Raw genomic sequence first — 55,988 nt, 5'->3', positions numbered from 1 at the left:
TCACACGACCGTGTTTCCGGTGCGTGACGTGTCGCACCGCACCGGCCCGGACGCGGTGTGCGCCCGGGTCCGGTGTGCGACGGGCTGCCGTCCCTCCCCCTCTGCTGGGCCCGGGGGTCAGGGGGCGTAGGTCTTGGCGGCTTCGGAGACGAAGGGCTGCCGGACCGTGCGCATCCCCCCGGGGACGGAAGCGTCCGGTTGGAGGATGACGGACTCGCGGGACGAGGGTGCCGTCGGGTCGCCGAGGTCATGGGTCATGCCGAAGCCGACGTCGTGCGCGTTCATCGACAGGAGGGCCCTGTCGACGCCCTCGCGGGTCAGGTCCTTGGCGAGGCAGGCCTTCTTGAGGGCCTCGCCGAAGACGCTCGCAGCGGTCCAACCGGCGACGATGCCGTTGTCGAGGCCGTCGGCCGGGTAGGCGGCCCGGTAGTCGGCGACCAGCTTCTCGGCGGTCGGGGTGCCGGCACCGATGGGGAGGCTGGGCGAGGCGAACCAGTACATCTGCTGCAGGGCGGGGCCGGCTTGGGTGCCGAGGAGCTGTGGGGCGAAGGCCGAGTTGTTGCCGACGACCGGGACCTTGAGGCCGGTGGCGGCGGCGACGCCGACGAGGGAGGCGGCCTGGCGGGGCCCCGCACTGATGACGATCGCCTTGACCCCGGCCTGCTTGAGCGCGGCGACCTGCGCCGACATGTCGTTGTCGGTGGGCTTGATCTTCTGCTCGACGACGGTCAGCCCCGCCTCGTCGGCCGCGTACCTCGAACCCTTCAGCGCGTTCTCCCCGTAGTCCCCCTCGAAGTAGACGTGCCCGAGCTTGTCCCCCGCCTTGAGCCCCTTCTCCGTCAGCAGGAAGTCGACGGCGTTGATCGTCTCCACGTCGTACGTCGAGCCCAGGACCCGGATGTACGGGGAGCCGAGCAACGAGGCCGACCAGGCCTGCGGCAGCACCAGGCCCTTGTCCTGGCCGTCGACCCGCTGCTTGACGGCCGCGACGAACGGGGAGCCGATGAACTGGGCGTAGCCGAGGACCTTCGGCTCCAGTTCCGTGTAGGCGGCGAGTGCCTTCTGGGGGTCGTAGCCGTGGTCCCGCACCGTGAGTTCCAGGCGGCGGCCACAGATCCCGCCAGCGGCGTTGACCTGCTTCACGTACAGCTGCTGGGCCTGGGTGACGCTCTTGCCGAGGGTGGCGTACACACCGGTCATGTCGGTGAGCGCACCGAGCGAGATCGTCTCGTCGGTGACGCCCTCGCCGGTCTTCACCCCTCCCGCGCCGGTCTGCTTGCCGTCGCCGGTCTTCGCCTTCGCACTGCATCCGGCGGCGGTGAGCGCGACCAACGCGGCGAGTGCGGCGGCCAGGCCCCGCACGGCGGGTCGTCCGTGGTTCATCGTGCCTCCCCTGAGGGTTGGGTGGGGGGGGGGGTCTTCGGTGTCCGGGCGGCGAGGCGGACCAGGCCGCCGGGGAGGAACAGCACCACTGCCACGACGGCGGCGCCGTACAGGTAGCGGGCGGCCTCCCCCGGTGCGATTCCGCCCGTCCCGGGGGCCGAGACCAGGGGGAGCGCGTCGCTGTAGCGGGTGAGGAGCTGCGGCAGGAGGGAGACGAAGACGGCTCCGGCGACCGCGCCGGAGACCGAGCCGAGACCGCCGATGACGATCATGGCCAGGTACTCGAGGGAGAGCGCCATCCCGAAGTACTCCGGCACCGTGCGCTGGAAGACCAGGGCGAGCAGGACGCCCGCGAGGCCCGCGTACACGGAGGACAGGACGAAGACGGCGGCGCGGTGGCGGGCCACGGGGATGCCCATGACCCCGGCGGCGATCCGGTGGTCCCGAAGGGCGTTCATGGCGCGGCCGGGACGGCCCCGGAGCACTCCCCTGGCGAACAGCACCCCGCCCAGGAGCAGCGCGAGGCCCAGGTACCAGAGCTTCTCGACGGCGCCGAAGGGCACCTGGGCGACGAGGAGCTCACCGTCGTCGAAGGTGAGGCCGAAGAGGGAGAGGGGCGGGACGGCACGGCCGTTGTAGCCACCGGTGAGGTCGTGGGCGTTGAAGAGCAGGTGCTGGCCGATGAAGATCAGGGCGAGGGTGGCGATGCCGAGGTACGCGCCGTGCAACCGACCCGCGATGGGGCTGAAGGCCCCGCCCGCGAGGCCCGCGAGGGCCACCGCGAGGACGGCGGCGAGCCACCCGGGCAGGCCGAGGCCGACCAGGCCGTCGGAGCCGTCCCCGGCGAAGGCGCAGTAGCCGTAGGCCCCCACGGCGAGGAAGAAGGCGTGCCCCATGGAGAGCTGGCCGGTGGAGCCGGTGAGCAGGTTGATGCCGAGGGCGCCGAGGGCGGCGGCCATCGCGAACAGGCCCGCCTGGAGCCAGAACCGGTCCAGGTAGAAGGGGAGGGCGACGAGGACGACGCCGGCGGCGGTCCTCCCGTACACCGCGGGGGTGCGGGCCCAGGGGGCGCGCCGGGCGGGGGTTTCAGACACGGGCGGGCTCCTTCGTGCCGAAGAGGCCGGCCGGACGGATCAGGAGCACCACGACCATCACCAGGTACGGGGCGAGGTCGCCGATGCCCCGGCCGAGGAACGTCAGGTCACCCTGGTATCCGGTGGCGAGGGACTCGGTGACGCCGACGAGGAGGCCTCCGACGAGGGCGCCCGTCGTGGAGTCGAGGCCGCCGAGGATGGCGGCCGGGAACGCCTTCAGCGCGGCGAGCGAAGTGGCCCGTTCCAGACCGGGCGTCGGGAAGACGGTGAGGAAGAGCGCGGCGACGGCGGCGAGCCCACCGGCGACCGCCCAGGCGCCGAGCGAGACCCGACCGAGCCGGATCCCCATGAGGGCGGCGGTCTCCTGCTTCTCGGCGACGGCCCGCATGGCGACGCCCCAGGAGGTGTACCGGAAGACGAGGAGGAAGGAGGTGATGAGGAGGGCCGCCGCGAGGAGGGCGGCGATCCGGGTCTCGGCGATCGTCACCGGCCCGAGGGTGACCACGGCGTTCCCCCACGGGTCGCCGAGGGCGAGGATGTCGGTGCCGATCCTGCGGGTCAGCTCGGTGGCGAGCAGGATGTCGACGCCTATGGTGACGATGGCGAGGACGCTGTGGTCGCCGCCCCGGTGGCGGCGCATCACGAGGAACTCGACGGCTGCGCCGACCAGTGCCGCGCCCGCGATGCCGGCGAGCAGGGCGGGCCAGAAACCGATCTCCTGCTGGAGGACGGCGGTGACGTACCCACCGGCCAGGAGGAGGGAGGCGTGGGCGAAGTTGACGACCTCGGTGGCCCGGAAGATGACCACGAAGCCGAGGGCGATGAGGGCGTAGATCGAGCCCAGGGAGACGCCGTTGATCAGGAACTCGGCGAAGGTGCTCACGCGGCGGTCTCCCCTCCCAGGTAGGCGCGGACGACCGCGGGGTCGTTCTGGACGTCGGTGGGTGCGCCGTCGGCGATGCGGCGACCGAACTCGAGGACGGTGACGGAGTCGGCGAGCCGCATCACCAGGCCCATGTCGTGCTCGACGAGGAGCACCGAGATGCCGAGGCCGTCGCGGACCCCCGCGATGACGGAGGCGGTGCGGCGCCGTTCGTCCGCGGTCATGCCGGCGACCGGCTCGTCGAGCAGCAGGAGCTCCGGCTCCATGCAGAGGGCGCGGGCGAGTTCGGCCAGCTTCTGCTGCCCGTACGGCAAGGAGCCCGCGGGGCGCGCGAGTTGCCGTTCCAGGCCGACGAAGGCGGCGATCTCCCGGACCCTGGCGCGGTGACGGGCCTCCTCACGGGCGGCCGAGGGCAGGCGGAGACCGGCGGCGAGGAAACCGGTGCGGGTGAGCCGGTGGCGGCCCAGCATCAGGCTGTCCTCGACGGTGGCGCGGGGCGGCAGGGCCAGGTTCTGGAAGATCCGGCCGACGCCGAGGTCCGCGATGCGGTGCGGGGGCAGCGCGGTCAGTTCGTGCGGGCCGAGGCGGACGGAACCGGAGGTGGCCCGGTACACCCCGGAGAGGACGTTGAAGCAGGTGGACTTGCCGGCGCCGTTGGGTCCGATGAGGGCGTGGACGGTACCGGGCCGAACGGTGAAGTCGACGCCGTCGAGGGCGGTGAGCCCGGCGAACCGGACGGTGAGGCCGCGGACTTCGAGGATCGGTGGGGTGCGGGGCGGGGCGGTGCCGGTCGTGGGGGCGTCGGTGGTCGGAGCACCGTGCTCCGCGCTGTCGCTCATCGGTTTTCCTCCCAGCGGGACAGGACCGGGTGGGCGGTGGTGGCTCCGGCCGCGTCGGCGGCGGCTGCCTCGTCGACCACGCCCAGATAGCGGCGGCGCACCTCGTCTGAGGCGGCGAGTTCGGCCGCGGGACCGGCGAGGGTGACCTCGCCGACCTCCAGGACGTACGCGAGGGAGGCCAGCCCCAGGGCGAGCGCCGCGTTCTGCTCCACCAGGAGCACCGCCGTTCCCTGGGCGTTGATCTCACGGACGGCGTCCGCGATCCGGGCCGCCGTCAACGGGGCCAGGCCGAGGGAGGGTTCGTCCAGGAGGAGCAGGCCGGGCGCGGCCATCAGGGCCCGGCCGACGGCGAGCATCTGCTGTTCGCCGCCGGAGAGGAGCCCCGCCGGCTGGCGGGCCCGCTGGGCGAGCACCGGGAAGAGCTCGTGCACCCGGCGCAGCGCGGCAGCCTTCGCGGCCCTTCCGCCGCGGCTGCCGAGGGCGCCCGCGCGCAGGTTGTCCTCGACCGTCATCCGGGCGAAGACCTGACGCCCCTCGGGGACCTGGGAGACGCCGGCGGCGACCACCCGGTCCGGCGGCAGCCCGTCGAGCGGCCGGCCGTCACGGGTCACCGTGCCGGAGACCACGGCGCCGCCGTGGAACCGCAGGGTGCGCGAGACCGCCCGCAGCAGTGTGGACTTGCCGGCTCCGTTGCCGCCCAGGACGGTGACGACGGCACCCTCCGGAACGGTCAGCGACACCCGCCGCAGCGCGTGCACGGGTCCGTATCCCGCCGTCAGGTCCGTCACCTGGAGGGCGGGGGCGGTACCTCCCATGGCTCCCCTTTCCCGGCCGCAGTGGTCACCCGGCCGTTCGGTGGCGCTCACCCCAGCACCGCGGCGGATCCGCGTCCACGTCCCGCGGCCGAAACGCTGCCGGTGACCAGCGGGCGCGGCGGACGGCTGTGCATGCGCACAACGCTGCGCGTCAGGGCTGTGCGAAGGGGGTGGGGGCGGTGTTGGCTGCGGTCATGGGACGGCGCAGAAGACGGACCGGTGACGACTGGAAGGTACTGGCGGAGGCCTGTACGGCGCTCCTGGAACGGGTGCCGGAGCTGGTCGACGAGCACTTGCGGGAACTCCACGCCCACGAGCCCGCCTACGGGCGGATCCTGCCGTACGACCAGCACTGGCAGGAGGCGCGGGAGGCCATCCGGATCGGGATCGAAATGATCTCCGCGCCCCGGAACTCACCCCGGCGGGACCTGGAGCACGCGGACGAGATGGGACGGCGGCGGGCCGCACAGGGCATGCCGCTGGAACTGGTCGTCCATGCCTACCGGCATGCCGGGCACCTGGTGTGGGACGCGCTGATCGAGGGCGCGGGCTCGGACGCGGCCCGGCTGACGGTGCTGATGCAGTCCGCGACGATCGTGTGGTCGGCGGTGGACGCACAGGCGGACACGGCGTCGGAGGCGTACCGCTCGGCGGAGCTGGAGCTGCGTCGCCGCACCGACGAACAGCTCCAGGCGCTGCTGGACGCGCTGCTCCACGGGCAGCGGTCGCCCGAGCTGGTGGCGCGGGCGGCGGCGGGGCTGGACCTGCCGGAACGGGGGCGGTACGCGGTGGTGGTGCTGCGCTACGACCGGCGGGAGGAGCGGGAGCCCTTCCACCGGCGGGTGCAGGGCGAGGGGGTGCGGTTCCTGTGGCGGATGGGCGCGGACTGCGAGCTGGGGGTGGCGGCACTGTCCGGTGGCACCGGGCTCGACGCGCTCTCGGAGCTCCTCGACGGACGCTGCCCCGGGCCCGGTGGCATCAGCCCGGTGGTGGTGGGCCTGACCGAGGTGGGTCGGGCGCGGCGGCTCGCGGAGCTCGCGCTGCGGACGTGCCCGCCGGGCAGCCGGGAGATCGTCCGTCTGGACCGGAGGATGACGGGCGCCCTGGTGGTGGGACAGCCGGAGGTGGCTGACCTGCTGGTCTCGGACGTCCTGGGCGGCCTGCTGGAGCTGGACCCGGCGGACCGGGCGGTGCTCCTGGAGACGCTGGACGCGTGGCTGGACTGCGAGGGGTCGGCGGGGCGGGCGGCGGGACGGCTGTACTGCCACCGGAACACGGTCTTCAACCGGCTGCGGCGGCTGGAGCAGCTGACGTCCCGGTCGTTGTCCCGACCGCGGGACCTGACGGAGATGACCCTGGCGCTGGAAGCGTTCCGCTTGGCGGCGGGGTAGGGGCGCGGGGCGCCGTTCCTGCGGGCCGGGTCCGTCGGTCGGTGCGCGCTGACCGTCCCGCCGGGGGCCGTGTGCCGGCGGGACCGCCGGCCCCGCCGGCGTGCGGACCGTCGGCCCGGAGCGGCGTCCCTCCCCGGGGTGGCGCCCCGGGGTGGCGCCCCGGGAGGGCGGGCCGGACGGCGGACGGGTGCCACCCCGCTCGGGAGCGGGTGGTACGGGTGCCGCGCGCTACGACAGGAAGTCCCCGGCGAGGTTCGCCGCCACCTCTTCCAGGAGCGGGCCTGCGTTGGCGATGGACTTCGCCGGGTCGGGCTCCAGCGCCGTGAGGGGGTAGGCACGACGGATGCCGGCCGCTCCGAGGGTTTCGGGGGCCAGGGCCAGGCGACCGCAGACCGCGACGACCTCCTTGCCCGCGGCGCGGGCGGCGGCGGCGACGCCGGCCGGGGCCTTCCCGTGCAGGGTCTGCTCGTCGAGGGAGCCCTCGCCGGTGATGACGAGGGTGGCGCGTTCCAGGGCGGGGGCGAAGCCGAGCACCTCCAGCATCAGCTCGATGCCGGGGCGGAAGCTCGCGCCGAGGATGAGGGCTCCGTAGCCGATGCCGCCCGCGCCACCCGCGCCGGGGGCGACGGCGGCCTCGGCTGCCCGGGGGCCGATGGCCTCCTCCAGGACGGCGGCGAAGTGGGCGAGGGCCGCGTCCAGGGTGCGGACGTCTTCGGAGGTGGCCCCCTTCTGCGGTCCGTAGACGGCGGGGGCGCCCTTGGGCCCGGTCAGCGGATTGTCCACGTCGCTGGCGAGGATCAGGTCGACCGAGGCGAAACGGGGGTCGAGACCGCTGAGGTCGGCCGTGGCGAGGTTCGCGAGGGGTGCGCCGCCGGGGCCGACGGGTTCGCCGTCGGCGTCCAGGAAGCGGGCGCCGAGTGCGGCGAGCATGCCGGAACCGCCGTCGGTGGTGGCGCTGCCCCCGACGCCGAAGACGAGGGTGGTCGCGCCGGCGTCCAGGGCGGCGCGGAGCAGTTCCCCGGAGCCGTACGTGGTCGCCGTCAGCGGGGCGAAGACGCCCGGAGGGAGCAGTTGGAGGCCCGAGGCCTCCGCCATCTCGACGACGGCGGTGGTGCCGCGCAGCGCGAAGGCCGCGGTGACCGGCTCGCCGAGCGGGCCCGTCACACGGAGCTCCCGCCGTTCGAAGCCGGCTGCGACCGCCGCCGCGACGGTGCCGTCGCCGCCGTCCGCGACGGGCAACGTCTCCACCGTGAGGTCCGGGACGACCCGTCGCAGTCCCGCCGTGACCCGCTCCGCGACCTGCACGGCCGTGAGCGAGCCCTTGAACTTGTCAGCCGCCACGAGCACGTGAGCGGCCTGAGTTGCTGCCCCGTTCGTCACCTTGCATCCCTTGCTTTCGAACGTGCAGTCGCGCCACGGGCGACCTTATCCGGACGTCCGGACGGCGTGCCACCCCCTGATAGGGCGATATTCCGCACCATAGTGGGGTCGCATGAGTACGGAAAAGATCGAGCCGGACGGCAAGGTCATCGGGATCGGCGTCGCGGCCGTGGCAGCGGTCGTCGGCTGGGCGGCGCTGGGCGAGGACTCCTTCGACAGCGCCTCGTCCACCGCCCTGGACTGGGTGCTGTCCAATTTCGCCTGGCTGTTCGTGGTGGCCGCCGACGTCTTCCTGGTGCTGTGCGTGGTGATCGCACTGAGCCGGTTCGGCCGGATCAGGCTGGGCGCGGACGATGCGGAGCCCGAGTTCACGAACCTGGCGTGGATCGCCATGATGTTCAGCGCCGGGATGGGCATCGGTTTGATGTTCTACGGGGTCGGGGAGCCGTTGACGCACTTCCTGAGCCCTCCTCCGACGAGCGGCGTTCCGGCGGGGACGGGTGCGGCGGCCAAGACGGCCATGGAGTACTCGTTCTTCCACTGGACGCTGACCCCGTGGTCCATCTACGGCATCGCCGGGCTGGCGCTCGCGTACGCGAGCTTCCGCAAGGGGCGTGGGAACCGGCTGAGCTCCGCCTTCGTGCCGCTGATCGGAGAGCGTCGGGCGAATGCCTGGCCGGGCAAGGCGATCGACCTGCTCGCGGTGTTCGCCACGGTGTTCGGCACCGCGACGAGCCTGGGGCTCGGTGCCCTGCAGGTCTCCGAGGGGCTGAACCTGACGATGGGGGTGAAGGACTCCACGGCCACCCAGCTGATCGTCATCCTGTCGCTGTCGGCTGCCTTCGTGGTGTCGGCCTTCTCCGGGCTCCACAAGGGGGTGAAGTGGCTGTCCACGCTGAACATCGTGCTCGCCGCCTGCCTGGCGGCCTTCGTCTTCCTCCTCGGCCCGACGGTGTACATCCTGGACACCATCCCGGCCTCCGTCGGCGGCTACCTGCACCAACTGCTGCCGATGGCGAGCCGCACCGGCGCCTTCACCGACCGTGACTGGTTGGGTGCCTGGACGATCTTCTACTGGGCGTGGTGGCTGTCCTGGGCGCCGTTCGTCGGCACCTTCATCGCCCGGATCTCCCGGGGCCGAACGATCCGGGAGTTCCTGGTGGGCGTGCTGCTCGTCCCGTCCGGAGCCACGGTGGTGTGGTTCTGCGTGATGGGCGGGACCGCGATCCGACTGGAGTCGACGGGTGCCGCGGACCTCGCGACGGCGGTCGAGGACGGGGCCGAGGCCTCGTTGTTCGCGATGTTGGAGGCCCTGCCGATCGGCACGGTCACCTCGGTCATCGCGATGATCCTGGTGATGACGTACTTCGTCACCAGCGCCGACTCGGCGTCGCTGGTGATGGGTTCGCTGACCAGCCGCGGCTCGCTCCATCCGCCGACCTGGCTCGTGGTGACCTGGGGCGTCCTGATGGCCTCCGTCGCGGCGGCGCTCCTGGTGGTGGGCGGTCTGAACTCGCTGCAGACCGCGACGATCCTGGTGGCGCTGCCGTTCGTGATCGTGATGCTGGCACTGTGCTGGGCGCTGCTGAAGGAGCTTCGGGAGGACCCGGGTGCGGGACCGGCCCGGCACCACGCCCTGCACGGGATGCGGGACGCGGTGCGGACCCTGGTCGGGGAGGCGATGACCGAACAGGGCGGGGACCGGCACCACAGGCTGCGGCGGGCGGCGAAGGCCCGCAGCGACACGGAGCCCCCCGAGCGGGAGGGCTGACCTTCCACCGCTACTCGACGCGCGGCGGGCCGCCGCGTTCGGTACACCGGAAGCATGGGGCTCGTGCACGGAGAACTCGCGGACCGGATCCTGGGCGGCTGGACGGGCCGGATCGCCGGGAACATGCTCGGCAAGCCGGTGGAGCAGGGAGACCGCTGGACCCGCGAGCGGATCGACGCGTACCTGCGGCTGACCGGGGCCCTTCCGCTGACGAACTACCTCCCGCCACCGCCTCCCGGGGCGGAGGGGTTCGCGCTGCGGCCCGGGTGGGAGCGGTGCGTGCGGGGCGGGATCAACGGCAGTTGCCGGGACGACGACGTCGACTGGTCGGTCCTGAACCTGCACCTGCTGGAGCAGCACGGCTCCTCCTTCACCACCGAGCAGGTCGGTGAGGAGTGGCTGCTGCGGTTGCCGTACTTCCAGACGTTCACGGCGGAACGGGTCGCCTACCGGAACCTCGCCAACGGACTGCGACCGCCGCTGACCGCCACCCGTGACAACCCGTACCAGGAGTGGATCGGGGCGCTCATCCGGGCCGACGTCTACGGCTGGACCTGCCCGGGCGATCCGCGCCGGGCCGCCTCGCTCGCCCGGCGGGACGCGGTCCTCTCGCACACGGGGAACGGCGTGTACGGGGCGATGTGGGCGGCGGCGCTGGTCGCGGCGGCCTTCACCGCGCCGGACGTACGGTCCGCCCTGGAAGCGGGCCTGGAACGGGTGCCGGCGGGCAGTCGGCTCGCCCGGACCGTACGGGACGCGATCGCGCTGCACGAGGCCGGGCTCGGGTGGTCGGAGGCCCTCACCGAGCTCGCGGAACGGACGGCGGGCCTCGGTTGGCTCCACACGGTCCCGAACGCGGCCGTGCTGACGGCCGGACTCCTCTACGGGGAGGGGGACTTCAGCCGGACCATCGCACTGACCGTGCGCGGCGGCCTGGACACGGACTCCACCGGGGCGACGGCCGGCTCGGTGGCGGGGGTCCGGTGCGGGGCCGCTGCGCTCCCCCCACAGTGGTCGGAACCCTTGCGGGACCGGGTGAGCAGCGCCGTCTTCGGTTATGACGGGGTGCGGATCACCGAACTGGCCGAGCGGACGGTGCGGTTGGTCACGCGGGAGGGGTGAGTCGGGACGGCGCCGGAAGGGCGGCGGCGTGCGGTGCCGCTCAGAAGAGGGCGTCCGGCGCTGCCGTGCCCGCCTCGAAGGCGAGCAGTCGTCGCTTGCGGTCCAAGCCGCCCCCGTATCCGGTGAGACCGCCGCCCGCACCGATCACCCGGTGACAGGGAACGATGATGCCGACGGGGTTCTTGCCGTTGGCCAGGCCCACGGCCCGGGAGGCACCGGGGCTGCCGAGTTCCTCGGCGAGTTCCCCGTAGCTCCGGGTCTCCCCGTACGGGATGTGGCGCAGCAGCTCCCAGACCTTCAGCTGGAACGGGGTGCCGACGAGGTGCAACGGCAGCTCGAACTGGGTGAGTTCACCCGTGAAGTAGGCGTCGAGCTGGTGGATCGCCTCGCCGAAGGGGCGTGGATCGGGATCGCCGAAGGTCTCCTCGGGCGGGCGGTGTCGCTGACCGGTCATGTGGAGGCGGCTGAGGACCCCGTCGACGGCGACGAGGGTGAGCGGGTCGTAGGGGCTGTCCACGACGGTGTGCTGGACGGTGGGCACGAGAGCGGGTCCTTTACGCGGGCAGGTGGTTGATCGGGTGGTCGTCGGTGGCCCAGAGGTACTGGACGGCATAGGAGCGCCAGGGTCTCCAGTGCGCTGCGCGTGCGGTGAGGGCGGCCGGGGTGCCGGGAAGGCCGAGTCCTTCCGCGGCCCGGCGGACGCCGAGGTCGCCGGGGAGGAAGGAATCGGGGTCGCCGAGGGCCCGCATGGCGATGATCTCGGTCGTCCAGGGACCGAAGCCGGGCAGGGCGAGCAGCCGGGCTCGGGCTTCCTCCCGGTCGTCGGCGGGGCCGAGCGGGAGCGAGCCCTCGGCGAGCGCCCGGACGAGGGTGAGGAGGGTGGTGCGGCGGCTGCGGGGCAGGGCGAGGGACTCGGGGTCGAGGGCGGCGAGCGCTCCGGGGTCCGGGAAGAGGTGGGTGAGGCCGCCCTCGGGATCCTCGACCGGAGTGCCGTGCGCGGTGACCAGGCGGGCGGCGTGGGTGCGGGCGGCGGCGGTGGAGACCTGCTGGCCGAGAACGGCCCGCACGGCGAACTCCGCGGGGTCGACGGTCCCGGGCACCCGGCGGCCGGGTGCCTCGTCGACGAGCGGGGCGAGCAGCGGGTCCGCCCGGAGCCGCTCGTCGACGGCGACGGGATCGGCGTCGAGGTCGAGGAGCCGGCGGCAGCGGCTGATCGCGTGGAGGAGGTCGCGCGGGTCGGTGAGGGAGAGCCGGCAGACGATGTGGTCGGCGCACGGGGCGAGGGCGACGATGCCGTGGCCGTGCGGAAGCCTCAGGGTCCGTCGGTAGGCGCCGTCGCGCCACTCCTCCACGCCGGGGACGGCGGTGGCGGCGAGGTGCCCGAAGAGGTTGGAGGGTTCCAACGGGGCGCGGAACGGCAGCCGGAGACTGATGACCCCGGGGGTGGCGGGGGGCGGTGACGCCGCTCTGCGGACGGTGCGGGCGCGGAGTTCGCCGGGGGTGAGGGCGAAGACCTGGCGGACGGTGTCGTTGAAGGTGCGGATGGAGGAGAAACCGGCCGCGAAGGCGACCTCCCCGAAGGGCATCGGGGTGGTCTCGATGAGCAGCCGGGCGGTCTGGGCGCGTTGGGCACGGGCCAGGGCGAGGGGGCCGGCGCCCAGTTCGGCGAGGAGTTGGCGCTCGATCTGGCGGGTGGACCAGCCGAGTCGCCGGGCGAGCCCGGGAACGCCCTCGCGGTCGACGACCCCGTCCTGGATGAGGCGCACGGCGCGGGCGACGGCATCGGCACGGACGTTCCATTCGGGCGATCCGGGGCTGCTGTCCGGCCGGCACCGTTTGCAGGCCCGGTAACCGGCGCGCTGGCAGGCGGCGGCGCTGGGGTGGAACTCCATGTTCTCGGGCTTGGGCGGGACGGCCGGGCAGCTGGGGCGGCAGTAGATCCGGGTGGTGCGGACGGCGGTGAAGAACACGCCGTCGAAGCGGGCGTCCTTCGACTGAACGGCCCGCACACAGCCCTCGGTATCGGTGTGCATGGATCAAGGATCGTGGACGGGCGGTGCACGGGCTGGCGAGAAAACGACATGGACGTCCCTCGACGGGCAGCGGGTTCCACCGATGCCCGCCCGGTCGGTGCCTCCGGCCGCACGAGGAGCGGGGGCCGGCGCAGCGCCGGCCCCCGTCGATGCGGATGTCGTCGACGGGGGCGATCACGATCACGGGTGTGCCCCTCCGCACGGCGCGCGTGCACGGACGTGCACGGGCAGCGTGCGACGGTCTCGGCCCGCCGGGGAAGTCCTGCCGACGGGCGCCGCACGCCCCGGCTACTCGAAGCGGGAGGTGTCTCCCGCCCCGCGCCGGACGATCTCGGGCTCGCCACTGGAGAAGTCGACGACGGTGGTGGGTTCGGTGCCACACTCGCCGGAGTCGAGCACCGCGTCCACCTGGTGGTCGAGCCGTTCCTTGATCTCCCAGCCCTGGGTGAGCGGCTCGGCCTCGTCCGGCAGGAGCAGGGTGCTGGAGAGCAGCGGCTCGCCGAGTTCGGCGAGGAGCGCCTGGGTGACGACGTGGTCGGGGATGCGGACCCCGACCGTCTTCTTCTTGGGGTGCAGCAACTGGCGCGGCACCTCCTTCGTGCCCGGCAGGATGAAGGTGTACGCCCCGGGCGTGGCGGCCTTCACCGCGCGGAAGACGTCGTTGTCGATGTGCACGAGCTGGCCCAGCTGGGCGAAGTTCGCGCACATGAGGGTGAAGTGGTGCCGGTCGTCGAGGTCGCGGATGGCCCGGATGCGGCTGATGCCGTCCCGACTGCCGATCCGGCTGCCGAGTGCGTAGCAGGAGTCGGTCGGGTACGCGACGAGCGCCCCGTTCCGGATGGAGTCGGCCACCGCGCCGATGGTGCGGGGCTGGGGATTGTCGGGATGCACGTCGAAGTACTTGGCCATGGGGGCCAGTCTATTTTCGCAGGCTCCGCCAGACGGCCTTCGCCGCGTTGTGCCCGGACATGCCGTGGACGCCGGGTCCGGGTGGAGTCGCGGAGGAGCAGAGGAAGACCGCCGGGTGCGGGGTCGCATAGGGGCGGAGGGAGAGGGTGGGACGCAGCACCAGTTGGAGGCCCCGGGCGGCTCCGCAGGCGATGTCACCGCCGACGTAGTTGGCGTTCCGCTCGGCGAGTTCGGGCGGACCCGCGGTGGCACGGGCCAGGACGCGGTCGCGGAAGCCGGGCGCGAAGCGCTCGATCTGCCGCTCGATCGCCTCGGTGAGGTCGCCCCGCCAGCCGTTCGGCACGTGCCCGTACGCCCAGAACACGTGCTTGCCCTCGGGGGCGCGGGAGGCGTCCACGAGGCTCGGCTGGGCGGTGATGAGGAACGGGACCTCGGGGGCGGTGCCGGAGGACGCCTGCCGGAGGGCGGCGCCGATCTCCCCGGAGGTGGGACCGACCTGGACGGTGCCGGCCCGGCGTGCCTCCTCCGCGGTCCACGGCACGGGGCCGTCCAGCGCGTAGTCGATTTTGAAGGCGCTGGCGCCGTACGCGTAGTGGTCGTAGTGGCTGCCGAAGCCGGCGATCCTGGCGAGGGCGGTGGGCGAGGTGTCGAAGACGTAGGCGCGGGCCGGCGGCAGGTCGTCGAGCCGCTTCACTTCGAAGTCGGTGTGGACGGCACCACCGAGATCCTTGAGGTAGGCGGCGAGGGCGTCGGAGATCGATTGCGAGCCGCCCCGGGGCATCGGCCAACCGCCGGCGTGCGCGGCGAGCGCGAAGACCAGGCCGACCGCACCGGTCGCGAACCCGCCGAGCGGGGCGATGACGTGGGCCACGAGCCCGGCGAAGAGTCCCCGGGCCTTCTCGTCCCGGAACCGGCGCATCAGCCACGTGGACGGCGGGAGGCCGGCGATGCCGAAGCGGGCGAGGGTGACCGGGTCGCGGGGCAGTGCGGTGAGCGGCAGGTGCATGAAGTCCGCCGCGAGGGTGTCCCACTTGCCGAGGAAGGGCGCGACGAGACGGCGGTACGCCCCCGCGTCGCGGGGCCCGAAGGAGACCGCCGTCTCGGACACCGAGCGGGCCAGGACGGCCGCGGTGCCGTCGTCCCAGGGGTGGGCCATGGGCAGTTCGGGGTGGAGCCACTCCAGGCCGTACCGGTCGAGCGGCATCGTCTTGAACACGGGCGAGCCCGCACCGAGGGGGTGCACGGCGGAGCACGGGTCGTGACGGAAGCCGGGAAGGGTGAGCTCCTCGGTCCTGGCGCCGCCTCCGACGGTGGACTTGGCCTCGAAGACGGCCACGGACAGCCCCCGCCGGGCCAGTTCCACGGCGGCGGTCAGTCCGTTGGGCCCCGCCCCCACGACGACGGCATCGAGCATCGACGTCTCGTTCGTCACCTTCGGACTCCTTCGTCAGCCGACGGCCGGGGTCCCAGGATAGGCCGCGTGTCCGACGGGCCTCACCCGCCCCCGAGGAGCCCCCGGATCCGCTCGGCGGTCGCCGCGTCCCGGGCGGTCGTGAACGGCAGCGCGTTCCCGCCGGCGATGCGGAACGGCTGGCCCGCGATCGTGGTGTGCGCACCGCCCGCCTCGGCGACCAGGAGGAGCCCGGCCGCGTGGTCCCACGCGTACTCCCAGGAGAACGCGGTCGCGTCGAGCGTCCCGCGCGCCACCGCGAGGTACTCGAGCCCGGCCGAGCCGCAGGGGCGGGGACGGACGCCCTCGACGTCGAGGCCCTGCAGGGCCTGCTTCTGCTCCGGGCTGGTGTAGTCGGGGTGCGAGGTGGCCACCTCAAGGACCGCTCCGGGTGCCGGCGAGCCGGAGCGTATCGTCCGTCCGTTGAGCGTGGCGCCGCGACCGCGCACGGCGACGGCGAACTCCTCCAGGGCGGGGGCGAAGGTCCAGGAGGCGAGGACCTCTCCGCGGTGGGCGAGGGCGACGAGGGTGCAGAAGGCGGGATCGCCGTGGACGAACTGGCGGGTGCCGTCGACGGGGTCCACGATCCAGACGGGGGCATCACCGCGCAGCGCCTCGTACACCGTGGGGTCGGCGTGGACGGCCTCCTCGCCGACGACCACCGAGCCGGGCAGCAGGGCGGTCAGGGACCTGGTGAGGTGGGCCTCGGCGGCCCGGTCGGCGACCGTGACCAGGTCGTGCGGCCCGTTCTTCTCGATGATCTCGTCGCTGGCCAGTTGCCGGAAGCGGGGCGTGATCTCGGCGGCGGCTGCCTTGCGAACGGCCTCCTCCACCTCGGTCGTGCCGCCGCCGAGGACGTGCTCAAGGAAGTCTTGGATCATGCCTCCAGCTAAGCACGGGCCGCCGACAACCGGAATGCCGCACTTGTCACCCCGTGTTTCCCCGGGGGGAACCCCACGGCCTCGTGCGTTCCGCACGGTTGCTGCGGGGTGCCGGTGCCCCGCGGGGCCGCCGTCGCCCGTCACCCGGGGCACGGACGGTCCCGCCGGCGGGGCCGGCCCCTCCCGCGGGAGTGACCAGACTCGGCCCGGTTCGTTGATGCCCACACGGGACCGGGGCTGAGGAAACGTCTCCGCACGCCGACCGCCCGGACACGAGGTCGACGACGGTTCGGAGGTCCCATGGGATGGGCGAGGAAGCTCACGGCCGCGCTCGCGGGGGCGCTGCTGGCGACGGGCCCGCTCGGCCCGGTGCCGGCGCGCGCCGTCGTCGGGGGGCACGAGGCCCGTCCCCACCAGTACCCGTTCATGGCCGGGCTCGTGGACCTGGCGGAACGGCGGGTGATGTGCGGCGGGGCGCTCATCGGCGACCGCTGGGTGCTCACCGCCGCCCACTGCCTGACCGGCTCGTACGGCGACACCGCGCGGGTCGGTGTGCTCCTCGGCGAGCACGACCTGACGCGCGGGGACGAGAGTCCGAACGCGGTGCTGGTGGCCCCTGCGGCGTTCCTCACCCACCCGGGCTACGATCCGGCCGCCCAGCGCGACGACATCGCCCTCGTGCGGCTGGCCGAACCGGTCGTGTTCAACCGCGACGTCCGCCCGGTCGCCCTGCCAGCCGGGTACGCCCACGACTCCTTCGACCACACCCGGGTCGAGGCCCCCGGCTGGGGCGCCACCTCCTTCGGCGGGCGGACCTCCGACGTCCTGCGGACCGTGCTCCTCGACACCATGGACAATGCGGCGTGCGGGGCCCGGGGCGTGCCCCGGGTCACCAGCGCCCAGTTGTGCACGTACACGCCCGGCCGCGACACCTGCCAGTACGATTCCGGCGGCCCCCTGGTCCGCTCGGTGGCCGGCAGGCCGTACCTGATCGGGCTCGTGTCCTACGGCAAGGGGTGCGCGACCGACACCCCCGCCGTGAACACCCGCGTCTGGTCCCACCTCAGCTGGATCGGGAGGACCACCGGGCCGCTGCCCCCCGCCCCATGAGGGCGGTGTAGAGCAACAGTGCGGCGGCGAGCCCCACGGCCCAGCCGTAGTCGGCGAGCGGCTTGAGGAAGGGAATCAGTCCGTCCGCGGGGAACGGGCCGGTGCCCGGGGCCGAATGGGATCCGCCGACCGCGAGGACGCCGCCGACCGCGAAGGCGAGGACGGCGGCCGGGTTCCACCCTCCGCGGTACCAGTAGGGACCGTCGGCCCGGTAGAGCCCTTCGAGGTCGAGGACGGTCCTGCGGACGAGCCAGTAATCGGCGATGAGGATGCCGGCGACCGTGCCGAGGAGGCCGCCGACCAGCCCAAGCCAGGTGAAGATGTACAGCTCCGGGGTGGCGGTGAGCTTCCACGGCATGATCAGCACCCCGACGACTCCGGTGATCAGCGCTCCCGTGCGGAAACTCACCCGTCCCGGGGCGAGGTTGGCGAGGTCGTACGCCGGGGAGACGACGTTCGCGGCGATGTTCACCGACAGGGTGGCGACGAGCACGGTCACCAGGGCGAAGAGGAGCCCGAAGACGTTGTCGGTCCGGGCGGCGAGCGCCACCGGGTCCCAGAGGGGTGCCCCGTACACGGCCTGAGAGCCGGAGGTGACGAGCACCGAGAGCAGCGCGAACAGGGTCATGGTGGTGGGCAGTCCGAGGCTCTGGCCGAGGACCTGGGCGCGCTGACCGGCACCGAAGCGGGTGAAGTCGGGGATGTTGAGGCTGAGGGTGGCCCAGAAGGCGATCATCCCCATCAGGGCCGGGAAGAAGACCGGCCAGAAGTCCGCGCCCCATCCCAGCTTCGACGGCTGGTCGAGGAGCGGTCCGAGGCCGCCCGCCTTGACCGTGATCCAGGCGAGGAGCGCGAACGCGCCGACGATCACGAAGGGCGCGGCCCAGTTCTCGAAGCGCCGCAGGGCATCCATGCCCCGGTAGATGATGGCGAGTTCGAGTGCCCAGAAGAGGACGAAGCAGACCCAGAGGGTCCAGGGTTGACCGCCGATCCGGGACGCCCCGGCCCAGCCGCCGCCGACGGCCTTGTCGAGGAGGATGAAAATGCCCTGACCGCCGATCCAGGTCTGGATGCCGAACCAGGCGCAGGCGACTCCGGCCCGGACGAGGGCGGGCAGGTTGGCCCCGCGCAGTCCGAAGGAGGCACGGGCCAGGACCGGGAACGGGATGCCGTACTTGGGGCCCGCGTGTCCGGTGAGCAGCATCGGCACGAGCACGACGACATTGGCGAGGGCGATGGTGAGGACGGCTTGCTTCCAGTCCATGCCGAGGGCGACGAGACCGGAGGCGAGCATCCAGGAAGGGATGTTGTGGGCCATGCCGACCCAGAGGGCGGTGAAGTTGTACGTCGTCCAGCGGCGCCCGGAGACGGGGACCGGAAGCAGGTCCTCGTTGACGAAGCGGGGGTCGGCGGGGGCCGCGCCGGGCGCCAGCTCGATGCGGCCGGTGCTCGTGTCGGAGCTTTCGGGTCTTCCGGAGGAGGCGGTCGTGGTCATGGACGGAACCCTTCGTTCGGGGGACGGAACGAGGCCGTGCGGAGGGCGTGGGGTTCTTGACCGTGCGGAGTCTCCTCGCGCGGGGAGGGGGCGTCAAGAAGGCGGGAACCCCACGGTGGTTCGCCTCGTCGGCGGTGGAGCGAAGGGGTCGTCGGCCGGCTTCTGCTCGACCCCGACGAGCCGCTCGAAAACGGTGCGCACGGCCTCGACCACGACGTCGGCACCGGGGACCCGAAGAAGCTCGTCGGCCGGGACGAACCACCTGAGGATTTACGGGTTGCCCCGCGATTGGTCCGGGGTGAGGCGGGTAGTGGTGCTGCGCCTTCCCGGTCGTCGTCCTGGCAGGATGACGACATGGAACGTGTGCTTGGAATTGGTGGCTACTTCATGCGGGCTGCCGACCCGAAGGCCCTGAACGCGTGGTACCTCGACTGCCTGGGCATGGATGCTGACGAGCACGGCCTGTGGCGGCAGGAAGCCGGGCCGACGGTGTTCGCTGCGTTCGAGTCCGAGACCGACTACTTTGGGTCCCGCTCTCAGCAGACCCTGCTCAACTTCCGGGTCCGCGACCTGGACGCGATGCTCGCGCAGTTGCGTGCCAAGGGAGCGGACGTGTCGGAGGACATCCAGGACGTGGAGGGCGTCGGCCGGTTCGGCTGGGTCACCGATCCCGAAGGCAACCGGGTCGAGCCGCGGCAGCCCGTCTGACCGTGTCTTCACACGGGTAGTGATTCACGGGTGAACCACCATGTTGTCCGGGTGCGCACCTCGGTCAGGCCCGCGCGGCCATGTCCCCCTACGCCTTCTGCGGTCTGTCGACGGAGCGTCTGAGTGCCCTCGCGGTCGAGCTCGCATCACACCGGCGAGCGCGGCGCGAGTCCGACCGTCACGTCTACGGCAGGCTGCTGACCCCCGTCCCGTTCGTCGGAGACGGGGGCCAGCGCATCGTCGATGCGGGCACGACCGCGTACATGACCGATGCGAACGCCAAAGTCGACGCCGCGACCCGTGAAAACATGATCAATCATGACGACGACGGTCAAAGGGAGCTGTACGCCATACTGCGCCAAGCCGCGATGGAGCGGAGACTCGCGCCATCGGAGCTGGACTCCACTCCCGGTGAGTTCGAGGACCGTCTTCAGCCGACCGCCGAGCAGTGGTACCAGAACGGGATCAAGGACGCAGACATGAAGATGGGCGAGCGCTGACTGATGGACAGGAAATGGTTGCCGCTGACCGCCGTACTCGGCGTTGCCACGGCCGTCGTTCTCGCAGCAACCCTCTGGCCGGAGCGCGAGGAGAAGACACGCCCGCCGGAGACCCTGTGCTTCGGGTCCCTCAGCCAGGCGACGGCTGCGCTGATCGACGACGGCAAGGGCGGCGACGTCACCGCGGACGAGCTTGAGCGGCCCGGCCAGGGCGACCGGGCGGTCTTCAAGATCTGCTCGATGGTGCGCGCCGATGCCGGCGGTGGTCCGGGAAGACGGGTCTACTCGCTGACCGTTCAAGATGCCTCCGGCCCCCCTGGACTGCCGAAGGGTGCGGTACCTCTGGGCGCCGGATTCGTCGGCTGGGCGCTCCCCGAGAGGGCCGAGGCCGCACTGCCGGTCGACTGTGCCCGCAGCATGGGCTCGACGGCTCCCTACGTCGTCGTGGACCTCGACGCGCCCACGCAGTCGGAGGAGCGGGGGCTCGTCGACCGGGACACCGCCCTCCGCAACAGCGCCGCGGTGGTCCGCGAGGCGGCCACGAACCTTGCGCGGACCGCCGGCTGCTGAGGCGCGCGACCGAGGATGCCCCGGGTGGCCGTGGGCGAAACGGATCCAGTGCCGGGCCGGGGGAAACCGAGCAGGACCCGGGCGACGGCCGGGCACAGTGGTCCGGCGTCCGTCAGTTTCGGAGGTCGCCCGATCCGGCGACGGGGCGCCGCGTGGTCGTCGATCAACACGGGCAGTGCCGCAAGAAGGGCGTCCGGGTTCGTCTTCACGCACTGACCGGCACATGCCCTTCGCCATGGTCGCGACCGGCACGAACCCTGGAGGGGCGCCTTCCACCGCTGACGCCGCGCCGGCGGCTTTCCCGGCAGGCGCAAGGATCGCGACGCGCCTGACGGGATGCGTCATCCGGAACGGGTGGATGGCCGTCATCCAGCTGCCTCGGCGCCCGGACCGGGCAACCTCGTCACCGGAGGGCCGGGATGACCTCGGCGCCGTAGGCGTCGATGGTGCCCTCGCGGTTGTCGTGCATGTCGTAGACCGCGAACTGGTCGACGCCCAGGTCCTTGAGGTGGCGGAGCTTGTCGACGTGGGTCTCGGCGGGGCCGAGGAGGCAGAAGCGGTCGACGATCTCGTCGGGGACGAAGGCGGTGTCGGGATTGTCGGCGCGGCCGTGGTGGGAGTAGTCGTAGCCCTGCCGGTCCTTGATGTACGCGGTCAGCTCCTCGGGGACCATGGAGGAGTGTTCGCCGTACTTGGCGACGAGGTCGGCGACGTGGTTGCCGACCATGCCGCCGAACCAGCGGCACTGGTCGCGGGCGTGGGCCAGCGCCTCCGGGGAGTCGTCGGCGGTGACGTAGGCGGGGGCGGCGACGCAGATGGTGAGCGCGTCGGGGTCGCGGCCGGCGTCGACGGCGGCCTGCCGGACGGCCTTGACCATCCACTCGGTGAGGAAGGGGTCGGCGAGCTGGAGGATGAAGCCGTCGGCCTTCTGCCCGGCCAGCGCGAGGGCCTTGGGCCCGTACGCGGCCATCCACACCGGAAGCCTTCCGTTCCTGATCCAGGGGATGCGGACCGGGTTGCCGTCGACCTGCGCCTCCCGGCCCTCCGCCAGGTCCCGGATGGCCTCGATGGCCTCGCCGAGCCGGGCCAGGGTGTTCGGCTTGCGGCCGGCGACGCGCATGGCGGAGTCACCGCGGCCGATGCCGCAGACGGTCCGGTTGCCGTACATGTCGTTGAGGGTGGCGAAGGTGGAGGCGGTCACCTCCCAGGTGCGGGTGCCGGGGTTGGTCACCATGGGGCCGACGTGCAGTTTGGTGGTGTGTTCGAGGATCTGGCTGTAGATGACGAAGGGTTCCTGCCAGAGCACGGCGGAGTCGAAGGTCCAGCCGTAGCGGAATCCGTTGCGTTCCGCCCGACGCATCAGGCCGACGACCTGCGAGGCGGGCGGGTCGGTCTGCAGGACGAGTCCGAAGTCCACGCGGGACCTCCAAGTTCGAATCGTTACGGTGCGGTCCTGGGACGCTTCAGCCCAGGTACTGGCAGGTGGAACGCGGCACGAAGGTGCCGTGTCCGGCACGGCCCACGTACGTGCGCCGGTCGATGACGAGTTCGCCGCGGGAAAGGACCGTCTCGACCTGCCCGGTGACCGTCCTGCCCTCGTACGCCGAGTAGTCGACGTTCATGTGGTGGGTCTCGGCCGACAACACCTGTGTGGCGTGCGGGTCGTAGATCACCAGGTCCGCATCGGCGCCCGGCGCGATCGTCCCCTTCTGCGGGTACATGCCGAACATCCTCGCCGGGGTGGCGCAGGCGATCTCGATCCAGCGACGACGGGAGATGTGACCGTCCACGACCGCTTGGTGGAGCAGGTCCATGCGGTTCTCCACGCCCGGCAGGCCGTTGGGGATCTTCGAGAAGTCGCCGCGGCCCAACTCCTTCTGCCCCACGAAGCAGAACGGGCAGTGGTCGGTGGAGACGACCTGGAGGTCGTTGGTCCGCAGCCCCCGCCACAGCGCCGCCTGGTGTTCCTTCGGACGGAGCGGGGTCGAGCAGACGTACTTGGCGCCCTCGAAGTCCGGCTCCGCCAGATTGTCCGTGGACAGGAAGAGGTACTGCGGGCAGGTCTCGCCGAAGACGGGCAGCCCCATGTCCCTGGCCGCCGCCAGCTCCGCCACGGCCTCCTGCGCCGAGACGTGCACGACGTAGAGCGGAGAGCCCGCCACCCGGGCCAGTTGGATCGCCCGGTGCGTGGCCTCCGCCTCCAACAGGGTCTTGCGGACCTCCCCGTGGTAGCGGGGGTCGGTCTCGCCGCGGGCGAGGGCCTGCTCCACCAGCACGTCGATCGCGATGCCGTTCTCGGCGTGCATCATGATCAGCCCGCCGGTGTCGCCGGCCACCTGCATGGCCCGCAGGATCTGCCCGTCGTCCGAGTAGAAGACGCCGGGGTAGGCCATGAAGAGCTTGAAGGAGGTCACGCCGTGCTCGATGAGCTTCGGCATCTCCTTCAGCGTCGACTCGTTCACGTCCGACATGATCATGTGGAACGCATAGTCGATCGCGCACTTCCCGTCCGACTTGGCGTACCAGGCGTCGAGCCCTTCGCGGAGGCCGTGGCCGACGGTCTGGACGGCGAAGTCGACGATGGTGGTGGTACCGCCCCAGGCTGCGGCACGGGTACCCGTCTCGAAGGTGTCGGAGGCGAAGGTGCCGCCGAAGGGCAACTCCATGTGCGTGTGGGCGTCGACGCCGCCGGGGAGCACATAGCGGTCGGTGGCGTCGATGGTCCGGTCGGCGGTCCAGCCGGCCGCCGTGTCCGATCCGTGGGTCGCGAGGGCGACGACGCGGCCGTCTTCGATCAGGACGTCGGCATGGAGTTCGTCGGCGGCGGTGACGACGAGGCCGCCGCGGACGAGGGTACGGGTGCTCACGGGACTCTCCCTTTTCGAGAGGGGCTGCGGGTTCCTACGACCTGTCCGGCACGGGACCGCGACGCTTGGAGGCGCCTTGGCGGAGGGACGCCAAGGGGGCGAGGCCGCGGACCGGCCCGGGGCTAGAGGGTCGCGAGGGCCTGTTCGAGCATCGCGGCGCCTTCCTCCGCCTCGGCCACCGTGAGCGAGAGCGGCGGTGCGATGCGCAGGGTGCTGGTGTTGTGTCCACCGCCCTTGCCGATGAGCAGGCCGTTCTCCCGGGCCGCCTCCAGGACGGCGGCAGCCGCGTCGGGATTCGCCCGGTCGGTGCCCGGCTCGGTGAGCTCGATGCCGATCATCAGGCCGCGACCCCGCACCTCCCGGACTGCCGGCACTCCTGCGGCGGCGGCCCGGATCCGCTCGATGAGGAGACCGCCGACACGGCGGGCGTTGCCCTGGAGGTCGTGCTCCAGGAGGTAGGAGAGGTTGGCCAGGCCCGCGGCCATGGTGATCGGTGAACCGCCGAAGGTGGAGATGGAGTTGGCGTCGAGGCAGTTCATGACCTCGGCACGGGCGACGACACCGCCGATGGACATGCCGTTGCCGATCCCCTTGGCGAAGGTGAGGATGTCGGGCGGTCCGGCCTGGCCGTGGGCCTGCCAGCCCCAGAAGTGGTCGCCGGTGCGCCCCCAGCCGGTCTGCACCTCGTCGGAGATCCAGAGGATGCCGTGCTGGTCGAGGACCCGGCGGAAGGCGGCGTAGAGGCCGTCGGGCGGGGAGGTGAAGCCGCCGACGCCCTGTACGGGTTCGGCGATGAGGGCGGCGACCTCATGGGTGTGGCCGAGGAGGTCTTCGAGGTCGGCGACGCAGGCCTCGGTGAACCCCGCGTCGGTGTGGGCGGCGTAGGGGCCGCGGGTGCGGACGCCACCGTGCACGTACAGGGTGTGGAGCGGGGAGAGGCCGGTGGGTGACCAGGCGCGGTTGCCGGTGATGCCGATGGTGGAGAAGGAACGGCCGTGGTAGCTGTTGCGCATCGCCAGGATCTGGGAGGAACGGCGGTACGTGGTGGCGAGGAGGAGGGCCGCGTCATTGGCCTCGGTCCCGGAGGTGGTGAAGAAGACCCGGGCATCGGGGATGCCGGAGAGTCCTGCGATCCGCTCGGCGAGCTCCACCATGGGGCGGTTGAGGTAGAGCGTGGAGGAGTGGATGATCCGCCCCGCCTGCTCGGCCACGGCCTTGGTGACTTCGGGCAGGGCGTGGGCGGTCATGGTGGTGAGGATGCCGCCGAAGAAGTCGAGGTACGTGCGTCCCTCGGCGTCCCAGACGCGACGACCCTCACCGTGGGTGATCTCGATGGGGTCGCGGTAGTAGAGGGAGACCCAGTCGGGGATGACGGCCTTGTGCCGGGCGTACAGGCTGGTCACGGCCGCACCAGTCCCTCGTACGCGTCGGGGCGGCGGTCGCGGTAGAAGGCCCACTGTTGGCGGACCTCCTCGATGAGGCCGAAGTCGAGGTCCCGGACGACGAGTTCCTCCTCCTTGTCGGAGGCGACGTCGCCGACGAACTGCCCGCGCGGATCGACGAAGTAGCTGGTTCCGTAGAAGTCGTTGTCGCCGTACTCCTCGATGCCGACCCGGTTGATCGCGGCGACGAAGTACTCGTTGGCGACGGCGGCGGCGGGCTGCTCCAGCTGCCAGAGGTGGGAGGAGAGGCCCCGGTGCGTGGCCGAGGGGTTGTAGACCAGTTGGGCTCCGTTGAGGCCCAACTGACGCCACCCCTCGGGGAAGTGCCGGTCGTAGCAGATGTAGACCCCGATCCGGCCGACGGCGGTGTCGAAGACCGGCCAGCCGGCGTTGCCCGGACGGAAGTAGTACTTCTCCCAGAAGCCCTTGACCTGGGGGATGTGGTGCTTGCGGTACTTGCCGAGGTAGCTGCCGTCGGCGTCGATCACGGCGGCGGTGTTGTAGTAGAAGCCCTCGCTCTCGACCTCGAAGACGGGCACGACGATCACCATGCCGGTTTCCCGGGCGAGGTCCCTCATCCGGCGGACGGTGGGGCCGTCCGGGACGGGTTCGGCCCAGCGGTAGTGCTCGGGCTCCTGAACCTGGCAGAAGTAGGGGGCGTTGAACACCTCCTGGAAGCCGATCACCTTGGCGCCCTGCCGGGCGGCTTCCCGGGCGTGCTCCTCGTGTTTGGCGATCATTGATTCGGTGTCGCCGGTCCAGGTCGCCTGGACGAGCGCGGCGCGTACGACGTCGGTCATGAGCTGCTCCTTCGGCACGGCGTCAGAGAGCCTCTACGCACGTAGACGCGATGCGTAGGAGGAGAACGTAAGCCCCGTCACACCCCGGAGCAAGACCGCCGCCGTGAAGCGGCCGAGTCGATCATGTTTCATACCCGACTGGTCCACGTCGGACACGTACCGACACGTACGGAACCAGGCGGAAAGCTCCTCGACCGCTCGCCCCCGTGACCCCGGAGGCCCGACGGCCGCCCGCCACGACCGGACGGTCCGGCACGTCTCGACGCCCCCCGGGACGGGGCCCACCACCCCGGCTCTCCCGGGCGGCCCCCACCGGTGGGGGCCGCCCGACAGGGGAACCGCCATGCACGGCGCGGGGCGCGCCCCGGCTCATGCCCCCGCCAGGCCTGCCACCCTCAGTGCGTGGAGCAGATCGCGTTCCCGAGAGGTGGACACCACCCGGGCGGCGGAGAGGAGTTGGGGGACCAGGCCGTGCGGGTCCGCTCCCGCGAGGCGAGCGGCGTCCTCCGGGGCCCGGACCCGGACGAACGCGACGAGGAGGGCGTGTGCCTCGCGGTGGTGCTCCTCCGCGTGCAGCGCGGCGCACGCACCGGCGAGTTCCTCGACCGGGCGCGCCACGCCCTGTCGGAGCAACTGCTCGCAGTCGGCGGCCCGGCCCGCGTCGGCGAGGACTCCGGCGACGGCGGCGAGCCGACCGGGCGGCAGCGAGGCCGCCTCCCACAGCAAGGTGGACCAATCGGCGCCGAGCCCGGCCCGGTGCAGTTCCGTCGCGAGGGCGGGCAGCCGGTCGAGCGGTCCGCCGAGGGCCTCGCAGAGGAGGGCATGGGCTTCGCCGCTGCGTCCCTGGGAACGGAGGCGACGCAGGGCGTAGACCGCGTTGGCGGCGGCGCGACGGGCTTCGACGGGATCCGGTACGGGGGCCGGACCGCGTACTCCGGGCGCGCCGTCCGATTCCACGGCGCCCCCGAACCTGGCCCCCCGGGGCGCCACTCCCCCCGTGGGGAGGGCGGGCAGCGGGACCGCCTCCGCCACCTCCTCGGCCTCCTCGTCCAGCCAGGCGTACCGGGCTCCCCGGGGGCGCCGCTTGAGCTTGCCGGGCCGCGCTCCGGGCGGGACTTCCGCCGCCGGGCGGGCGGCAGCGGAGGACTCGGAGGCCGAGGAGCCGGCGGCCGGGCGCGCCACCGCCCCGTCGAGTCGGGCGAGTCGGGCCGTCAGTTCGGTGACGCGGGCGGTCGCCCTGGTCTGGTCGTCGAGGGCCCAGGCGAGGTCGTGCTCCAGCCGGGCCGCCTCGTCCGGGTCGGGGGCGGCGCGCAGCCGTTCGCCGAGCTCGCGGCTGCGGGACTCGGCGTACCGCCGTTCGCCCTCCATCAGGTGTCGGCGCTCGGCGAGCGCCTCCACCCCTCCGGGACGCCGGTCATGGGCTCCGGCGGCCTCCGCGTACAGGGCCCGGCCGCGAGCGGCGAAGGACCCCCCGGCAACTTCCCCCACGTCCTGGAGGAGCGATTCCACGACGTCCCAGGGCAGGATCTCCGCCCCGTCGAGGCAGGCGCGCAGGCCCTCGGGGTCGCGCGCGGCGAAGACTCCGTACCAGCCGGCGTCTGGCCGGGCACGGCCCACCAGATCCGTCAGCCAACTCGTGAACGCAGCAACTTCCACCGGGAGTTGATACACCGTCATGCGATACGCACCTGCCCCGCCGTCGACTGGAACCTTCCGGCCGCGGGCATTGGACCGCATTCGTGTTACGGGACGACTACGGACCGTTTTCGACTGGGTGTGACGGGTCAGAAAGTGACGACGATCCCGGCGTGCGGACGCTTGCCGAGCCGAAGGATCATGCCCGGCACATCGGTGAGCCAGAACTGCCAGGTGTACTTGCGCGCCAGCAGGCGTCGGATCCGACGCAGTTCCTCGTCCTCCACCAGCCGCCCCGTGCCCTTGACCCGCTCCGCACCTTCGGCCACGTTGCCGCGCAGGTCGCAGAGGGCGAACTCGACGCGGGGGTCGTTCCGCAGGCGCTTGACCTTCCAGGAATCACTACGGGTCCAGACATACAGCTCGGAGCCCTCCACCTCGTACCAGACGGGTGTCGCAACTCCCGTGCCGTCCTTCCGGAAGGTGGTCAGGCTGATGTAGCGGCCGCGCCGCAGCTCTTCGGGCATCATGCCGGCAGCCTAGGCCCTGCCCCGGGCGCCGGGGCGGGGAACCTCGCCCCCACCCGGATCCACCGCCAGGGACCCCACGGGGCTCGACGGCTCCCGGACGGTGGACGCCGCAGGGGCGGGAGCGCCCCCGGTTCGGCGACTCAGACGGGAGCCGGAGCGCAGTGCACCACGAGCTCGTCCATGGACAGGCCGAGGACCCCCGCCAGGGCAGCGACCGTGAAGAAGGCCGGGGTCGGCGCCCGCCCCGTCTCGATCTTGCGGAGGGTCTCGGCGGAGAGTCCTGCGGCCGTGGCGATCTCCACCATGGTCCGCTCTCCGCGCGCCTCGCGCAGGAGCAGTCCCAGGCGCTCGCCGCGCTCGCGTTCTTCGGGGGTCAGGGGTGTGCGCACCATGACCCCATACTAATACCGGTATAATAATTGGCCATGGTGAAGATCAAGACGAATGAATCCCTGGTGGCCATGCGCGAGGCGGGGCGGGTGGTGGCCCGCGCCCTCGCGGCCGTACGGGCGAAGGCCGCCCCCGGGGTGCGGCTCGACGAACTGGACGCGGTCGCCCGCGGCGTGCTCGCCGAGGCGGGTGCGGGCTCGCCCTTCCTGGACTACCACCCGGACTGGGCGCCCGTGCCGTTCCCCGCGGTCGTGTGCGTGTCCGTCAACGACGCCGTGGTGCACGGCATCCCGAACGGAAGCCGGTTGGCCGCGGGCGATCTGGTGTCCGTGGACTGCGGGGCGACGCTGGACGGCTGGGCGGGCGACTCGGCGGTGAGCTTCGTGGTGGGCCGGGGCCGGCCGGAGGACGAGCGGCTGATCAGCACGGCGCAGGACGCCCTGGCGGCGGGCATCGGGGCCGCCGTCGTGGGCAACCGGATCGGCGACGTCGCCCACGCCGTCGGCCGGGTCTGCCGGGCCGCCGGATACGGCATCCCGGACGGCTTCGGCGGCCACGGCATCGGCCGCACCATGCACGAGGACCCGGGCGTCCCCAACGAGGGACGCCCGGGCCGGGGCATGAAGCTGCGTCACGGGATGGTGCTGGCGATCGAGCCGATGCTCATCGGCGGCGGGACGGACGAGCACTACACCGCACGGGACGGCTGGACGGTCCGCACGTCCGACGGCTCGCGCGCGGCCCACGTCGAGCACACGGTGGCGATCACGGACGAGGGCCCGCGCGTCCTCACCGTGCCGTAGCGGGTCAGGGCGCGGGCCGCACCACCATCGCCGAGCCGCCGCCCCGGCGGACCGTCTCCGCGGCGGCCACCCAACGGCCGTCCGGGAGGCGCTGGACGCCGGTCGCCGCGCCGATCTCGGGATTCTGCCGGAAGCCGTGCCCGATGGCTTCGAGCTCTTCCCTCACCGGGCTGTTCCACAGGGCGGGTTCGAGTTCGGTGGTGGTCTGGTTGCGCTGGCTGGCGCGTGGCGTCGCGATCGCCTCGACGAGCGGGAGGCCCCGGTCGACGACCCCGGTGAGGGTCTGGAGGACCGTGGTGATGATGGTCGCGCCGCCCGGGGAGCCGAGCGCGAGGACGGGCCGGTGGTGCCGGTCAAGGACGATCGTCGGGGAGATCGAAGAACGCGGTCGCTTCCCGGGGCCGGGCAGGTTCGGGTCGTGGACGGCCGGGTTGGCCGGGGCGAAGGAGAAGTCGGTCAGCTCGTTGTTGAGCAGGAAGCCCCGGCCGGGCACGGTGATGCCGCTGCCGCCGGTGGACTCGATGGTGAGGGTGTAGGCGACGACGTTCCCCCACTTGTCCGCCACCGTCAGATGGGTGGTGTTCTCGCCCTCGTACGTGGTCGGGGCGGCCGTCCCTCCGGCTGCACAGGGCTCCGGGTCCGCGGGGTCGCCGGGCGCCAGGGGGCTGGTGAGGACGGCGTCGTCACGGATCAGACAGGCTCGGGAGTCGGCGTACCGCTGGGACAGCAGGCCCCGGGTGGGAACGGACTCGAAGGCCGGGTCGCCGATCCAGCGCCCCCGGTCGGCGAAGGCGATGCGGCTGGCTTCGATGAACCGGTGCAGGTAGTCGGCCGGGGAGGCACCGGCGAGGTCGGTGCCCTCCAGGATGTTGAGCGCCTCGCCGACGCTCGTGCCGCCGGAGGAGGACGGCGCCATGCCGTAGACGTCGAGCCCCCGGTACGCGACCCTGGTCGGCGCGCGGAACACCGTGCGGTACGCGGCGAGATCACGCTCCGTCAGGTCTCCGGGGCGGACCTTCCGGGTGGCGTCCGGACGGACCGGGGGGGTGCGGACCGTGTTCACGACGTCCCTGGCGAGCGGCCCCCGGTAGAGCGCGCCGACGCCTTCGCGGCCGAGCACCCCGTACGTACGGGCCAGGTCGGGGTTCTTGAAGGTGCTGCCGACCACGGGCAGTCGCCCGCCGGGCAGGAAGAGTTCCGAGGTGGCCGGGAAGTCGCGGAAGCGGGCTTCGTTGGCAGCGGTCTGCGCGCGGAAGGTCTCGTCGACGACGAAGCCCTCGCGGGCGAGGCGCTCGGCGGGTTTCAACAGGGTGGCGAGCCGTTTGCTGCCCCAGGCGTCGAGGGCGGTCTTCCAGGTCGCGGCGGTGCCGGGGGTGCCGACACCGAGGCCGCTGGTCTGCCCCTCAGCGAAGGGGATCGGCGTCCCGCCCTCCGTGAAGAGGTCGGGACCGGCGGAGCGGGGCGCCGTCTCGCGCCCGTCGATCGTCCGCACGGTACGGCTCTTCGCGTCGTAGTACACGAAGAAGCCACCGCCCCCGATGCCCGCCGAATAGGGCTCCGTGACGCCGAGGGCCGCTGCCACGGCGACGGCGGCGTCGACCGCGTTGCCCCCCTTGCGGAGCACCTCGATGCCGGCGGCCGAAGCATCGGCGTCGACGCTGGCGACGGCACCGCCGTATCCGACCGCGACCGGTTCCTTGGCGGGCGGGTGGGCCGCGGGTGGAGCCGTCGGTGGCGCGGCGGCCCCCAGCGAGAGCACCGTCACCGCGACGGCGAGCAGGGAGACCTTGCCTGCGGCAGAGCGACGCATTCCTACCTCCAGTCAACGACCGTCCGCGCAGGGTAACTTCTCCCACCACTTCCCGTCAGGACCGCCTCGAACTGAGGCTCGGATCACCGCTACCATGCGCCCCCATGAACGATGACGTCCGGAACATCGTGCTCGGCGTGCTGGCGACCGGGGTCAGCGCCTCCATCGGCTGGCTCGCCCGCACCCACCAGTGGCGGCGCAAGCTCCGCCGCACACAGGCCTTCTTCGGGCTGCCCAAGAGCTCCGAGTGCCTGCTCGTGGTGAACAAGGAGGCCGGCGGGAACGGTGCCGTGCACCGCTACGACGTCTTCGCACTGCTCGAACTCAGCTCGCTGATCAAGGACTGCGGGGCACACGCGCGCATCGTGCAGCACGACCAGGCCCATCAGGGGTTCGGCGACCGCACGGAGTTCTGCGTGGGCGGGCCCGGCTCCAACCGCCGCATGGCCGCACACCTGGCGACCCTCCTTCCGGGGCTCACGGTGAACGTGGACGTGGAACGCGGACCCGACCAGGGTTCGTTCCTGATCGGCTCGGAGCGCTACCGCATGGACGCCGGGATCGAGGAGTACGTGATCCTGGCCCGGCTGACCGCGGGCGAGGGCAGCCGACCGGTCTTCCTCTTCTGCGGGCAGCGGGCCATCACCAACCAGGCCGCCACCCGCTATCTGAGCCGCCACCACGCGTCACTGGCACGACGGCACCGCTCGGGCTCCTTCGTCCTCCTCCTGAAGGTGGTCAACTCCCAGGCGTACGGCCCCGATGTGGTCGAGTTGGTGGCTGACGTCACGCGGGCGGCACGGACGGCCCCAGCGGTCGAACCGGCAGCGACTTGATTCCGTTGACGAAGTTGGAGACGAGGCGTCGAGGCCGTCCCACCAGGGTCACTCCACCGCAGGCCGCGCGCATCTCCTCGTAGAAGACGCGGAGTTGAAGCCGGGCGAAGTGTGCGCCGAGGCAGACGTGCGGGCCGTCCCCGAACGAAACGTGCGGGTTGGGCGCCCTCCCCAGGTCGAGGCGGTGGGGGTCGACGAAGACCCGCTCATCGTGGTTGACGGATGCGTGGAAGACGACGACCTTGTCACCGGCCCCGACCGCCCGCCCCGCGAGCTCGGTGTCGCGGGTGGCGGTGCGCCGGAAGGAGAGCACCGGCGGGTGCACCCGCAGCAGTTCGTCGACCGCCGCGTCGAGGGAGATCTCACCCCGCCACAACCTCCGCTGCTCACCGGGGTTTCCGGCGAGGGCGAGGACTCCTCCGGGGGCCGCGGCCCGGACCGTGTCGTTTCCGGCGACGGTCAGCAGGAAGAAGAACATCTCCAGCTCGGCGTCGACCAGTTCGGAAGAAGCAAGCACGCTCATCACGTCATCGGCGGGGTGCACGCGCTTGTGGGCGGCGAGCTCCTGGGCGTAGGCGAACATTTCGGCGAGCTGGCCGGGTGAGCGGGGGTTCACCGGCCGCCCTTCGACGTCGCGGACGGGCGGTTCATCGGGATCCTGGTAGGCGATGATCCGCTCGGTCCAGGCGTGCAGCAGCGCCCGGTCGCCCGGCGGCACCCCCAGCAGGTCGGTGAGGTTGAGCAGCGCGTAGTCGTCGGTGACGGTCCGGACGAGGTCCACTTCGCCGCCCCCGGCGAAGGCGGTGCGCAGCAGTTCGCGGGCCCGCTCGCGGGCGGTCACGGCGAAGCGCTCGATCCGCCCGGGCGTGAAGGCCCGGCTGACGAGCCTCCTCAGTCGCCCGTGCCCCTGGGGACCTCCCCCGCCCGAACCGGACGGGGGGCCGGGAAGGGGGTCCTGATTGAGCATCATCCGTCGAATGAAGGGCAGGTCAGCGGGGTCGGGGTCGCGGATCTGGGTGGCGCCGAGGTGCGAGGAGTACGTCACCGGGTCCTTCAGCACGGTGATGACGTCGGCGTGTCGCGTGACGGCCCAGAAGCCGGGTCCGGCGGGCCAGCCCAGCACCTCCGGTTCCTCCTGCCAGGCGACGGGGGCGTGATCGCGCAGTGCGCGGAAGCGCTCGTGCGGGATGCCTTCCGCGTAGATGCGCGGATCGAAGACGTCGGGCCCCTCGCTCGTATGCCCCACCGTGCCTCCGTCCGGGGTGCTCCAGGGGTGAAGAGGTCCCCATGATGACAGTGCGGCGGCGTTTTCCGTAGGGCCGGTCGCGCAGTTCGCGACCCCTGAGCGACCTCCTCGACGACGCCCCTCGCCGGCAATCGTTACCCGCACGTAACTCGCCGAGCAGTTACCACGGGTAAGTCAGCGCGGTTACCGTCGGGTCACTTTCACTGCCCCCCATTCACTGCCCCCACAGTGCCCTCCAGTGAGGAGTGACCCGTGCGCACACCCCTGGTCCTCGCCGTCTCCACCGCCCTCGCGGCCGGAGCGGCATTCGGACTCGCACCCGCCTCCCAGGCCGCCGCGACCGGAACCGCCGCGAACAGCATCCGCTTCGTCGACATCACCGGTGACGGCGGAACCGTCCTCAAGGCGAACGTCGTCACCCCCGCCGGAGCCGACGGCACGGTTCGCCACCCCCTGATCGTGTTGCCCACCAGCTGGGCCGTGCCCCAGGTCGAATACCTCGCCCAGGCGCAGAAGCTCGCCGACTCCGGCTACATCGTGGTGAGTTACAACTCACGCGGCTTCTGGCAGTCCGGCGGCGAGATAGAGACGGCCGGGCCGAGGGACGTCGCCGACGCCTCCAAGGTGATCGACTGGGCCCTCACCCACACCCCGTCCGACCCTGCGCACGTGGGGATGGCGGGGGTCTCGTACGGTGCGGGGATCAGTCTGCTCGCCGCCGCCAACGACCCCCGGATCAAGGCCGTCACGGCGCTCAGCGGCTGGGCAGACCTCATCGAGTCGATCTACAGCGGTCGTACCCAGCACCTCCAGGCAGCCGCGCTGCTCGGCGGCGCGGGCTACCTCACCGGCCGCCCCGGCCCCGAACTCAAGGAGATCCTCAGCGACTTCCTCTCCTCCAACCTGGCCAAGGAGGAGGACATGATCGCCTGGGGCCGCAAGCGCTCCGCCTCCGAGCAACTCGACCGCCTCAACGCCAACGGCACCGCGATCATGCTCGGCAACGCCTGGGGCGACACCATCTTCCCGCCCAACCAGTACGCGAACTTCTACGAGAAGCTCACCGGCCCCAAGCGGCTGGAGTTCCGACCGGGCGACCACGCCACCGCGGAGGCCAGCGGTCTCCTCGGCCTCCCCAATGACACCTGGACCAGCGCCCGCCGCTGGTTCGACCACCACCTCAAGGGCGTCGACAACGGCGTCGACCGGGAGCAGCCCGTCCGGATCAAGCCCCGCTCCGACGCCGCCTACGAGGGCTACCCGGACTGGAAGTCCGTCGAGGCCAACCGCAGGAAGATCGCGCTCGGCGGCACACAGCGGATCTGGGCCAACATCGACTCCGGCGCCAACGGCGGCGTCGTCCTGCTCTCCAACCTGCTGGACCAGTTCTTCCACACCCCGCCCGTCACGTCCGTACCGCTCCTCCCCCGCGCCTTCGCCGGCGTCTGGCAGTCGGAGCGGTACGACGCCCCACAGCGGGTGCGCGGCACGGTGAAGCTGCACACCACGGTCAGCTCCACCAAGGGAAGTGGCACCTTCGTCGCCTACCTCTACGACGTGGGTCCGCTCGGCCTCGGGAAACTCGTCAGCAACGCCCCGTACACCTTCCACGACCGGGCCCCGGGCCAGCCGTTCGGCGTCGACCTGGAGCTCTTCTCCACCGCCTACGACGTCCCCGCCGGGCACCGGCTCGCCCTGGTCATCGACACCGTCGATCCCCTCTACATCGAACACAACCCGACCGGCGCGCAGCTGACCTTCTCCTCCCCCGCGGTCGACCCGTCGTACATGTCGGTCCCGCTGCGGGCGAAGTGATCACCGGCTGCTGCCGGGCGGGTGCGTCCCGGGGCACGGCACCCCTCGCTGCCGTCCCGGCAGCAGCGTCCGCGGTCGGCCGGCGCGACTCCTACGGCCCCGGCCTCCGGACCGTGACGTTTCCCGCGGACCACCCCGGTGGTGGACCGGAAGAAGGGCCGGGACGGAGGCACGGGCACCGAATTCGACGGCGCCGGGTGCCCCCTCGCCGGGGGAGGGCGGCCGGCGTGGGGGTGCGGTGGTCCGCTCGGCCCGGATCGAGGCCGACGGGGACAACCGCCTCCCCGCTCCTGACACCGGGGGCACAAGGCCGGAGGAGGTGCGGCGGGCCGTGGCGCCCGTTGGCGCCGCGGAGTTCGAGCAGCGGATCGACGACGGACATGCGCTGCCCCGCCCCCTTTCTCGGTGGTGTCGCGACAGCGCAAACTTCCCACGGGAGAAAGGGACTTCGCGCTCGACACGCATAAGACCCGGATAAACAGTATTTACTGCACGAGCACGGCGTGGAGCGGGTTCGCGGTCAGCACTCGGAGGCCTCCGCGTACACCTGGGCGAGCTGTGGCACGCCCGTCATCGCCCAGTCGAGTCCGGCTTCGACCACGTGGATCTCCCGACCGGAGGCGAGCCGCACCACGGGGCCGCCACCGGGCCGCACCTGCCACCGGGCGCCCGGCACGTTCCGGACGATCACGGTGCCGAGGTACAGCCCGGCGTCGTTCCCGAACCAGGGCAGCTCCTCCGGCTCGTTCCGCCACCGGGGCGGCAGCTGGTCGAGTTCCTGGAGGGAGGTCGGGGCGTCGTCCAGGTCCACCCCGGCCTCCCCCGCGCGGGTCCGCAGCAGTGTGCACTCGGAGAGCAGTTCGGCCACGCCCGCCGGGTCTCGGTCGAAGGCTGCCGCCAAGTGCCCGTCGGTGGATTCCGGCTCGTGCCGCTTGAGCCAGCCGCCCAGAAAGGGAATGTTCATCCGACCAGCGTCGCACCGTCGCCTCCCGGCCGACCAGACGGCACGCGGTGATCACCCCGCCCCCGACGTCAGACGTCGAGGTCCACCACCACCGGGGCGTGGTCCGAGGCCCCCTTGCCCTTGCGCTCCTCGCGGTCGACGTAGCCGTCGGTGACCGCTTCGACGAAGGGCTTGTTGCCGTAGACCAGGTCGATGCGGATGCCCTTGTTCTTCGGGAAGCAGAGCTGGCGGTAGTCCCAGTACGTGAAGGGGTGGTCGTACTTCAGGGGGCGCGGAACCACGTCGGCCAGACCGGTCCCGCGCAGAGCCGCCAGGGCGGCGCGCTCCGGCTCCGTCACGTGCGTGGCGCCCTCGAACACGGAGACGTCCCAGACGTCCTCGTCGGTCGGGGCGATGTTGTAGTCACCGAGGACCGCGAACGGCCGATCCGCCGCCGCGTCGTCCGCAACGGCGTGCTTGAGGGCCTCCAGCCACCGGAGCTTGTACGCGTAGTGCTCGTGGGTCACCTCGCGGCCGTTCGGTACGTACACCGACCAGACGCGGACCGGGCCACAGGTCGCGGAGATCGCCCGGGGCTCCTCCGCCCCGTCGTACTGCGGGCCGCCGGGGAGGCCGACGACCACGTCGGCGAAGCCGACGCGGGAGAGGAGGGCCACGCCGTTCCACCGGCCGGTGGCGTTGACCACCGACTCGTAACCCAGGGCGCGCAGCTCTTCGGTGGGGAACTGCTCGGCGGAGCACTTGGTTTCCTGGATGCACAGCACGTCCGTGCCGCTGCTCTCCAGCCAGGCCAGGAGCCGGGGCAACCGGGCCGTGATCGAATTGACGTTCCAGGTGGCGATGCGCATGCCCGCAAGCCTACTGGCGGGGTGTGACGGTCGACCTGTGCGGCGCTCGCGGGCGGAGGGCGGGGCCGGTGCTCCGGCCCCGCCCCGCGGCTCCGTCCTGCGTCCTCCGCCGGGGAGCGGCTCTCAGAGCAGGGTGGACGCGCCCGGGGCCAGCCGGGCGTGGGCGGTGCCGCCGAGCTCACCGATCTGGCGGTCGTAGATGGGCCGGGCGAGGTCGGTGAGCAGCGCGTCGTGAATGTCGTACGCCCGCCGCGGTGCGACCTCGCGCACGTAGTCGATGACCTCGGAGATCTTGTTCCACGGTGCCATGACGGGGAGCAACAGCGTGTCGACGGGGTGATCGGGCACGGTGAGCGCGTCGCCGGGGTGGAAGACGGCGCCGTCGACGAGGTAGCCCACGTTGGTGATGCGCGGGATGTCCGGGTGGATCACCGCGTGCAGCTCGCCGTGGACCTGGACCTCGAATCCGGCCGCGGTGAAGGCGTCGCCGTGCCCGACGGTGTGCACCCGCCCCGGGAAGACGGCCGAGAGCCGGTCGGCAACACTGCGCAGGGTCCAGAGCTCGACCGCCGGATCGGCCTCCAGCGCGCTGCGCAGCCGCCCCTCGTCGAAGTGGTCGGGATGCTCATGGGTGACGAGGAGCGCGTCGGCGCCGAGGACGGCGTCCTCCTCGGTGAACATGCCGGGGTCGAGGACGAGCGTGCGGCCGTCCTTCTCCAGCCGCACGCAGGCGTGGGACTTCTTGGTCAGCTTCACGGGGCCAGGCTACGCCGGCGGTGTCGTCTCTTCCGCGATGACCCGGGTGACCACTCCCAGTGCCGTCTCCGCGGCGGGGAGGCCGCAGTACACGCCCGTGTGGAGGACGACCTCGCGGAGTTCCGCGGGCGACAGCCCGTTGCGGAGCGCGGCACGGGTGTGGTCGGCGAGTGCCTCCCGGTGACCTCCGGCGATGAGGGCGGTGAGCGTCACGACGCTGCGGGTGCGCCGGTCGAGACCCTCCCGGCTCCAGACCTCGCCCCAGGCGTAGCGGGTGACGAGCTCCTGGAAGGCCCCGTCGGGGTCGGCGGCGAGGACCCGGTCCACATGGGTGTCGCCGAGGACCTCGCGGCGCAGCCCGAGCCCCTTCTGGTACGGGTCGGGGCGGCCGGCCTCGAAGGGTTCGGCGGCGGGGGCGGCCGGGGCCGGTTCGGCTACGGGTGCGGGGGACACGGGCTGCGGCGGCACGGGCTGCGGCGGCACGGTGAGGGAGCCGCTGGTTTCCTTGGGGGCGCCGCTGAAGTGCCCGCCGAGCAGGTCGGTGACGGCGGCGGGCTGCTCGACGGGGGTGAGGTGCGAGGCGCCGGGAACGACGGCGAGTCGGGCGTCGGGGATGCCGGCGACCAGGGTGCGGGCCTCGGCGGGGCCGGTGACCCGGTCCTCGGAACCGACGACGACGAGCGCGGGAACTCCGATGTTGCCGAGGGCCTCGCGGACGTCGAAGACGGCGAGGGCCTCACAGGCGGCGACGTAGCAGGTGGGGTCGGTCGTCCGGACCATCTGCACGGCCCAGTCGACGATGGCGGGCTGGGCTCCGGCGAAGAGGGGGGTGAACCACCGCTCGGGAGCGGTGCGGGCCATCGGCTCCATGCCGTGGGTGCGGACCATCACGCCCCGCTGGCGGAACTCGTCGGCGGTGCCGAACCGGGGCGAGGTGGCGACCAGGGCCAGGGAACCGACCCGATGGGGTGCCCGGAGGGCCAGATCGAGGCCGACGGCCCCGCCGAGGGAGCAGCCCGCGTATGCGAAGCGCTGGACCCCGAGCACATCGAGGGTGGCGAGGAGCCGGTCACCGAGCTCGGCGACGGAGGTGAAGGGCATCGCGGGTGCACCGCCGTGCCCCGGCAGGTCGAACCGGACGACCCGCCAGTCCCGGGTGAGTTCCGGTATCTGTCGGTCCCACATGTGGAAGGTCGTGCCCAAGGACGGTCCCAGGACGAGGACCGGGGCGTCCTCCGGGCCGTCGACGCGGTGCTGCAGGGTTTCGGCTTTCATCTCACTCACCCGCCCCACGCTTCCACATTCGGGTTCTCCGCGGGGGACGGGGGTGCGAGATACCGGTTGAGCGGGGGTTCCCGGGCCAGTACGGCGCCGATGGTGATCGCGAAGGTCAGCGCGGCGCAGAGGACGATCAGCCAGGACAGCAGGGTCAGGACCAGGCCCAGTGAGCCGTACTCGTTCAGGGCCCGGTTGAGCGCGCCCGGCATGTAGAGCCGTGCGGTGAGGCCGAGGACGGTCGTGGCCGCGCCGGCCAGGAGCGCGCCGGGCAGGAGCGGCAACCAGGGGACGCGGCTGGCGAGAAACAGGTGCTGGGTCCACAGCCAGACCCCCGTGCTGACGAGGAAGTACGCCGGCAGTCCGAGCCAGCCGCCGATGCCGAACCCGTCGCGGAGGGGTGCCTGGAAGAGGACCACGACGACCAGGGCGAGCAGCCACACCGCCCAGCGCCAGGCCGCGACCCTGGTGCCGGCCCTGGGCAGGCCCCAGGCCCGCTCGCACACGCGGGCCATCGCACGGCTGAAGCTGGTGGCCGACACCAGGGCCACGACCGCGCCGACGGTCCCGGTGGTCTCCCGCAGTCCTTCGGAAGCGTTCTGGTCCAGGACCTGCTGCAGTTCCCGGTCGGAGAGGCCGGTGAGTCCGAACATGGCGCGGAGGGAGTCGCGCATCTGGTCGCGCACGGCGAGCGGGGCGAAGGCCGCCACGGCGAAGAGGAGCGGCACGGCGGCCAGGAAGGCCTGGGCCGCGAGGCGCGTCCCGGCGTCCAGGAGGTTCCCGCTCATGAGCCTGCCGGTCAGTTCCGCGAGGACCGGGAAGCGGTCCTCGGCTCCGGTCCGGATGCTCCGCGCCCGGCTCGCCCACGACATTCCGCCTCCCGACCCCACCCGGTCCGTCCCGCCATTGGACGCGAATCGGCGCGCCCGCGCGAGCCGGGCGGGTCGTCCGGGAGGGGCGCGGCCCCGGCCGGGTCCCGCGGCTCAGGGGCTGGTGGTCGAGACCGCGTAGACGCGGGGGAAGGCGGGATCGGTGAGGTCGACGGTGAGGTCGGTGGCCGGGCGGGGTTCCTCGCGGGTGACGGTGGTGCCCGCCCAGGTCGTGCCGTCGGCGAAGGTCCAGCCGACGATGCCGGCGTCCCGGGCGCCGACGGTGACGCTGCCGGAGGCGAGTGCGGCGCGGGAGGTGCCGGAGTCCGCGAGGAAGGTGTCGAGTCCTCCGGCCGTCGTCGTGAACTGCACGTACAGCCGGCTCGTCTTCCAGTTGCTGGTCTCGTAGTAGGCGACGCCCCAGGCCCCGGAGGGAACGGGGACCTCGAAGACCCGGCGCTTCATCAGGGAGGGCCAGTTGTCCTGGAGGCCGGCCGCCGAGGACTCGCGCTCCTTGTCGCGACCGCTGTCGCGGCTCTGGCCCGCCGAGATGACCAGGTAGCCGGCCGGGATGCCGACGAGGAGCACGATGATCACGGCCGTCAGCCAACGGCGGCGGATCATGTGCCGACGGTCCTCGGGCAGCTTGTCCTGCGGGGTGCGGGACGGGGCGGGGCGGTGGGTCAGGCTCATGAAGGCGGTTCCTCGGGGGGACGGACGGCCCGGCCGGAGGTCCCGTTGCGCAGGGCTTGGGCGTAGCGCTCGTACCGTTCGTACCGCTCGACCCGGCGCCGGTTGGCGCGGCGGAAGCGGCGGGCGACGAGGCGGGCGAGGTCGGCGGCGCCGACCATGCCGGCCTCGGGGCCGAGCTGGGCGCGGGTGATGCGGGCCTCGGGGCGGTAGCCGCGGCCGGTGAGGTGGCGGCGGAAGGCCTCCCTGGCGGGGCCGATGAGGAGGTCGTCGGCGGCGGAGACGCCTCCGCCGATGACGAAGCAGGAGGGGTCGAGGGCGGCGGCGAGGTTGGCGATGCCGACGCCGAGCCACTGGCCGATGTCCTGGAGCAGTTCGATGCACATGGCGTCGCCCTCGCGGGCGAGTTCGGTGATGAGGGGGCCGGTGATGTCGGGGACGTTCCCCTTCACCCGCTCGATGATCTCGTACGCGACCGGGGAGTCGGCGGCGGCCAGTTCGCGGGCCTCCCGGACCAGTGCGTTGCCGGAGCTGTACTGCTCCCAGCACCCCCGGTTGCCACAGGGGCACCGGTGTCCGCCGGGGACGACCTGCATGTGGCCGAACTCGCCGGCGACTCCGTACTTGCCCCGCTTGACCCGGCCGTCCTCCAGGATGGCGCCCCCGATGCCGGTGCCGAGGGTGATCATGACGAGGTGGTCCTCGCCTCGTCCGGCGCCGAAGCGCCACTCGGCCCAGGCCGCGGTGTTGGCGTCGTTGTCGACCATGACGGGAACGGCGAGTCGCCCCTGGAGCGCGTCCCGGAGGGGTTCGTTGCGCCAGGCGAGGTGCGGTGCGAAGAGCACCCGGGCCCGGTCGGCGTCCACCCAGCCGGCCGCGCCGATGCCGACGGCGTGCACGTCGTGCCGGTCGGAGAGGTCCAGGACGAGTTCGACGATGGTGTCCTCGACGACCTTGGGACTCTTCGACTTGTCGGGGGTCTCCGTGCGGACCTTCTCCAGGATGTTCCCGTCGGCATCGACGACCCCGGCCATCACCTTCGTGCCGCCGATGTCGATGCCGACGGTCGGCACCCGCGGCGCCGTCAGGTGGGAGCGCCGTTCCCGGGTGCCGACGGTACGCAGCACGGTGCCGCGGGCGGAGCCCCGGTGCGCGAGGTCACGGTAGGTACTCATCGGCTCCGATTCTGCCAGGCGGGACGTCAAGCGGCCGTCACGTCGCGGAGGGGCGCTCCAGCTCGTGGCGCAGGTCCTCCAGCTCGCTGCCACCGGCCATCTGCCGGGTCAACTCGTCCAGGGAGACGGAGTCCCTGGTGTGGCTCGCCGCCATGACGCCCCGCTTGAGGAGGACGAACCGGTCGCCGACGAGATAGGCGTGGTGCGGGTTGTGGGTGATGAGGACCACGCCGAGGCCCTGGTCACGGGCGGCGGCGACGTACTTGAGGACGACACCGGACTGTTTGACGCCGAGCGCGGCGGTCGGCTCGTCGAGGACGAGGACCTTGGCGCCGAAGTGGACGGCGCGGGCGATGGCCACGCACTGGCGCTCGCCGCCGGAGAGGGTGCCGATCGGCTGGTCGACGTCGCGGAGGTCGATGCCCATGCGGAGCAGGGCCTCGCGGGTGGTGGTCCGCATCAGGTCGACGTCGAGCCGTTTGAAGGGGCCGGAGCCCTTGGTGGGCTCGGAGCCGAGGAAGAAGTTCCGCCAGACCGGCATGAGGGGGACGACGGCCAGGTCCTGGTAGACGGTGGCGATGCCGCGGTCGAGGGCGTCGCGCGGACGGGCGAGGGCGACCTCCTCGCCCTCGATCCGGAAGGTGCCGGCATCGTGCTGGTGGAGGCCCGCGACGATCTTGATGAGGGTGGACTTGCCGGCGCCGTTGTCACCGAGGACGCAGGAGATCTCTCCCGCGCGGACTTCCAGGGAGACCCCTTCGAGGGCGCGGATGTTGCCGTAGTGCTTGCTGACGCCGGTCAGCTCGATGAGGGGGGCGGCTCCGGTCGTCATTTGGTGGCCTCCACGCGCTTGCGGATCCAGGCGTTCAGCAGGGTGGCGAGCAGCAGCATCGCGCCCAGGAAGAACTTGAACCAGTCCGGGTTCCACTCGGCGTACACGATGCCCTTGCTGGTCATTCCGAAGATGAGGGCGCCGACCGCGGAGCCGACGGCAGACCCGTATCCGCCGGTGATCAGACAGCCGCCGATGACGGCCGCGATGATGTAGATCAGCTCGTTGCCGACGCCTTCGCCGGACTGGACGACGTCGAAGGAGAAGAGCAGGTGCTGGCCTGAGATCCAGGCGCAGAAGGCCACGCCCGTGTAGAGGCCGATCTTCGTGCGTCGGACGGGGACGCCGACCGCGCGGGCCGCCTCCGCGCCGCCGCCGACGGCGAAGATCCAGTTGCCGAACCGGGTGCGGAGCAGGATCCAGGTGGCGAGCGCGACGAGGACGACCCACCACAGGACGGTGACCTTCCACTCGACGCCGCCGATCGTCCACTCCGAGGCGAAGACCTTGTGGGCGGAGGGGAAGCCCTCCATGTCGGCGATGCTCTTGGTGGAGACGGTGCCGGTGATCAGTTTGGTGACGCCGAGGTTCAGACCGGTCAGCATCAGGAAGGTGGCGAGCGTGATGATGAAGCTGGGCAGCTTGGTGCGCGTCAGCATGACGCCGTTGAAGGCGCCGATCGCGAGGGTGACGAGCAGCGAGACGCCGACGCCGACCCAGACGTTGGCCGTCATCTGATAGCTGAACATCGACGAGACCAGCGCCGAACTGGTGACCAGGACGCCGGCGGAGAGGTCGAACTCGCCGCCGATCATCAGCAGGGCGACGGGCACGGCCATGATGCCGAGGGTGGAGGCCGCGTAGAGGACGGTACCGAGGCTGGACGGGTTCAGGAAGCCGTCGGCGACCACCGCGAAGAAGACGAAGACCGCGAGCGCGCCGACGACGGACCCCAGTTCGGGGCGGGCGAGGAGCTTCTTCAGCGGGGTGGTGCGGAGCAGTCGTTCGTCCACGTGGTCGAGGTCGTCCGACGTCGGGGTGGTGGAACTCATCGGGTGCCCCGATCCGCGTACTGCTTCAGCGCGCCGGCCTGGTCCTTGGTGATGATCTGCGGACCGGTCAGGACCGGCTTGCCGCCGCCGAGGACATCGGCGTTGTAGCGGTACAGCCAGAGCAGGTCGACGGCTTCGTAGCCCTGGAGGTAGGGCTGCTGGTCGACGGCGAAGCCCAGGCTGCCGTCCTCCAGGCCGGTCGCGACCTTGGCGTTGAGGTCGAAGGTGTCGACCTCGGCCCGGCTTCCCGCGCTCTTCGCGGCTTGGACGGCGGTGTCGGCGAAGGGCGCGCCGAGGGTGACGACGGCGTCGATGTCCTCGTCGGACTGGAGCTTGGCTTCGATCGATGCCTTGACGTCGGGCATGTTGGTGCCGTCGACGTACAGGTTGACCAGTTCGCCGTCGAAGGTCTTCCTCGTTCCGGCGCAGCGCTGCTCGTGGCCGACGTTGCCCTGCTCGTGCAGGACGCACAGGGCCTTCTTCTTTCCGCGCCGGTCGAGCTCCTCGCCGACCGCCTCGCCGGCGACGGCCTCGTCCTGGCCGATGTGGGTGAGCGCGCCGTAGGCCCGGGACTGTTCGGCGCCGGAGTTCACGGTGATCACCGGGATGCCGGCCTCGACCGCCTTCTCGACGGCGGCCTTCATGGCGTCGGGCTTCGCGAGGGTCACGATGAGCCCGTCGACGCCCTTGGCGACGTACGAGTCGATCAGCTGCGCCTGCTGTTGCGCCTCGTCACTGTGGGCGTAGAGGAAGTTGATGTTGTCCTTGACCGCGGCCTGCTCGGCGCCGTTCTGGACGATGTCCCAGAAGGTGTCGCCGTCGCCCGAGTGGGTGACCATGGCGAAGGTCCACCGGGGGGTGTCGACGGCCGCCCTGCCCTGTGCGGCGGCGGCCTTGCGGGCGTCCTCCGCCCGCTTCCCGCCGGTGCTGCTGCACCCGGCGAGCGCCGTGATGAGCGCGAGCGCGAGCACTGCGCCGATCGCGGCGCGCACCCCTCCTGTCCTGAGCCTGGTCACGAGGCCGTGCCCTCCTTTGTGTCCTTCTGCGTGCATTGCAGTATCGGTCATGCAGGTCGTGGCACTCATCAGGGGGGCTCCGACCGCCCGCTCCCCGCCCGATCGGCGCGGTCGTCATGGCGACCGCGCCGGTGGCGCGCCCGGGCTACGGACGGACCATCAGCTGGAACTCGAAGGAATAGCGAGCCGCTCGATAGAGGTGGGAACCGTACTCGACGGCCCGCCCGGTGTCGTCGAAGGTGACCCGCTCCATCGTGAGCAACGGAGCGCCCTCCGGTTCGTCGAGCAGTGCGGCCTCCGCCGCGGTCGCGGCACGGGCGCCGACGATCTGGCGGGCGCTGTGCAGGGTGACCGCGGCGGAGCGGAGCATGCGGTACAGGCCGGTGCCCTCCAGGGTTTCGGTGTCGGGGACGACGAGGCCCGCGGGCAGGTGGTTGTGCAGGTGGGCCAGGGGCTCGCCGTCTGCCGTGCGGAGTCGTTCGAGGTAGCGGACCTCGGTGCCCTCGGGCACGCCGAGGGCGGCGGCAACGGGCCCGGTAGCGGGTTCGAGGCGGTTGGCCAGGATCCGGGTGGCGGGGCGCTGCCCGGCCGCGGCGAGGTCGTCGTAGAGGCTGCTGAGCTCCATCGGGCGACGGACCCTGCTGTGCACGACCTGGGTGCCGACGCCCCGGCGGCGCACCAGGAGGCCCTTGTCGACCAGGGTCTGGATGGCCTGGCGGACGGTGGGGCGGGAGAGCCCCAGGCGGTTGGCGAGGTCGATCTCGTTGCCGAGGAGGCTGCCCGGGGCCAGGCTCCCGTTCTCCACGGCACCCTCCAACTGCTGGGCGAGCTGGAAGTAGAGCGGGACCGGACTGGTGCGGTCCACGGAGAGCGGGGGCAGGGGAGAGCCGGACTGCTTGGGCACGGGGGGAGCGTAACCGGGGGCGTTCACGGCGGGAAGTCATGACGTCCGGTTGTCCTGACACATCCTTGACACCCGGGACGGTCGGCTCCACGGTGGGGCCATGCGCATCGGACTCATCGGTACGGGACGGATCGGGAGCTTCCACGCGGGTGTGCTGGCCCGCCACGCGGAGGTGGAGGCGTTGGTCGTGGCGGACGTGGACGCCGCCCGGGCAGCGGCGGTCGCGGGGGCGCTCGGGGCGGAGGCCGCACCGGACGTGGACGCACTGCTCGGGCAGGCCCCGGACGCCGTGGTGATCGCCTCCGCGACGGCCGCGCACGCGGAGCTGATCGCCCGTGTCGCCCGGGCGGGCCTGCCGGCCTTCTGCGAGAAGCCGATCGCCCTGGACGTGCCGGGGACGCTGGCCGCGCTCGACGCGGTGGCCGCGGCGGGCACCACCCTGCAGCTGGGCTTCATGCGCCGCTTCGACGCCGGCTACCGGGCGGCACGCGCGGCGGTGCGGTCGGGGCGGCTTGGCCGGCTGCACACCGTGCGGGCGGTCACCTCCGACCCCGAGCCGCCGCCGGCCGCCTACCTGCCGCTCTCCGGGGGGCTCTTCCGGGACTGCCTGGTGCACGACTTCGACATCGTCCGCTGGGTGACCGGGCGGGAGGTGGTCGAGGTGTACGCGACGGGCTCGGACGCGGGCCCCGCCGTGTTCCGCGAGGCGGACGACGTGGACACCGCAGCCGCCGTGCTCACCCTGGACGACGGGACCCTGGTGACGGCGACCGCGACCCGCTGCAACGGCGCCGGGTACGACGTCCGCATGGAACTGGCGGGCGAACGGGACCAGATCGTGGTGGGCCTGGACGACCGCAGCCCGCTCTCCTCCGTGGAACCGCAGGGGCCTCCCGCCCCCGGCAAGCCCTGGCCCGGCTTCCTGGAGCGCTTCGCCCCCGCCTACGAGGCGGAGCTGGACGCCTTCGTGCGTCTGGTGCGCGGCGAGGCTCCCAATCCCTGCGACGGCCGGGAAGCCCTGGCGGCGCTCAGGATCGCCGAGGCCTGCGAGCGCTCGCGCCGGGAGCGGCGCCCGGTGCGGCTGGAACCCTGACCACCGCGGTGCCGGGCACTCACCAGCGGACCGGGAGACGGCGGACGCCCCGCATGAGGAGACCCGGCAGCCACTCCCAGGGCGCGCCCCGGGGATCCAGTTCGAGGCGGGGGAAGCGTTCCAGGAGCGTGCGCAGGGCGATCCGGCCCTCCAGGCGGGCGAGCGGGGCGCCCAGGCAGTGGTGGATGCCGTGCCCGAAGGCCAGGTGGCCGCGGGTGTCACGGCGGATGTCGAAGCGGTCGGGTTCGGGGAAGCGGGCCGGGTCCCGGGCCAGCGCGCCGATCCCCACCAGGACGTTCTGTCCCGCCGGTATCACGGTGCCGCCGACGGTGACGGCCTCCCGGGTGAAGCGGACCGTGCTGGTCTCGACCGGGCCCTCGTACCGCAGGGACTCCTCGATGGCACCGTCGAGCAGCTCCGGATCGGCCCGCAGGGCGGCGAGCTGTTCGGGGTGGGTGAGCAGGTTGCGGACGGTGTTGGAGATCAGGTTGACCGTGGTCTCGTGACCGGCGAGCAGCAACAGGTAGGCCATGGCACGGAGTTCGGTGGCGGAGAGTCGGTCGCCGTCCTCGGCCCGGGTGGCGATCAGGCCGGAGAGCAGGTCCTCGGCGGGGCCTGCGCACCGCTTGTCCTCGATGAGCGCGTCGAGGTAGCCGGCCAGGCCGACCATGGCGTCGGTCATGCTCTGTTCGTCGGTGGGACTGACCAGCTCGTTCGACCAGCCGCGGAAGGTCTCCCGGTCTTCGGCCGGGACTCCGAGGAGTTCGCAGATGACGGTGACGGGCAGCGGGAAGGCGTAGGCGTCGACGAGGTCGGCGCGCCCGGCCTGTTCCATGGCGTCGGCGAGCTCGTGGGTGAGCCGCTCGATCCGGGGGCGCAGGCCCTCCGCCCGGCGTCCGGTGAACTCGGCCGCGACCAGGCGGCGCAGCCGGGTGTGGTCGGGGGCGTCCGCCGAGAGCAGGTGGACGCCGATGATGTCCTCCTCCGGCGGCCGGACGCCGATGACGGACGGGGACTTGGCGAGTCGCGGGTCGGCGAGCGCGGCACGCCCTTCCTCGTGGCCCACGACGAGCCAGAATTGGAAACCGTCGGGCATCCGCACCTCGTGGACGGGGCCTGACTCACGGAGCTTCGCGTAGACGGGGTACGGGTTCGCGATGAAGTCCGCGCCGTACTCCCCCAGTTCGATGACGGACATCCTCGAAGGCTATCCGACTGGTCACCGTGGCGGTCCTCGTCGCCGTGGCCGTACCGGTTCTCGTCGAGGAGACCGGCGTCATGGACGAGGAGCGCGATCTGGACGCGGTTGTTGAGGCCGAGTTCGGCGAGGACGCGGGAGACGTGGGTCTTGACCGTGGGGACGCCCAAGTACGGCTCGGCCGCGATCTCGGCGTTGGACAGCCCCCGGCCGACCGCGACGGCCACCTCCCGCTCGCGGTCGGCAAGGCCGGCGAGCCGGTCGGTGGCCTTGGCGCGTCGGGACGGTTCCGTCCGTTGTGCGACGTGCGCCATGAGTTGACGGGTGACGACCGGCGAGAGGAAGGGGTCTCCCGTAGCGACCCGGCGGACGGCGGCGGCGATCTCCGCGGGCGGGGTGTCCTTGAGGACGAAGCCGGCGGCATCGGCCCGCAGGGCGCGCAGCACCTGCGCGTCGGCGTGGAAGGTGGTGAGGAGGACGACTTCGGGGGCATCGGGGTGGGCACGGAGGCGCGCGGTGGCGGTGAGCCCGTCCACATGGGGCATGCGGATGTCCATGAGGACGACGTCGGGGGCGTGTCGGGCGACGAGTCCGGGCACCTCCCGGCCGTCCGCGCCCTCCCCGACGATCTCCAGGTCGTCGGCGCCGCCGAGCATGAGGGTGAGGCCCGCACGGACCAGGGGGTCGTCGTCGACGACGAGCAGCCTGATGGTCATGCGGGCCACGGTAGCCAGGCCCGCACGGCGAACCCGCCGTCGCCTGCCGGGCCGTGCTCCAGCCGACCGCCGGCGAGGGCGGCCCGCTCGGTGAGGCCGATGAGTCCCTGTCCGGAACCGGGGACCTGCGGGATCGACCCGGTCGGGGCCGGATTCAGGACCTCGACGGTGAGGCCGTCGCCCGGGCGGCCCCGGACGGTGAGGGTGACGGTGGTCCCGGGGGCGTGCTTGCGGGCGTTGGTGAGGGCCTCCTGCGCGATGCGGTAGACGGTGCGGCCGGTCGCCGCGGGAACCGCGGCGGGGTCGTCGACCGCGACGTCGAGGACCACGTCCGTACCGACCGCGCGCGACTCGGCGACCAGTGCCTCGAGGGTGGCCAGGGTGGGTTGGGGGCGGTCTCCGTCGCCGTCCTCGCCGGGTGCGCGCAGGACGCCGATGATCTCACGGAGGTCCTGGAGGGCGTCGTGGGCGCTGTCACGGATGACGCCGGCGGCACGGGCGATCTGCTCGGGCGGGGCATCGGGGCGGAACTCCAGCGCTCCGGCGTGCACGCTGAGCAGGGTGAGCCGGTGGGCGAGGACGTCGTGCATCTCGCGGGCGATGGCCTCGCGGGCGAGCCGCTGGGCCTGGGCGGCACGCAGCTCTGCTTCGGACTCGGCCCGGCGGGCCCGTTCCCTGAGCGCTTCGACGAGCTGGCGCCGGGAGCGGACGAGCATGCCCCAGGCGGTGACGAGCAGGATGAGGACGAAGCCGAAACCGATCAGCAGCCCGGTGTTCACCGTGGGATCGGGTCGGACGAATGCCTGCACGGTGGAGGCGGCGACGGCCAGCGCCCCGAGCCAGGCGACCTCCCGGAAGGGGCGGCGTACGGCGACGCTGAACAGGCTCACGAGGACGGCGCCGCCCGCGGCCGGGGCGACGACGCTGACCAGGGAGAGGGCGACGGAGAGCCCGACCGGCCAACGGCGGCGCAGCCACAGGGCGCAGCAGGCTGCGCCACCGACCAGCAGGTCGAAGAGGATCACGGGGTCGCTGTTGTACGCGGCGCCGTTGTCGACGTCGACGAGGCCCCCGAAGGCCGCGAGCAGGAACAGGGTGGCGTCGACGATCCAGTCGCGCACGGTGCGGCGGGTCCGCCCCCTCCCGTCCCCGCCCGATTCGACCAGGTGGGAAGGGAGCAGCAGGCGCTGCGGGTCCGTACGTCTCATGTCCGCAATGTACGCAGGTCGGGGGCGGTCCACCGGGTGTGCGGGGCCGTCGGGCTACCGGAGTCGCGCACGTCGATGCTTTGGTATCGACTGCGGTGGACGGACGGAGGACGCGGCTCGATCGTCCGCTCGATCACGATCGGATCGCGAAGGGTTCCCCCGGGGGCTTCGGGTTCTCATGGCCACGGGCCGGGGCCGCCGGCGTGGTGCGCGAGCTGACGGACGGCGGGTTCGGATGGACGGGTCCGAATCCGGTGCCCCGTCCACGGCGCCGGCCCTCGGCCGGGTGCGACGGGGGAACGGACGTCCGCGGAACTCACCCGGAGTCCTCGTCCGCGACGCGGCGCCCCCAACTGGTTCCCGCGAGAACGAGGATCGCACCGGCGAGACCGAGCGCTCCGGGGCGGTCTCCGGCGACGGCGATTCCTGCGGCGGCGGCCCAGAGCGGCTCCGTCCCGAGGAGGAGGCTGACCCGGGAGGGCGAGGTGCGTCGGACGGCCCACATCTGCACGAAGAAGGCGAAGAGCGTGCAGAAGACGGCGAGGAAGAGGAGGCCCGCCCAGGCCCGGGGGCCGAAGTGGAGGGCCGTGGCCCAGGGAGAAGCACCGGCACCGGGAAAGGCGGCGATGACGGCGAACACAGCGACGGCGGAGCCGAGTTGCACGGTGGTGAGGGAGAGCGAGTCGGCCGATCGGACCGCCTTGATCCGGGACATGGCAAGGACGTGGACGGTGCGCGCGACGGCGGCGAGCAGCATGAGCAGGTCACCGAGGGAGGGCGTGGTGAACCCGGCGCCCTGGGTCAGCAGGACCACGCCCGTGGCGGAGAGCGCCGCAGCGGCAAGGAAACCCCGGGCCGGGCGGACCCGGGTGATGGCGGCCTCGGCGAGCGGGGTGAAGATCATGGTGAGGCTGATGATCAGACCCGCGTTGGTGGCCGAGGTGTGGACGACGCCGTACGTCTCCAAGAGGAAGATCCCGCTGAGGATCAGCCCGAGGACAGCGGCTCCCCTCCACTGGGACGCGCTCAGGGTCCGGAGCCGGCTCCACCCCACGGCGACGAGGACGGGCAGCACCACGGCGAACCGCAGCACGAGGACCGCGATGACGGTGTGGCCGGTGGTGATGCCCTTGGCCGCGAGATAGCTGGAGCCCCAGACGACGGCGACGAGCAACACGGGCAGGTCGGTGAGCCATGCCCGACGCGGTGCGCCGAGGGTCACCGGTGCGGCGATCGAGGACATCGCGGACCGCTCCTCCAACTCTGCTGGTGGTGTGGAGGCTTCGACGGCTCGCACTCGGAGGGGTCACGGTACCTCGGGAGGCCCGTGGTGGCTACACCTTTCTCCGGGCTGCGGACGCGGGGCGGTGGCCGACGCGGAAGGGCCCGGAGGTCGCCGCGGGCGCGGTGGCTTCAGTAGCTGCCGTAGGCGGGACGACCCGCCAGCGCATAGGTGTGGAGGGCGACGCCCGCTCCGGTGACGCGCGCTTCGACGTGGCGGAAGGCGGTGGGACGGACCCCGTCGGTGAAGAGTCGGCGCCCCGTGCCGAGGACGACGGGAAAGACGGCCAGGTGGAGGGTGTCGATGAGGTCGTGGTCCAGGAGGGTGCGGGCGAGGCCGGCGCTGCCGTGCATCTGGATCTCCCCGTCGGTGCGCTCCTTGAGCGCGGTGACCTCCTCGACGGCATCACCGTGGAGCAGGGTGGTGCCGTTCCAGTCGGCCGAGGCGAGGGTGGTGGTGGCGACGTACTTGGGGAGGCCGTTGAGCTTGGTGGCGATGGCGTTCTCGGGGTCGGTCTGCCGGGGCCAGTAGCCCGCGAAGATGTCGTACGTGCGACGACCGAGGAGGAAGGCGGCCGGAGTGGCGAAGACCCCGGTGATGAACCGCCCGAAGTCTTCGTCTCCGAAGGGCACGGACCAGCCGCCGTGCTCGAAGCCGCCGCTGCGGTCTTCGTCGGGGCCTCCGGGCGCCTGGACGACGCCATCGAGGGTGAGGAACTGGGTGAGGCTGAGGGTGGCCATGGCGCGTGCCTTTCTCCATCCGGGTCCTTCGGAGGCGTGCACCTCCGGACCATCGTGTCTCTCAGGCTTCGACCGTGCCGCCGGGCGAAACTCATCGGCGCCGCGCCGCAGCGGTGCGAAGGGCAGGGACTCGGCGATCAGGACGGCGTCCGATTCCCGCCGGCAGCGAAGCACCCCGCCGAATTTCATTGAAGCTGCAATGAAGTCGCACTTCTCACGGAGGTTTCGGAATGTCGACGTTGAACGGCGCGGTGGCCCTGGTGACCGGCGGCAGCCGGGGGATCGGCGCGGCCACGGCCGTGCAACTGGCCAGGGAGGGCGCCGACGTGGCCTTCACCTACGCACGGGACGAGGCACGGGCCAAGGGGGTTGCCGAGCTGATCGAGGCGGCCGGGCGCAAGGCGCTGCCCCTGCGGGCCGATGCGGCCGACGCCGGGGACGCGGCAGGCGCGGTGGAGTGGGCGGCGGACGCGCTGGGCGGCCTGGACGTCCTGGTGAACAACGTGGGCGTGGGCGTCCTCGGCCCCCTGGGGTCACTGCCGCTCGTGGACGTGGACAGGACCCTCGCGGTGAACGTCAGGGCGGCCTTCCTGACCTCGCAGGCAGCCGCAGCACGACTGCCGAAGGGCGGGAGGATCATCACCATCGGCAGCTGCATGACACAGCGGGTGCCGGGCCCCGGCGGCACGCTCTACGCCATGAGCAAGTCCGCGCTGATCGGTCTCACCAAGGCGCTCGCGCAGGAGCTGGGAGGACGCGGCATCACCGCGAACATCGTCCATCCCGGCCCGATCGACACCGACATGAACCCGGCGGACGGGCCGCACGCGGAAGGGCAAGCGGCCATGACGGCACTCGGGCGGTTCGGCACCCCGGACGAGGTGGCGATGGTGGTCGCCTTCCTGGCGGGGCCCGGGGGCCGGTACGTGACGGGTGCCGAGTTCTCGGTGGACGGCGGACACGCGGCATAGGTCCGCAGGATTGCGCGAGGGCGCACCGGTGCTGTCGGGCCGGTGCGCCCTCGCGGGCCGGGCGGGGTGTCGTACCCGCCGGGGCCGGACGGGCCCGTCAGCCGCCGAGCTCCTGGTGGCGGGCGGTCAGCCGGGCCGCACCGACCTCCGTGAGGGAGCCGAAGAGGCGGAGGCGGGAGATGCCGCCGTCCGGGTAGATGTCGATCCGCACGCGGGCGCCGATCGCCGGGGCGTCGAGGACGAACCGGTGGTTGGTGTCGGGCTGGAGGCGGGTCCGGGGCAGGACCTCGGTCCACTCGTCCGAGCCTTCGGCCGCGATCGAGAGGGCGGCCCAGCCCGCGCTGTTGCCCTTGAGGTAGGCGGTGTCGATCTCGATGGCGCGGATCTCGGACTCGGCCGCCAGGGCGTAGCGGATCCAGTCGTTGCCCTTGTCCCGGCGGCGGCGGGTCTCCCAACCGTCGTCCATCTTGCGGGAGCGGCCGGGCTGGATGGTGTTGGTGGCCGGGGAGTAGAAGCGGTCCGAGGCGTCCTCGACCCGACCGCCGTTCTCCAGGGCCGCGAGGTCGAAGGTGCCGAGGACGCCCAGCCACTGCGGGTCGGGGGCGACCTCTCCGTAGACGCGGAGCCGGGCGATGCCGCCGTCGGGGTGCTGGTTGACGCGCAGGTGCGTGAAGCGCTGCTCGACGTCGACGGCGAAGCCGTTGGCGGCGTGCCCGCCGATGGCGGTGCGGGGGACGAGCGTCGTCCACTTCACGTCGTCGGCGAGGAGTTCCTCAGGCGAGGGCGAGCCGGCCACGGAGGCGGCCTCGACGGAGACGGCCTGCGGGTAGTTGCCGCGGAAGTGGGCGGTGTCGATGACGATGCCCCGGACGACGCCGGGTGCGCCCAGCCGGACGAGGGCCCAGTCGTGGTCGGCCTCGGTGGGGTGCGGTTCCCGGGCCGAGACGCCGCGACGGCGGCGGGTTTCCCAGCCGTCCATGATCTTGCCCTTGTGGCCGAAGTGCTCGGGGTCGAACTCAGCGGCCTCGGGCTTGAGCAGGTTCTCGCGCTCGGCGAAGAACTCGTCGTTGGCGGCGATCACACCGGCGCCGAGGCGCCGGTCCGCGAGGTCCGCGCACTGGCTGAAGGGGAAGTCTGCCGTGCGGTAGTCGGCGTACGGGTCGCCGCCGCCATAAGGGCTGGCGTCGCCGGTGAAGGAGGGTATGCCGGTGCTCACGGGTCAGTTGTTCCTTTCGAGGAGGCGGCCGGAGGGCTCGGTGAGGACGCCGCGATCGGCGATGCGCTCTCCGCGCAGCCAGGTGGAGGTGACGACACCGCTGAGGGTCTTGCCCGCGTAGGCGGTGATTCGGTTGCGGTGCTGGAGCTCGGCCGGGTCGACGGTGAAGACGGCGTCGGGGTCCAGGACGGCGAAGTCGGCGTCGCGTCCCGGCTCGATGGCGCCCTTGCGGTTCAGTCCGGCGAGCCGGGCCGGGCCTTCGGACATCCAGCGGACGACGTCCTCCAGGGCGTGGCCGCGGCGCCGGGCCTCGGTCCAGATGGCGGGCAGGCCGAGCTGGAGGGAGGAGACGCCGCCCCAGGCGGAGGCGAAGTCCGGGGTCTTCAGGTCGGCGGTGGACGGCGAGTGGTCGGAGACGATGCAGTCGATGGTGCCGTCCGCGAGCCCCTGCCACAGGGCGTCCTGGTTCGTCGCCTCCCGGATGGGCGGGCAGCACTTGAACTCGGTGGCGCCGTCCGGGATCTCCTCGGCGGTGAGCGTGAGGAAGTGCGGGCAGGACTCGACGGTGACCTTCAGGCCCTCGGCCTTGGCCGCTGCCAGGACCGGCAGTGCGTCCGAGGAGGAGAGGTGCAGGACGTGGACGCGGGCGTTGAGCCTGCGGGCCTGGTTGATCAGGTTCTCGATGGCCGTGTTCTCGGCGTCCCGGGGGCGGGAGGCGAGGAAGTCCGCGTACGCCCCGCCCGTCCGCTGGGGCGCGGCAGCGAGGTGGTGCGGGTCTTCGGCGTGCACGATCATCAGGCCGCCGAAGCCGGAGATCTCGGCGAGCGAGGTGGCCAGCTGTTCCTGGTCGAGCGAGGGGAACTCGTCGACCCCGGAGGGCGAGAGGAAGCACTTGAAGCCGTAGACGCCCGCGTCGTGGAGGGGGCGCAGGTCCTTGACGTTGTCGGGCAGGGCGCCGCCCCAGAAGCCGACGTCGACATGGGCCTTGCTCCGGGCGACCTCCTGCTTGACGCGCAGGTTCTCCACGGTGGTGGTCGGGGGCAGCGAGTTGAGCGGCATGTCGAGCAGGGTGGTGATGCCACCGGCCGCGGCGGCCCGGGTGGCGGTCCAGAAGCCCTCCCACTCGGTGCGGCCGGGGTCATTCACGTGTACGTGGGTGTCGACGAGTCCGGGCAGGACGACGTCGTCGCCGACGTCCTCCAGCCGGGCGCCGGCCGGTACCTCCGCGTCGTGCGGCAGCACGGCGGCGATCGTCCCTCCGGAGACGGCGATCGACGCCGGGCGCGTCCCCTCGGGGGTGATGACGCGTGTCGAGCGCAGGACCAGGTTGACGTCCACCCGTACCCCTTCTTCAAGCACTTCAGCGGGAAATTCAACGAACTGTTGAAAAGGAGTCTTCACTTCCGGACGACGGGTCGTCAAGGGCACACTTCCAGCATCGACGTCCGATGCGTCCGACTTAGAGGTTTCCACAAAGTGGAATGAAAATTCCGTACAGTAGAACGTAGCTCTGCACATGCGGGGTAGTCCCGGGCCGCTCCGGGCTGCCGCCGACACCGGACAAACACCCCCTGACCGGCGCTGACGCGGACACCGGGACCACGTGTCCCGGCGAACGGCCCGGTAGGCTGCTGCCTTGCCCGCCTGCCTTGAAAGGACCGTTGACGTGCCGACGTCCAGCGCCAGCACCACCGACGCCGCCAAGCCCGCCGCCGCCAGCGGGGGCGTCCAGTCCCTTGAGCGTGCCTTCGACCTCCTGGAGCGAATGGCCGACGCCGGCGGCGAGGTCGGCCTGAGCGAGCTCTCCGCCAGCAGCGGACTCCCGCTCCCCACCATCCACCGCCTCATGCGCACCCTCGTCGCCTGCGGCTACGTGCGCCAGCAGCCCAACCGCCGGTACGCGCTCGGCCCCCGCCTCATCCGGCTCGGCGAGTCGGCCTCCCGCCTCCTCGGCACCTGGGCCCGCCCCTATCTGGCGCGCCTCGTCGAGGAAACCGGCGAGACCGCGAACATGGCGCTGCTCGACGGCGACGAGATCGTGTACGTGGCGCAGGTGCCGTCCAAGCACTCGATGCGCATGTTCACCGAGGTGGGTCGGCGGGTCCTGCCGCACTCCACCGGCGTCGGCAAGGCGCTGCTCGCGCACACCCCGGCGGAAGAGGTCAGGGCGCTGCTCGCCCGCACCGGCATGCCGGCCGCCACCGAGAAGACCATCACCACCCCGGAGGGCTTCCTCGACGCGCTCGTCGCGGTCCGCGAAACCGGGTACGCGGTCGACGACAACGAGCAGGAGATAGGGGTCCGCTGCCTCGCGGTGTCCGTACCGGACTCCCCCACCGCGGCGGCCATCTCCATCTCGGGTCCTGCGGGCCGGGTCACCGAGGCGGCCACCGAGAAGATCGTCCCGATCCTCCAGGAGGTCGCCCGCGAACTGTCGGCGGCCCTCGCGAACACCTCCGGCAACGGCCAGGGCTGAGAGCCCATCCGCCCCCTCCCCTGGCGAACGCGCAGGTGGGGAGGGGGTATCCGCTGACGGGGCGGCACGGTTCGGCCGATGGCGCGGCCCCCGGACCCGGTGTGCGCAACCCGCGCCGGACCACCCGGACCGTTGGGACACTCCCGGTCGACACGGTCCGGCGAACCGACGGTGGGCACGTCCCCGCACGGGGACGTGC

General features: G+C 72.2%; 51 protein-coding genes and 1 pseudogene. 13 read left to right on the top strand and 39 right to left on the bottom strand.

Annotation, left to right across the window (positions count from 1 at the left end):
* Positions 1-117 precede the first annotated feature (117 nt).
* The 5 genes from ACFW2Y_RS09775 to ACFW2Y_RS09755 are packed head-to-tail and all read right to left on the bottom strand — an operon-like array spanning position 118 to position 5,014.
* Positions 118-1,383, bottom strand: a complete 1,266-nt coding sequence (locus ACFW2Y_RS09775) for an ABC transporter substrate-binding protein (RefSeq protein ID WP_384875980.1) — start codon at positions 1,381-1,383, stop codon at positions 118-120.
* Complete coding sequence (locus ACFW2Y_RS09770) at positions 1,380-2,477, bottom strand: branched-chain amino acid ABC transporter permease (protein WP_384875978.1); 1,098 nt, start codon at positions 2,475-2,477, stop codon at positions 1,380-1,382. The genes ACFW2Y_RS09775 and ACFW2Y_RS09770 overlap by 4 nt, the downstream gene beginning before the upstream one ends.
* Positions 2,470-3,360, bottom strand: coding sequence for a branched-chain amino acid ABC transporter permease (locus ACFW2Y_RS09765; RefSeq protein ID WP_384875976.1), 891 nt, complete (start codon positions 3,358-3,360; stop codon positions 2,470-2,472). The genes ACFW2Y_RS09770 and ACFW2Y_RS09765 overlap by 8 nt, the downstream gene beginning before the upstream one ends.
* Positions 3,357-4,199, bottom strand: coding sequence for an ABC transporter ATP-binding protein (locus tag ACFW2Y_RS09760; protein WP_384875974.1), 843 nt, complete (start codon positions 4,197-4,199; stop codon positions 3,357-3,359). Before ACFW2Y_RS09760 ends, ACFW2Y_RS09765 begins: the two co-directional genes overlap by 4 nt.
* The gene (locus ACFW2Y_RS09755) at positions 4,196-5,014 is read right to left on the bottom strand and encodes an ABC transporter ATP-binding protein (RefSeq protein WP_384875972.1); all 819 of its coding nucleotides are present in this window, start codon (positions 5,012-5,014) and stop codon (positions 4,196-4,198) included. Before ACFW2Y_RS09755 ends, ACFW2Y_RS09760 begins: the two co-directional genes overlap by 4 nt.
* A 194-nt stretch (positions 5,015-5,208) precedes the next feature.
* On the opposite strand from ACFW2Y_RS09755, the gene ACFW2Y_RS09750 reads away from it, so the two are divergent.
* Complete coding sequence (locus tag ACFW2Y_RS09750) at positions 5,209-6,405, top strand: PucR family transcriptional regulator (protein WP_384875971.1); 1,197 nt, start codon at positions 5,209-5,211, stop codon at positions 6,403-6,405.
* 228 nt (positions 6,406-6,633) lie between these two features.
* On the opposite strand, the gene ACFW2Y_RS09745 is transcribed toward ACFW2Y_RS09750, so the two are convergent.
* Positions 6,634-7,785, bottom strand: coding sequence for a glycerate kinase (locus tag ACFW2Y_RS09745; RefSeq protein ID WP_384875969.1), 1,152 nt, complete (start codon positions 7,783-7,785; stop codon positions 6,634-6,636).
* A 112-nt stretch (positions 7,786-7,897) separates the two neighbouring features.
* Between ACFW2Y_RS09745 and ACFW2Y_RS09740 the strand changes: the two genes are divergently transcribed.
* Together ACFW2Y_RS09740 and ACFW2Y_RS09735 are read left to right on the top strand one after the other, a co-directional pair.
* On the top strand, positions 7,898-9,556 hold the full coding sequence (locus ACFW2Y_RS09740; RefSeq protein ID WP_384875967.1) for a BCCT family transporter: 1,659 nt from the start codon (positions 7,898-7,900) through the stop codon (positions 9,554-9,556).
* Between the two features lie 54 nt (positions 9,557-9,610).
* Positions 9,611-10,678 (top strand): ADP-ribosylglycohydrolase family protein, encoded by a 1,068-nt coding sequence (locus ACFW2Y_RS09735; protein WP_384875965.1) that lies wholly within the window; start codon positions 9,611-9,613, stop codon positions 10,676-10,678.
* A 40-nt stretch (positions 10,679-10,718) separates the two neighbouring features.
* Here ACFW2Y_RS09735 and ACFW2Y_RS09730 read toward each other — a convergent pair whose 3' ends face one another.
* From ACFW2Y_RS09730 to ACFW2Y_RS09710, 5 genes are all read right to left on the bottom strand, one after another.
* On the bottom strand, positions 10,719-11,291 hold the full coding sequence (locus tag ACFW2Y_RS09730; protein WP_384875963.1) for a methylated-DNA--[protein]-cysteine S-methyltransferase: 573 nt from the start codon (positions 11,289-11,291) through the stop codon (positions 10,719-10,721).
* Positions 11,233-12,711: an AlkA N-terminal domain-containing protein gene (locus ACFW2Y_RS09725; protein WP_384875961.1), complete on the bottom strand. Its 1,479-nt coding sequence runs from the start codon at positions 12,709-12,711 to the stop codon at positions 11,233-11,235. The genes ACFW2Y_RS09730 and ACFW2Y_RS09725 overlap by 59 nt, the downstream gene beginning before the upstream one ends.
* Before the next feature lie 288 nt (positions 12,712-12,999).
* On the bottom strand, positions 13,000-13,620 hold the full coding sequence (locus ACFW2Y_RS09720) for an L-threonylcarbamoyladenylate synthase (RefSeq protein WP_384875959.1): 621 nt from the start codon (positions 13,618-13,620) through the stop codon (positions 13,000-13,002).
* 10 nt (positions 13,621-13,630) lie between these two features.
* A complete protein-coding gene (locus tag ACFW2Y_RS09715; RefSeq protein ID WP_384875987.1) occupies positions 13,631-15,034 on the bottom strand; it encodes a phytoene desaturase family protein in 1,404 nt (467 codons plus the stop codon).
* A gap of 80 nt (positions 15,035-15,114) precedes the next feature.
* Positions 15,115-15,951, bottom strand: a complete 837-nt coding sequence (locus ACFW2Y_RS09710; protein WP_384875958.1) for an inositol monophosphatase family protein — start codon at positions 15,949-15,951, stop codon at positions 15,115-15,117.
* 300 nt (positions 15,952-16,251) lie between these two features.
* Here ACFW2Y_RS09710 and ACFW2Y_RS09705 point away from each other — a divergent pair, with 300 nt between their 5' ends.
* Positions 16,252-17,061: a serine protease gene (locus tag ACFW2Y_RS09705; protein WP_384875956.1), complete on the top strand. Its 810-nt coding sequence runs from the start codon at positions 16,252-16,254 to the stop codon at positions 17,059-17,061.
* Here ACFW2Y_RS09705 and ACFW2Y_RS09700 read toward each other — a convergent pair.
* Positions 17,015-18,556 carry an NCS1 family nucleobase:cation symporter-1 gene (locus ACFW2Y_RS09700; RefSeq protein ID WP_384875954.1) on the bottom strand — a complete coding sequence of 514 codons (1,542 nt, stop codon included), beginning with the start codon at positions 18,554-18,556 and terminating at the stop codon, positions 17,015-17,017. The two genes, ACFW2Y_RS09705 and ACFW2Y_RS09700, sit on opposite strands and share 47 nt — an antisense overlap.
* A 354-nt stretch (positions 18,557-18,910) precedes the next feature.
* On the opposite strand from ACFW2Y_RS09700, the gene ACFW2Y_RS09695 reads away from it, so the two are divergent.
* The 3 genes from ACFW2Y_RS09695 to ACFW2Y_RS09685 all read left to right on the top strand — a co-directional run bounded on the left by ACFW2Y_RS09695 (position 18,911) and on the right by ACFW2Y_RS09685 (position 20,334).
* On the top strand, positions 18,911-19,264 hold the full coding sequence (locus ACFW2Y_RS09695; protein ID WP_384875952.1) for a VOC family protein: 354 nt from the start codon (positions 18,911-18,913) through the stop codon (positions 19,262-19,264).
* An 80-nt stretch (positions 19,265-19,344) separates the two neighbouring features.
* The gene (locus ACFW2Y_RS09690; RefSeq protein ID WP_384875950.1) at positions 19,345-19,764 is read left to right on the top strand and encodes a hypothetical protein; all 420 of its coding nucleotides are present in this window, start codon (positions 19,345-19,347) and stop codon (positions 19,762-19,764) included.
* A 3-nt stretch (positions 19,765-19,767) separates the two neighbouring features.
* The gene (locus ACFW2Y_RS09685; protein ID WP_384875948.1) at positions 19,768-20,334 is read left to right on the top strand and encodes a hypothetical protein; all 567 of its coding nucleotides are present in this window, start codon (positions 19,768-19,770) and stop codon (positions 20,332-20,334) included.
* 403 nt (positions 20,335-20,737) lie between these two features.
* On the opposite strand, the gene ACFW2Y_RS09680 is transcribed toward ACFW2Y_RS09685, so the two are convergent.
* The 7 genes from ACFW2Y_RS09680 to ACFW2Y_RS09650 form a co-directional block, all read right to left on the bottom strand.
* The gene (locus ACFW2Y_RS09680) at positions 20,738-21,751 is read right to left on the bottom strand and encodes a TIGR03842 family LLM class F420-dependent oxidoreductase (RefSeq protein WP_384875946.1); all 1,014 of its coding nucleotides are present in this window, start codon (positions 21,749-21,751) and stop codon (positions 20,738-20,740) included.
* A gap of 46 nt (positions 21,752-21,797) precedes the next feature.
* Entirely contained in the window at positions 21,798-23,201 is a 1,404-nt protein-coding gene (gene hydA / locus ACFW2Y_RS09675; RefSeq protein WP_384875944.1) for a dihydropyrimidinase, read from the bottom strand.
* Between the two features lie 122 nt (positions 23,202-23,323).
* The gene (locus tag ACFW2Y_RS09670) at positions 23,324-24,604 is read right to left on the bottom strand and encodes an aspartate aminotransferase family protein (protein ID WP_384875942.1); all 1,281 of its coding nucleotides are present in this window, start codon (positions 24,602-24,604) and stop codon (positions 23,324-23,326) included.
* Complete coding sequence (locus ACFW2Y_RS09665; protein WP_384875940.1) at positions 24,601-25,443, bottom strand: nitrilase-related carbon-nitrogen hydrolase; 843 nt, start codon at positions 25,441-25,443, stop codon at positions 24,601-24,603. The genes ACFW2Y_RS09670 and ACFW2Y_RS09665 overlap by 4 nt, the downstream gene beginning before the upstream one ends.
* A 369-nt stretch (positions 25,444-25,812) precedes the next feature.
* Positions 25,813-27,120, bottom strand: a complete 1,308-nt coding sequence (locus ACFW2Y_RS09660) for a UL36 very large tegument protein (RefSeq protein ID WP_384875938.1) — start codon at positions 27,118-27,120, stop codon at positions 25,813-25,815.
* Positions 27,121-27,227: 107 nt separating this feature from the next.
* Positions 27,228-27,608: a PPOX class F420-dependent oxidoreductase gene (locus ACFW2Y_RS09655; RefSeq protein ID WP_384875937.1), complete on the bottom strand. Its 381-nt coding sequence runs from the start codon at positions 27,606-27,608 to the stop codon at positions 27,228-27,230.
* A gap of 140 nt (positions 27,609-27,748) precedes the next feature.
* On the bottom strand, positions 27,749-28,000 hold the full coding sequence (locus tag ACFW2Y_RS09650; protein WP_384875935.1) for a helix-turn-helix domain-containing protein: 252 nt from the start codon (positions 27,998-28,000) through the stop codon (positions 27,749-27,751).
* 33 nt (positions 28,001-28,033) lie between these two features.
* Between ACFW2Y_RS09650 and map the strand changes: the two genes are divergently transcribed.
* Positions 28,034-28,801 carry a type I methionyl aminopeptidase gene (map, locus tag ACFW2Y_RS09645; RefSeq protein ID WP_384875933.1) on the top strand — a complete coding sequence of 256 codons (768 nt, stop codon included), beginning with the start codon at positions 28,034-28,036 and terminating at the stop codon, positions 28,799-28,801.
* Between the two features lie 4 nt (positions 28,802-28,805).
* On the opposite strand, the gene ggt is transcribed toward map, so the two are convergent.
* Positions 28,806-30,611 (bottom strand): gamma-glutamyltransferase, encoded by a 1,806-nt coding sequence (ggt, locus tag ACFW2Y_RS09640; RefSeq protein WP_384875931.1) that lies wholly within the window; start codon positions 30,609-30,611, stop codon positions 28,806-28,808.
* A 104-nt stretch (positions 30,612-30,715) separates the two neighbouring features.
* Here ggt and ACFW2Y_RS09635 point away from each other — a divergent pair, with 104 nt between their 5' ends.
* The gene (locus tag ACFW2Y_RS09635; RefSeq protein WP_384875929.1) at positions 30,716-31,447 is read left to right on the top strand and encodes a hypothetical protein; all 732 of its coding nucleotides are present in this window, start codon (positions 30,716-30,718) and stop codon (positions 31,445-31,447) included.
* Here the strand turns inward: ACFW2Y_RS09635 and ACFW2Y_RS09630 are convergent.
* Positions 31,398-32,693 carry a cytochrome P450 gene (locus tag ACFW2Y_RS09630; protein WP_384875928.1) on the bottom strand — a complete coding sequence of 432 codons (1,296 nt, stop codon included), beginning with the start codon at positions 32,691-32,693 and terminating at the stop codon, positions 31,398-31,400. The two genes, ACFW2Y_RS09635 and ACFW2Y_RS09630, sit on opposite strands and share 50 nt — an antisense overlap.
* A 252-nt stretch (positions 32,694-32,945) precedes the next feature.
* Between ACFW2Y_RS09630 and ACFW2Y_RS09625 the strand changes: the two genes are divergently transcribed.
* The gene (locus ACFW2Y_RS09625; RefSeq protein ID WP_384875926.1) at positions 32,946-34,508 is read left to right on the top strand and encodes an alpha/beta fold hydrolase; all 1,563 of its coding nucleotides are present in this window, start codon (positions 32,946-32,948) and stop codon (positions 34,506-34,508) included.
* A 520-nt stretch (positions 34,509-35,028) separates the two neighbouring features.
* On the opposite strand, the gene ACFW2Y_RS09620 is transcribed toward ACFW2Y_RS09625, so the two are convergent.
* The 11 genes from ACFW2Y_RS09620 to ACFW2Y_RS09570 form a co-directional block, all read right to left on the bottom strand.
* Positions 35,029-35,472 (bottom strand): DUF6278 family protein, encoded by a 444-nt coding sequence (locus ACFW2Y_RS09620; protein WP_384875924.1) that lies wholly within the window; start codon positions 35,470-35,472, stop codon positions 35,029-35,031.
* Positions 35,473-35,540: 68 nt separating this feature from the next.
* Entirely contained in the window at positions 35,541-36,320 is a 780-nt protein-coding gene (locus tag ACFW2Y_RS09615; protein ID WP_384875922.1) for an exodeoxyribonuclease III, read from the bottom strand.
* 123 nt (positions 36,321-36,443) lie between these two features.
* Complete coding sequence (locus ACFW2Y_RS09610; protein ID WP_384875920.1) at positions 36,444-37,076, bottom strand: MBL fold metallo-hydrolase; 633 nt, start codon at positions 37,074-37,076, stop codon at positions 36,444-36,446.
* 9 nt (positions 37,077-37,085) lie between these two features.
* The gene (locus tag ACFW2Y_RS09605) at positions 37,086-38,351 is read right to left on the bottom strand and encodes an alpha/beta fold hydrolase (protein ID WP_384875984.1); all 1,266 of its coding nucleotides are present in this window, start codon (positions 38,349-38,351) and stop codon (positions 37,086-37,088) included.
* Positions 38,352-38,356: 5 nt separating this feature from the next.
* Complete coding sequence (locus ACFW2Y_RS09600; RefSeq protein WP_384875918.1) at positions 38,357-39,223, bottom strand: YhjD/YihY/BrkB family envelope integrity protein; 867 nt, start codon at positions 39,221-39,223, stop codon at positions 38,357-38,359.
* Positions 39,224-39,334: 111 nt separating this feature from the next.
* Positions 39,335-39,913, bottom strand: a complete 579-nt coding sequence (locus tag ACFW2Y_RS09595) for a hypothetical protein (protein WP_384875916.1) — start codon at positions 39,911-39,913, stop codon at positions 39,335-39,337.
* On the bottom strand, positions 39,910-41,085 hold the full coding sequence (locus tag ACFW2Y_RS09590) for an ROK family glucokinase (RefSeq protein WP_384875914.1): 1,176 nt from the start codon (positions 41,083-41,085) through the stop codon (positions 39,910-39,912). Before ACFW2Y_RS09590 ends, ACFW2Y_RS09595 begins: the two co-directional genes overlap by 4 nt.
* Before the next feature lie 37 nt (positions 41,086-41,122).
* Positions 41,123-41,917 carry an ATP-binding cassette domain-containing protein gene (locus ACFW2Y_RS09585; RefSeq protein WP_384875912.1) on the bottom strand — a complete coding sequence of 265 codons (795 nt, stop codon included), beginning with the start codon at positions 41,915-41,917 and terminating at the stop codon, positions 41,123-41,125.
* The gene (locus ACFW2Y_RS09580; RefSeq protein WP_384875910.1) at positions 41,914-42,969 is read right to left on the bottom strand and encodes an ABC transporter permease; all 1,056 of its coding nucleotides are present in this window, start codon (positions 42,967-42,969) and stop codon (positions 41,914-41,916) included. Before ACFW2Y_RS09580 ends, ACFW2Y_RS09585 begins: the two co-directional genes overlap by 4 nt.
* Entirely contained in the window at positions 42,966-43,985 is a 1,020-nt protein-coding gene (locus tag ACFW2Y_RS09575) for a sugar ABC transporter substrate-binding protein (protein WP_384875908.1), read from the bottom strand. Before ACFW2Y_RS09575 ends, ACFW2Y_RS09580 begins: the two co-directional genes overlap by 4 nt.
* 145 nt (positions 43,986-44,130) lie before the next feature.
* Complete coding sequence (locus ACFW2Y_RS09570) at positions 44,131-44,889, bottom strand: GntR family transcriptional regulator (protein WP_384875906.1); 759 nt, start codon at positions 44,887-44,889, stop codon at positions 44,131-44,133.
* 100 nt (positions 44,890-44,989) lie between these two features.
* Here ACFW2Y_RS09570 and ACFW2Y_RS09565 point away from each other — a divergent pair, with 100 nt between their 5' ends.
* Entirely contained in the window at positions 44,990-45,982 is a 993-nt protein-coding gene (locus ACFW2Y_RS09565; RefSeq protein ID WP_384875904.1) for a Gfo/Idh/MocA family oxidoreductase, read from the top strand.
* Between the two features lie 19 nt (positions 45,983-46,001).
* Here ACFW2Y_RS09565 and ACFW2Y_RS09560 read toward each other — a convergent pair whose 3' ends face one another.
* From ACFW2Y_RS09560 to ACFW2Y_RS09540, 5 genes and pseudogenes are all read right to left on the bottom strand, one after another.
* Positions 46,002-47,180, bottom strand: coding sequence for a cytochrome P450 (locus ACFW2Y_RS09560; RefSeq protein ID WP_384875902.1), 1,179 nt, complete (start codon positions 47,178-47,180; stop codon positions 46,002-46,004).
* Between the two features lie 56 nt (positions 47,181-47,236).
* Positions 47,237-47,896 (bottom strand): annotated as a pseudogene (locus ACFW2Y_RS09555) (response regulator); the annotation flags it as partial.
* The gene (locus ACFW2Y_RS09550; RefSeq protein ID WP_384875900.1) at positions 47,893-49,104 is read right to left on the bottom strand and encodes a sensor histidine kinase; all 1,212 of its coding nucleotides are present in this window, start codon (positions 49,102-49,104) and stop codon (positions 47,893-47,895) included. The gene ACFW2Y_RS09550 and the pseudogene ACFW2Y_RS09555, both read right to left, overlap by 4 nt.
* 316 nt (positions 49,105-49,420) lie before the next feature.
* On the bottom strand, positions 49,421-50,347 hold the full coding sequence (locus tag ACFW2Y_RS09545) for a DMT family transporter (protein ID WP_384875898.1): 927 nt from the start codon (positions 50,345-50,347) through the stop codon (positions 49,421-49,423).
* Between the two features lie 170 nt (positions 50,348-50,517).
* Positions 50,518-51,126: a dihydrofolate reductase family protein gene (locus ACFW2Y_RS09540; RefSeq protein ID WP_384875896.1), complete on the bottom strand. Its 609-nt coding sequence runs from the start codon at positions 51,124-51,126 to the stop codon at positions 50,518-50,520.
* A gap of 230 nt (positions 51,127-51,356) precedes the next feature.
* Here ACFW2Y_RS09540 and ACFW2Y_RS09535 point away from each other — a divergent pair, with 230 nt between their 5' ends.
* Positions 51,357-52,097: an SDR family NAD(P)-dependent oxidoreductase gene (locus tag ACFW2Y_RS09535; protein WP_384875894.1), complete on the top strand. Its 741-nt coding sequence runs from the start codon at positions 51,357-51,359 to the stop codon at positions 52,095-52,097.
* A gap of 97 nt (positions 52,098-52,194) precedes the next feature.
* Here ACFW2Y_RS09535 and alc read toward each other — a convergent pair whose 3' ends face one another.
* Together alc and allB are read right to left on the bottom strand one after the other, a co-directional pair.
* Positions 52,195-53,313, bottom strand: a complete 1,119-nt coding sequence (gene alc / locus ACFW2Y_RS09530; protein ID WP_384875892.1) for an allantoicase — start codon at positions 53,311-53,313, stop codon at positions 52,195-52,197.
* Between the two features lie 3 nt (positions 53,314-53,316).
* A complete protein-coding gene (allB, locus tag ACFW2Y_RS09525; RefSeq protein ID WP_384875890.1) occupies positions 53,317-54,651 on the bottom strand; it encodes an allantoinase AllB in 1,335 nt (444 codons plus the stop codon).
* A 328-nt stretch (positions 54,652-54,979) separates the two neighbouring features.
* Between allB and ACFW2Y_RS09520 the strand changes: the two genes are divergently transcribed.
* Positions 54,980-55,789 carry an IclR family transcriptional regulator gene (locus tag ACFW2Y_RS09520; RefSeq protein WP_384875888.1) on the top strand — a complete coding sequence of 270 codons (810 nt, stop codon included), beginning with the start codon at positions 54,980-54,982 and terminating at the stop codon, positions 55,787-55,789.
* Positions 55,790-55,988: the final 199 nt, after the last annotated feature.

This window comes from Streptomyces sp. NPDC058877 (genome assembly GCF_042742855.1).
Classification (GTDB): Bacteria; Actinomycetota; Actinomycetes; order Streptomycetales; family Streptomycetaceae; genus Streptomyces.
The sequence above is the reverse complement of the archived record's forward strand: the minus strand, read 5'-3'. Positions and strand labels throughout refer to the sequence as shown.

Coding starts and splice junctions, on each gene's coding strand:
- ACFW2Y_RS09605 (WP_384875984.1), bottom strand. CDS start 38,351: ATGAAAGCCGAAACCCTGCAGCACCGCGTCGACGGCCCGGAGGACGCC.
- ACFW2Y_RS09635 (WP_384875929.1), top strand. CDS start 30,716: ATGAACGATGACGTCCGGAACATCGTGCTCGGCGTGCTGGCGACCGGG.
- ACFW2Y_RS09700 (WP_384875954.1), bottom strand. CDS start 18,556: ATGACCACGACCGCCTCCTCCGGAAGACCCGAAAGCTCCGACACGAGC.
- ACFW2Y_RS09760 (WP_384875974.1), bottom strand. CDS start 4,199: ATGAGCGACAGCGCGGAGCACGGTGCTCCGACCACCGACGCCCCCACG.
- ACFW2Y_RS09655 (WP_384875937.1), bottom strand. CDS start 27,608: ATGATGCCCGAAGAGCTGCGGCGCGGCCGCTACATCAGCCTGACCACC.
- ACFW2Y_RS09775 (WP_384875980.1), bottom strand. CDS start 1,383: ATGAACCACGGACGACCCGCCGTGCGGGGCCTGGCCGCCGCACTCGCC.
- ACFW2Y_RS09665 (WP_384875940.1), bottom strand. CDS start 25,443: ATGACCGACGTCGTACGCGCCGCGCTCGTCCAGGCGACCTGGACCGGC.
- ACFW2Y_RS09725 (WP_384875961.1), bottom strand. CDS start 12,711: ATGCACACCGATACCGAGGGCTGTGTGCGGGCCGTTCAGTCGAAGGAC.
- ACFW2Y_RS09720 (WP_384875959.1), bottom strand. CDS start 13,620: ATGGCCAAGTACTTCGACGTGCATCCCGACAATCCCCAGCCCCGCACC.
- ACFW2Y_RS09620 (WP_384875924.1), bottom strand. CDS start 35,472: ATGAACATTCCCTTTCTGGGCGGCTGGCTCAAGCGGCACGAGCCGGAA.
- ACFW2Y_RS09715 (WP_384875987.1), bottom strand. CDS start 15,034: ATGCTCGATGCCGTCGTCGTGGGGGCGGGGCCCAACGGACTGACCGCC.
- ACFW2Y_RS09600 (WP_384875918.1), bottom strand. CDS start 39,223: ATGTCGTGGGCGAGCCGGGCGCGGAGCATCCGGACCGGAGCCGAGGAC.
- ACFW2Y_RS09545 (WP_384875898.1), bottom strand. CDS start 50,347: ATGTCCTCGATCGCCGCACCGGTGACCCTCGGCGCACCGCGTCGGGCA.
- ACFW2Y_RS09585 (WP_384875912.1), bottom strand. CDS start 41,917: ATGACGACCGGAGCCGCCCCCCTCATCGAGCTGACCGGCGTCAGCAAG.
- ACFW2Y_RS09740 (WP_384875967.1), top strand. CDS start 7,898: ATGAGTACGGAAAAGATCGAGCCGGACGGCAAGGTCATCGGGATCGGC.
- ACFW2Y_RS09710 (WP_384875958.1), bottom strand. CDS start 15,951: ATGATCCAAGACTTCCTTGAGCACGTCCTCGGCGGCGGCACGACCGAG.
- ACFW2Y_RS09595 (WP_384875916.1), bottom strand. CDS start 39,913: ATGAGCCTGACCCACCGCCCCGCCCCGTCCCGCACCCCGCAGGACAAG.
- ggt (WP_384875931.1), bottom strand. CDS start 30,611: ATGCGTCGCTCTGCCGCAGGCAAGGTCTCCCTGCTCGCCGTCGCGGTG.
- ACFW2Y_RS09705 (WP_384875956.1), top strand. CDS start 16,252: ATGGGATGGGCGAGGAAGCTCACGGCCGCGCTCGCGGGGGCGCTGCTG.
- ACFW2Y_RS09695 (WP_384875952.1), top strand. CDS start 18,911: ATGGAACGTGTGCTTGGAATTGGTGGCTACTTCATGCGGGCTGCCGAC.
- ACFW2Y_RS09660 (WP_384875938.1), bottom strand. CDS start 27,120: ATGACGGTGTATCAACTCCCGGTGGAAGTTGCTGCGTTCACGAGTTGG.
- ACFW2Y_RS09650 (WP_384875935.1), bottom strand. CDS start 28,000: ATGGTGCGCACACCCCTGACCCCCGAAGAACGCGAGCGCGGCGAGCGC.
- ACFW2Y_RS09615 (WP_384875922.1), bottom strand. CDS start 36,320: ATGCGCATCGCCACCTGGAACGTCAATTCGATCACGGCCCGGTTGCCC.
- ACFW2Y_RS09735 (WP_384875965.1), top strand. CDS start 9,611: ATGGGGCTCGTGCACGGAGAACTCGCGGACCGGATCCTGGGCGGCTGG.
- ACFW2Y_RS09560 (WP_384875902.1), bottom strand. CDS start 47,180: ATGTCCGTCATCGAACTGGGGGAGTACGGCGCGGACTTCATCGCGAAC.
- ACFW2Y_RS09685 (WP_384875948.1), top strand. CDS start 19,768: ATGGACAGGAAATGGTTGCCGCTGACCGCCGTACTCGGCGTTGCCACG.
- ACFW2Y_RS09590 (WP_384875914.1), bottom strand. CDS start 41,085: ATGAGTACCTACCGTGACCTCGCGCACCGGGGCTCCGCCCGCGGCACC.
- ACFW2Y_RS09565 (WP_384875904.1), top strand. CDS start 44,990: ATGCGCATCGGACTCATCGGTACGGGACGGATCGGGAGCTTCCACGCG.
- ACFW2Y_RS09750 (WP_384875971.1), top strand. CDS start 5,209: ATGGGACGGCGCAGAAGACGGACCGGTGACGACTGGAAGGTACTGGCG.
- ACFW2Y_RS09730 (WP_384875963.1), bottom strand. CDS start 11,291: ATGCCGTCCAGTACCTCTGGGCCACCGACGACCACCCGATCAACCACC.
- ACFW2Y_RS09550 (WP_384875900.1), bottom strand. CDS start 49,104: ATGAGACGTACGGACCCGCAGCGCCTGCTGCTCCCTTCCCACCTGGTC.
- ACFW2Y_RS09755 (WP_384875972.1), bottom strand. CDS start 5,014: ATGGGAGGTACCGCCCCCGCCCTCCAGGTGACGGACCTGACGGCGGGA.
- ACFW2Y_RS09580 (WP_384875910.1), bottom strand. CDS start 42,969: ATGAGTTCCACCACCCCGACGTCGGACGACCTCGACCACGTGGACGAA.
- ACFW2Y_RS09540 (WP_384875896.1), bottom strand. CDS start 51,126: ATGGCCACCCTCAGCCTCACCCAGTTCCTCACCCTCGATGGCGTCGTC.
- map (WP_384875933.1), top strand. CDS start 28,034: ATGGTGAAGATCAAGACGAATGAATCCCTGGTGGCCATGCGCGAGGCG.
- ACFW2Y_RS09690 (WP_384875950.1), top strand. CDS start 19,345: ATGTCCCCCTACGCCTTCTGCGGTCTGTCGACGGAGCGTCTGAGTGCC.
- ACFW2Y_RS09535 (WP_384875894.1), top strand. CDS start 51,357: ATGTCGACGTTGAACGGCGCGGTGGCCCTGGTGACCGGCGGCAGCCGG.